Source organism: Streptococcus taonis (assembly GCF_029948085.1).
Classification (GTDB): domain Bacteria; phylum Bacillota; class Bacilli; order Lactobacillales; family Streptococcaceae; genus Streptococcus; species Streptococcus taonis.
In genome coordinates this window covers 1-57,671 of sequence record NZ_JARZZP010000008.1, presented here as the reverse complement: position 1 = coordinate 57,671, position 57,671 = coordinate 1, and the positions used below count along the sequence as shown (strand labels likewise).

Here is a 57,671-nt window from a genome sequence, read left to right as displayed (position 1 = left end):
TGAGATTTCCAAATACTATCATGTAGGTCTTGATTCAATCCTGCGAATGTTTCTTTAGTGGTGTCCACAGCGTTATAGCTGGTCACAACATTGTGGCCAGAGTACATTTCTTCCACATAACCATTTACAGCTGCTAGGTTGTTTTGTTGGGCTTTAAAGTAGCCTTGTGACTTGGCCATAATGACTGAGACAGCAGCAAAACCTACAAGGGTTGAAACAACTGTTACCAATGCCAAAATCCAGTTCATGCCAAACATGGTAATCAAAACAGCAATCAGTAGAAAGCTAGCTGAGAGAACTGTTCCCAGACTTTGGTTGAGAGACTGAGCCGCCGTATCGACGTCATTGGTAACACGAGAAAGGGTGTCTCCTTGAGAATGACGGTCAAAATAAGCAAGTGGCAGACGGTTAATTTTTTCAGCGATAGCTGTCCGCAAGCGTTTTGAAAAATGTTGGATACTCGTTGAAAAAATATAGGCTTGCGTATAGTTGAGAATGGCACCAAGTACATACAAAACAGCTAAAAAGCTGGCGATGCTAGACACAGCTACCAAATCGATTTCTGTAGCCAAACCATCTGAAATCAAGTTGGTGATTTCCTTAATCTTAGTTGGTCCATAAACAGTGATGATACTTGAACATACAGCAGCCACGACAGCTACTAGTAGAGGAAGTTGGAGACCTGTTAGAAAAGGTTTGTATTGTTTCCAAAAGGACATCTTCTTATTTTCCATGTTCCAATTCCTCCTTCGATAGTTGTGAATAGGCAATTTCTTGGTAAACTTCGTTGGTCGCAAGAAGTTCCTTGTGGGTGCCTTGTCCAACGACTTTACCTTGATCCAATACTAAGATCAAGTCAGCATCCATAATTGTTGAAATACGTTGGGCAACGATCAACTTGGTCATAGACTGTGTTTTTTCAGCTAATACTTGGCGCAAGATACGGTCTGTCTTGTAGTCCAAGGCTGAGAATGAATCATCAAAAATGAGAATTTCTGGTTTACGAGCCAAGGCACGAGCAATGGCCAAACGTTGTCTTTGGCCTCCTGAAAAGTTGGTCCCCCCTTGAGCCACTTCTGAGTTTAGACCTGCTTCCTTATCTTCGATGAAGCTTTTAGACTGTGCCAATTCAAGAGCTTGCCACATAGCAGTCTCGCTTAGCGGAGTTTCTGGACTCTTACCAAAGTCTAGATTCCCCTTAACATCTCCAGAAAAGAGCACTGCTTTTTGAGGGATATAACCGACTTTATTACGCAAATCTTCCAAGTCGTAATCTTTCACATTGACACCATCGACTAGGATTTCTCCATCTGACACATCATAAAAACGAGGCAAGAGGTTCACAAGCGTAGATTTACCAGAACCAGTTGATCCGATAAAGGCAATGGTTTGTCCTGCTTCTGCCTTGAAACTGACATGCTCCACAACCGCTTCTGAGTTTTTAGAGTAACGGAAGGTTACATCACGGAATTCCACTTGACCTTGAATAGATGAATCTGCCGTCTGTGGTTGACTAGGATTTTCAATAGAAGAATGCAAGTCTAGCACCTGATTGATACGTCCTGCAGAAACCAAGGTACGAGGCAAGACGATAAAGAGAGCACCCATGAGTAAGAAGCCCATTACCACTTGCATAGCATAGGACATGAAGACCACCATATCGCTAAAAAGGGGTAGACGCTCTGTCAAGCTAGCGTCGTTGATAAGATAAGCACCAATCCAGTAAATGGCAAGGACCAAGCCGCTAGAAATCGCCATCATAATAGGATTCATAATGGCCATTAAGCGACTGACAAAGAGATTGATTCGCGTGACTTCTTCATTAGCTTCTTCGAATTTCTTATCTTGATAATCCTCAGCATTATAAGCACGAACCACTCGAATCCCTGTCAAACTTTCACGGGTGATACTATTGAGTTTATCTGTCAATTTTTGAATGACAGATTGTTTCGGAAAGGCCAAAGTCATCAAGACAGTTGTCATCAAAACATTGACGATAACAGCCACTACTACTGCCCAAATCCAGTATTCAGACTTACCAAGGATTTTACCGATGGCCCAAATAGCCATGATAGGTCCACGTGTGACCACCTGGAGTCCCATAGTAAAAAGCATTTGAATCTGCGTGATATCGTTGGTCGTCCGAGTCAAAAGACTGGGGATTGAAAAACGTTTAATCTCTGTCTGTGAAAAATCCAGAACTCGATTAAAAATATCGCTTCGTAGATGAGTTGTGTAAGATGCTGCAACACGAGAGGCGAAAAATCCAACTGCTACTGACGACATAAAGGCAAGTAGAGATAAGCCCATCATCTTAGTTGCTGGTGACCAAAGATCTCCTAGCTCTGTACCTGGTGTTCCAAGTAATTCTGTTATTCTTGAAACGTAAGTCGGCACTTCTAACTCTAGATAGACCGAGAAACAGGTAAAGAGTACAGTCAAGAGAATCATTCCCCACTCTTTTCCTGTGATACGCTTAGCGAGTTTCTTCATTCTTACCTCCAATTTTTTCTACATTAGCTTGAAGTCGTTCCAGAACTTCTTCAAAAATAGCGAGTTTTTCTTCGGAAACACCTTCAAGTAAGCTGCGGTCAATTCGATCAAAGAATGATTTGATTTGCTTCATTTGAGAGCGTGATTTTTCCGTCAAACGAACAAATTTTGCTCGTTTATCACTTGGGCTTGCCTCCAATTCCACCAAACCATTTTGTACCATACGCTTCACTAGATTGCTGGCGACTGACTTGGTGATATTGAGTTCCTGCTCAATATCCTTGATTAACACCGCCTGTTCAGACTCCTCACGATAGTCTAAAAATCGTATAACTTGGCCCTGCGGTCCGCCCATAAATTCGATACCACAACGCTTGGCTTCCTTTTGTACCATGAGGTGAACCTGATGCCCAAAACGTTTAAAGACCAACATCGGTTTATCCATGTTTTCTCCCTTCTAAATAAAAATAGTTCTCTAGAGAACAATTAAGTTTCCACGAGAACTATTTTATCATTTTCAAATAAGATGTCAAGAAAAAAGTTTCCTAGAGAACTATCTATGCAGAAATTGACATAAGCTCTTATTTTATCTATAATAAACACTATCTCACATAGATACGAATCCAGTTTACTAGAAATGAGAAATTCACACATGAAGCAAAAAGAACAGAAAACCTTAGGAATCCTTGCCATCATCTTTGGAGCCCTTGCGCTTCTTGGTTCTTGGATACCAATTGTCAATGGTCTATCCTTTCTCCTTGGATTTGTTGCCTTGATCTTAGGAGTCATCGGCATTGGCCTCAATCTCCAAAATCAAAAAACATTAGCTATGATTGGTTCAAGCTTTGGCCTCATTTCCATTATCATTGTACTGATAAGCCAACTGCTGTTCACTCCTATCTTCGCTGATTTTATAAGAGGCTATCGTAGCTCTTCTAATTATCTCATGGAAGAACCAACCAATGAAGATTGGCCAAATAGTACCATTGATGAATATGAGGAGGAAGAAGAGATCTTTACCTGGACTCAAGAACAGTTTGATGCCTTAATAGAGGGCGACCCTTCCAACCAAGGGCAAGGGGGTACCAACTACAATGACATTATCAGGGAACACGGAATCCCAGATTCAGAAACAGATTCAGTTATGGGAGACTACGAAATAAAAAGAATCACCTATCTCTCCATCAGTTCAGATCCTAAGACAGTTGTGCTCACGTTCGTCAAGCAGGAAAATGGCCAGTTTCTTCTAATCCGTAAATTTGCTGTCGGACTGGACCGAAAAGAACAATCTGATTCTGGAGTGAAAGTTTAACATAACTAAAAAGGTGCCGGGAATAGCAATCGGTAGACCAAGTCTCGATTTCTAAATCCCCGCACCACGATATTTCCACAATCCATTGGATTATGGACAATTATAGATTACTAATAACGTTTTGGGCAAAAGAGATTTTCGTCTCTTTCCTGCCCCCTTTTGTTATCACAAGATAAACAAACCCCTTGAAAATACTGAATTTTCAAAGGGGTTATTTTTATTCTTAGAATCCATCTACGTTTGTGTAGATTTTTTGTACGTCTTCGTCGTCTTCAAGGACTCCGTAGAGTTTTTCAAATGTTTCCAAATCTTCACCTGACAACTCAACTTCTGATTGAGGAATCATTTCTAATTCAGTTACTTGGAATTCTTCAATACCAGATTCACGCAAGGCAACGATAGCCTTGTGAAGGTCAGTTGGAGCTGTGTAAACAGTGATTGTTCCTTCTTCTGCTTCTACATCGTCTACATCGACATCTGCTTCAAGCAAGAGTTCAAAGATTGCATCAGCATCTTCACCTGCAAAGACGATAACACCTTTGTTGTCAAAGAGGTAAGATACAGAACCTGAAGCTCCCATGTTCCCACCGTTTTTACCAAAGGCAGCACGCACGTTGGCAGCTGTACGGTTAACGTTTGAAGTCAAGGTATCAACGATCAACATTGAACCATTTGGCCCAAATCCTTCGTAACGTCCTTCTGTAAAGGTTTCGTCTGTGTTTCCTTTTGCCTTATCGATAGCCTTATCAATAACGTGCTTTGGCACTTGCGCTTGTTTGGCACGATCGATAACGAATTTCAAAGCAGTGTTTAGTTCTGGATCTGGTTCACCTTTTTTAGCTGCTACATAGATTTCTACACCAAATTTTGCATATACTTTAGAGTTAGCTCCATCTTTAGCCGTTTTCTTAGCTACGATATTGGCCCATTTACGTCCCATTAGGAATCTCCTTTTTTCACATTTTAATCTTTCTTATTATAACACAAGTCTATCCGATTTTCACTAGAGGAAATGGATTTTCTTTAGTAAATTAAGCTAGGATTTCCCGCCAGTAGCCAAGAGTTTTTTGCCTTCTTTGATCCATGGATGTTTGGAAAGTGAGAAGTAAAGTTGGGCAGTCATAACTAGCCAGAGAAGGGGCTCACATAGAATCACACCTGTATAACCTGTCCAAGGAATAATCCAAGCGACGAAAATAATTTTACCAAAAAACTCGATAAAGCTTGATACGAGGGGCAAGAATTTTTGACCGAGACCCTGCAAGCTATTTCTATAGATCAATAAAAGACTCAAAAACGGATAGAATACCGAACTGATGCGTAGGTACAAAGCCCCATTTTCAATCAAGTAACCGTCTGTCGAACTCGCTAGGAAAGAAACCAGGCTAGGACTTGCAAAAAATAGAAACACACAAGCAAAGCTTGCCCAAGCCATACTGATATAACTCCCTAGTCGAAGACCGTGGACAATGCGATCTGGACGTTTTGCACCAAAGTTTTGAGAGATAAAAGTCGTCATCGATGCTGAAATAGCCGTCATTGGCAATAAGGCAAAGGCCATGATTCGGCGTGCTGCTGTCTGAGCGCTGATAATGACTGCTCCAAAACTATTGACAGAGGATTGCAAAATAACACTTCCGACAGAAACGATTGAACCCATTAAGCCCATGGCTAGCCCCTGCTCTAAGAGATCGACATAGAGGGCCTTATTCCATTTGAAATCCTTCAACCTAGGAAGGAGCTCTGGAACACTCTTTCGGATATAGAGATAACAAAGGATAGCTGACAAACCCTGGGATATAATGGTTGCAAGACCAGCAGATTGAACACCTAACTGCAATTGTGTAATAAAATACAAATCCAGAATCACATTAACGATGGCTGAGAAGATAAGAAAACCAAGCGCAGCAAGGCTATCACCAACAGAGCGTAGCAAACCTGCAAAAAGATTATAAGCAAAGCTCACTCCCACACAGCTAACAATCATGGAGATATATTCATAGGACTGAGGGAGAATTTCTGCAGGTGTTTCTAGGTACTGTAAGAGTGGATAAAGACCAAAAAAGCCCATCAACATGACAAGCACACTCAAGATAATCCCTAAAATCCAAGTTGCTGCGACAGCTTCCTTAATCTTCTCAAAATTACGAGCGCCGTAGAGACGTGCAATAACAACACCCATCCCATTTCCAACACCGAGGGCAAAGCCGATAATCAAATCAAAAATGGCTGTCGTTGCTCCGACTGCCGCCAAGGAATCTTGCCCTAAAAAACGCCCAACAATCAAAATATCAGCCGTATTATAAAGTTGCTGAAAGATATTGGACAGTAGAATCGGTAATGCAAAACTAATTAGCGCGGGAAGGATGGGACCATGAATCAGGTCCACCGTTGATTTTTTATTCATAAGGCTATTATATCAGCTTTCTAGTAGGGGAACAAGGGAATTTGGATAAGAAAGCGTTGCCTAGATGCAAACAATCTGGTATAATCGTGACAGAAAAGGAGGGTAGGTATGACCTTAACAAGCCAGTTAATTACTGATGTATTCCCAGACCTTGAGAAAGTTGACCAATTAAACAAGGAAGCCTTTCCTGAAGAAGAACGCGTCTCTTTGGAAGAATTTTTAAGTTACCAGGATAGAGATGATGCCCACTTTTTCGCTTTCTATAACGAGGAAGAATTTGTCGGCTTCGCTTTTGCCATTTCCAACCAAAAAGCATTCTACATTAGCTTCTTTGCTATTATGCCTCATCTCCGTAGTCATGGCTACGGGAGAGAAATCATTGAAAAACTCATTGATTTTTACCAACGTACCATGATTCTTGAAGTGGAGCGGTTGGACGAAGATTGTGATAACCTCGAACAACGAAAAGCCCGCATGGACTTCTACCTACAAAACGGCTTCAAAACAGCCAATGCTTTTTTGGAGTACGAAGGTCTTAGTTTTGAGATTCTATATCGTGGCGACCACTTTGATGAAGAAGCCTATCGGAATATCTTCCAAAAATTACAAGAAGAAAATTATTTTGACTTCCACATCGAGTACCGTCGCTTTAGTGAACACTAATCTATACTGCAGTCTTTAACTTCCCAGTAAGAAACTGCAAACTTCTCGACAATGAAAACTCAATCACCTGTGCTACAGGTGATTTTTTTGTGATTCCGAAATCAAATAGCAGAAAGTTTTGCTAAATCCATCAAAATATAGTAGATTGAATCTAGAATAGTGCATTACGACTGCTAAAAACATTCCTAGAAATAAGTTTGACTTTCCTAATCGAATTGTTCATCCCTTATTTGAATCTACTATAGTATTTTCTATTCAATCTGCTACACAACAAAATTATAGTAGATTGAATCTATAATAGTACATCACGACTGCTAAAAATATTTCTAGAAATAAGTTTGATTTTTCTAATCGAATTGTTCATCCCTTATTTGAATCTACTATAGTGTTTTCTATTCAATCTGCTACACAACAAAATTATAGTAGATTGAATCTATAATAGTACGCTACGAATTCTAAAATATTTCTAGAAATAAGTTTGACTTTCCTAATCGAATTGTTCATCCCTTATTTCAATCCACTATAAATAAGGCTGAAACAATTTTGTTTCAGCCTTATCTTGATTTCTCTTATAAAAATGTCACTAAGTTTACGCTTTTGTTCCAGCTTCTGGCATGATCAGCCAGAGAATGAGATAGGCAAGAATTCCTGATCCACCTAGTAATGTGAAGAGAATCCAAAGTCCACGAACAAGTGTTGCATCAATATCTAAATAGTCAGCAAGACCTGCACAAACACCTGCAATTTTTTTATCTTGAACATTGCGAACTAAACGTTTTTCCATACCAACAATCTCCTTGGCATTACTTTTATTTTCAATTTATTTTATCATCAAATCAAATCTTTTGCAATAGTCTTCCTCATTTTTACTGTGAAAATCTGTCATTCCTGCTCTCATAACCTTGTTTCTTTATTCTCATATAGCAGAAAAAGTGGGGATTCCTCCGCCACTTTTACTTTTTAATCTTCAATTTCGATTTCAAGATCATCGCCAAGGTCAAGAGTCACTTCTTGATTAGCTACTTCTACTTCGGGAGCCTTTACTTTTTCATCGGCTACTGCATCGTCTTCAATCAAGCCAAACTTGACACGAACTTGGTGGTCAATCTCATCAAAGACTTCTGGATGATCTGCCAAGTATTTCTTTGCATTTTCAGAACCTTGACCAATCTTTTCGTCTTTATAAGAGTACCATGCTCCTGCCTTCTTGATGATGTCAAGATCACTTGCAATCTTCAAAAGCTCACCAGTTCTTGAAATTCCTTCTCCATACATGATTTCAACAAAGGCTTCTTTGAATGGTGGAGCTACCTTGTTTTTAACAACCTTAATCTTGGTTTCCTTACCTACGCTCGTATCTTTTTGATCACCAGTTCCCTTGATTTGTGTGCTTCCACGAACATCCAAACGGACAGAAGCGTAGAATTTAAGGGCACGTCCACCAGGAGTTGTCTCTGGATTACCAAACATAACTCCTACTTTTTCACGCAATTGGTTAATGAAGATAGCAATTGTCTTAGTCTTATTAATAGAAGCTCCAAGTTTACGCATAGCCTGGCTCATCATACGAGCTTGAAGACCAACGTGGCTATCTCCGATATCTCCATCGATTTCCGCACGAGGTACAAGAGCAGCAACTGAGTCGATAACAACAAGGTCAACTGCACCTGAATCAATCAATTTCCCAGCAATTTCAAGACCTTGCTCCCCTGAGTCTGGTTGTGACAAGAGCAATTCGTCAATGTTAACCCCAAGAGCTGCTGCATAGGCTGGGTCAAGCGCGTGCTCCGCATCGATAAAGGCAGCAATTCCGCCTTCTTTTTGGGCTTGCGCTACCGCATGAAGGGCAACCGTTGTCTTACCAGATGATTCTGGACCGTAGATTTCGATGATACGTCCCTTTGGATAACCACCTGATCCGAGTGCAATATCAAGAGCCAAAGAACCTGAGCTCATCACTTGGACCTTTTGCTCTGCACGTTCACCCAAGCGCATGATTGATCCCTTACCGAAATCTTTTTCAATCAATTTAAGGGCATCGTTTAGGGCTTTTTCACGATCAGCACCAAATTTTTTGCCAATTTCGTCTAATTTTTTTGTTGGTTTTTTCGCCATTTTATTCTCCTGTATTCTAATAGTCCTTAGACCTTCTTCTATTATAACAAATCTCCATCACTTAATAAAGCTTTGCGAACTAGGTTAAAGGCATGTAATACTGCAATTTCTCGCACATCTGCACGACTTCTACCTGCGATATTGGCCTGGATAACTTCTGCCCCCGAAGCTTGCGCCAAAGCAATAAAAACTGTACCTGCTGGATGTCCTTCTAGGCTATCTGGTCCAGCCACTCCTGTCAAACTAATGCCAAAATCTGACTGGGTCTTGATTCGCGCCTGTTCAGCCATTTTTTCAGCAGTAAAGGCTGAGACGACTCCGTGTTTTTCCAATTCAGCCTGTGGAATATCAAGCATCTTAGCTTTTTCTTCAAGGCTATAAGTCACAAAACCACCCTTAAATATACTTGAAGCACCCGAAAAATCCGCTACCCTAGCTTGGAAAAGACCAGCCGTCAAACTCTCTGCAGCCGTGATAGTTTTCCCTTGTTTTTTCAGTTCTTCTACTACCAGGCTAGCCAAGCTGGTTTCTTCCCCATAGCCATAGCAAATTTCTCGAAGTGAAACACCCTCAAAAGTTTCTCTTTCAAGGATTTTTTGTTCTAAAATATCTAGAACACGATCCGCTTCTTCTTGACTCTTAGCCTTGGTCGATAATCGAAGGGTCACTTCCCCAGTTTTAGCATAAGGTGCCAAAGTTGGATCCGTCTGCTGGTCAATCAAATCTGATAGAATTGTCACTAGCTGGCTCTCACCAATGCCAAAGAAACGAAGCACACGTGAATAGAGCTTAGAGCCCGTTGTCAATCTTGGAAGCAACTCATTTAAGACCATAGGTTTCAATTCACTTGGAGGTCCTGGCAGAACGACGTAGGTTACCCCAGCCACCTCGATCATGCCACCGACTGCCAACCCTGTTTCGTTTGGTAATGGAGTTGAACCTTGAACAATTTGAGCCTGGCGTTCATTATTTGGAGTTCTAGCATAGTCTGGTCGATGAGCAAAAAAGTCATCTAGCTTAGCCTGAGCCTGAGGATCAAAAGTCAAGTCACGTCTCAAAAATTGGGCCAAAGTTTGTTTGGTCAAATCATCTTCCGTCGGCCCCAAGCCACCTGTTAAAATAACTAGACTACTGCGATTCTGAGCAATTTCTAACAAGGATAAGAGACGAGCCTCGTTATCTCCTACAGCTGTCTGAAAATAGACATCTACACCAATTTCAGCCAACTTTTCAGACAAGAATTGCGCATTGGTATTGACAATCTGACCTGTCAAAATCTCTGTCCCGACAGCTATAATTTCTGCTTTCATTTTTTCCTCCTACTTACCTATTCGGATTTCTTTGAAAAAATCGCAGGATAATTCCTACGATTTGATGGATAATTTCTTGTTATTCTGACTCTTCAGAAGATGGTGGCAAGTGGCCAAAAAGATTCTCATACAAGACTATATTGGTCTCCAAATTCGTAACCTCTGGTTGTCCGAGCGAACGGCGTAAAAGATTTTGCATCTCTAGTATATGCTCACCAGAAACGATTTGGTAAGAAATCCCTTCAATCATTTCACCTTCACCACGTAATTGTTGGGTTTCTATATTTTTAAAGGAATCTTGATAACCCATTAACTGAGGAATGGTTGTCGTTGTAATCTCGATATTTGTCTGCATGTTGTCACTAAGAGCCTTCAGAATCTCTTGGTAGTGACTCACACTGTTCAAACTAAGAATTTTCTCGACAACCTTTTGAATCACTTCACGCTGGCGTTTTTGACGACCATAGTCCCCTTCAGGATCCTGATAACGCATGCGTGAATAAACAAGGGCTTCTTCACCATTGAGGGTTTGCTCACCGACTCCAATCGAAATCGTATTAAAAGGTTCCTGATCTTGAATAGAAATTGGGAAACCAAGAGTGTTGTTGACTGTAATTCCACCCACAGCATCAACCATTCTTTGAAGGCCATGCATGTTGACCATCACATAACGGTCGATATGAATGTTCATCATCTTTTGAATCGTTGAAATAGACAACTCTGCTCCGCCATCAGCATAGGCAGCATTGAGTTTCGCTTCTCTAACACTACCATCTGGTTGTTGGATTTGTGTGAGAATATCACGCTCCAAACTCATCATGACTGTCTTCTTAGTTTTAGGATTCACTGTCACTAAGATCATTGAATCACTATTCCCAGCCCATGGATCTGTACGCTCAACATTTCCTGTATCCACGCCCATAAGCAAAATCGTCAGAGGTTCGGTCGCTTCAATGACCTTGGTTTCTTCACCGATTTTTTTATAGGTTTTAGCTAAAGTTTGCGTACTTTGCTGATAAATTGTATAGGCATAAGCACCTACACCTAGCACAGTCACAAGGACCAAACCCAAAAACATTCCAATTATTTTTTTTACCATACTCTTATTCGTCTATCAGTTGACCCATTAGGTAAACATCTAGAAACTCTCCTCCTTCTATACAAGCACCACGTTCCTGTAATCCTTCTATGATAAAGCCCATTTTTTCATACAGATGCACCGCGGCAAGATTTCTTTTTTGAACTGTCAATTGTAACCGTCGAATACTACCACTTGATTTGGCCCATTCAATAGTTTCTTCCATCAAGATACTACCGAGACCATTTCCCCAGTAAGCTTTTTTTATTCCTAAAAAGACATCTCCAATATGACGAACTCGCGGACGTTGATCAGCTGTTATATTGATGATTCCTACTAACTCATCATTCAAAAAAGCGAGTAGGGTAATTTGATTATCCGACTGGGCCTGCTTATCCAAAAAATGTTGCATCTCAGACTCACTCATTGCAATCCCATTTTCATCCAGACTGGTAAAATTAGACTCTTGACCAATCTGATCCAAGAGAGCAATGACCGCTGAAGCATCCTGGATTTCCGCTTCACGGATTAAAAGATCATACTCCATCCGTCAATCCTTTCAAAAGTTCTGTCGCTCTTTGGCCATGAGCATGAAAGACGATTTCTCGGCCCTCATCTTTTTTAAGGATTTCTAACTCCAGATAATCCGATGGAAGATTTTCCCCCAATAGATGTCCCCACTCAATAGCCGTTACACCTGAACCAAAAAGAAATTCATCCAAGTCGATAGAATCTGCATCACCTTCAATACGATAAACATCTAAGTGATACAAGGGTAGACGTCCTTCATATTCTCTAACAATGGTATAAGTAGGACTCTTAATCATTTGATGAATGCCTAATCCCTTAGCCAGACCCTTTGTTAGCGTTGTTTTCCCAGCACCTAATTCACCAGTCAAAATCAACACATCATTTTTTTCTAACAAGTTCCCTAGCTTTTCCCCAAGTGCAACCAACTCATCTTCATTTTTTGTGTACATGTACTTATTATACCAAAAAGTTTTATTTTGTGATATTTCCATCAACAAAAAAAGAGGAGACTCCCCTCTTTTTTTGTTTTTATCATTAGTTAAGAGCCATACTGATGTAGTTCAAGATGAACAAAGCATCCAAAATCCAAATCATGACATGCACATCTTTCACTTGACCTTTGACAACCTTCGTCAAAGTATAAGTTAAGAAACCAACAGCAATCCCTTGTGTGATTGAGTAGCTGAATCCCATAAAAATAGATGTGAAGAAAGCTGGAACAGCTTCAGCCATATCATCCCAAGGGATATTTTTCAAGTTAGAGAGCATCATAATTCCGACGATGATCAAAATTGGTGCAGTTGCAGCTGTTGGAACAATTGCTAGAAGTGGGCTAAAGAAGCTTGATAGGGCAAAACAGATGGCAACAACCAAAGCTGTCAAACCAGTACGTCCACCAGCACCGATACCCGCTGCAGACTCAACATAAGTCGTAACGTTTGAAGTACCTGCAATAGCACCTACTGAAGTTGCCACCAAGTCAGAGTAAAGAGCCTTATCCAACTTAGCTGACTCATGGTTTTCACCACTTGTTGCAATGATACCAACTTTTTCACCAGTACCAATAAGAGTACCGATAGTATCAAAAATATCTGTCAATGAGAAAGCAAGAATGGCCATCAAGGTTTCTGGCAAACGAGAAGTGTTTGAAATCAGAGATCCCAATCCTTCTGAACCAAGAGCAGCACCAAACAAAGTTCCTAGGTCGTTAACTGCTGATGAAAGATTATTGCTTGCAAAGTCAATGCTAGACAAATCAACAAGACCAACAGCAATGGCAAGAACTGTCGTTGTCAAAATAGAAAGGATGATCCCACCTTTGATACCCTTAACAACGAAGAAGATAGTAATGGCAATACCTGCAAGAGCTACCAAGACAGCTGGAGTGTTGAAGTCTACCAATCCTGGAACAGCTGCTGAGTTTGCAGTAAGTGCTGCTTGAGCCTTATCTGCTCCTTCACCTGCTACTGTATAAGTACCTGGGTCAATCGAGAATTTCAAGAGACCAGCATTCTTAATCCCAACATAAGCAAGGAAAACCCCAATACCAGCTGAAATCGCTGAACGAAGAGTTGTAGGAATAGATTCGATGATCATTTTACGAACATTGGTCAATGTAATAATCAATGAAATAATCCCACAGATGAAGACCATCCCAAGGGCTTCTTTCCAAGTGTAGCCCATCCCAAATACAACTGTAAATGTAAAGAAGGCGTTAAGTCCCATACCTGGAGCTTGCGCATATGGCAAGTTAGCATAGAAGGCCATCATCAAAGTTCCCACAACAGAACCGATAATTGTCGCCAAGAATACACCCTGAACAGGCATTCCTGTTTGTGAAAGCATTTGAGGGTTTACAAAGAGAATATAACTCATTGCAAAGAAAGTTGTTAAACCAGCAAGCACCTCTGTACGGACATCTGTCCCGTGCTCTTTTAGTTTAAATAGTTTGTCCATTTTTAATCTCCTTTGTCATTTTACGAACAATATGACTATTATACCATCAATCATTCATATTTTCAAGATATTTTTACTGAATCATAAAAATCTTATCCGATACTTTTCTCCTTCTTTTTACTTATTATCAGCTTTTCTAGTCACTTTCTGATATAATAGAAAACATCTTATCTGAAACTAGATTCGGGAGGATTTTATGACTAAAAAAATGATTGCCGTCGATTTGGACGGAACCTTGCTCAACTCTGAAAGCAAACTTTCTGATTTTACTATTGAAACGATTAAGAAAATCTCTAAAAAAGGCCACCAAGTTGTTATCGCAACTGGTCGCCCTTACCGTATGGCCAAAGATTTTTATGACCAACTTGAACTTGAAACCCCTATGATCAACTTCAACGGCTCACTCACTCACCTACCAGGTAAGACTTGGAAACATGAAAAGTGTCTGACTGTAGACAAAAAATACCTCTTGGATATCGTGAAACGAAAAGAGGATATTGAGGCAGACTTTATCGCAGGTGAATACCGTAAAAAGTTTTACATTACAGCACCAGACAAAGAAATTGCCAACCCTAAATTATTTGGTGTCGAAAACTTTCGCCCAGAAAATCAATTCAAGTCTGACTTAGTGACCAAGGGCCCTAACTGTATTTTATTACAAACTAGGGCAGACGATAAATATGCGCTGGCAGAAGAGATGAACAACTTCTACAAGCACCAACTCAATATTAATACTTGGGGTGGCCCCTTAAATATCCTTGAATGCACTCCAAAAGGTGTCCACAAGGCTTTTGCCCTCGAATACCTTCTCAATGTCATGAACATAGACAAACAGAATTTGATTGCCTTTGGTGACGAACACAATGACCAAGAAATGCTTTCTTTTGCAGGTAAAGGCTATGCCATGAAAAACGCAAATCCTGCTCTGTTACCTTTCGCAGACGAACAATTACCATTAACCAATGAAGAAGATGGCGTTGCTCAGTTTTTACAAGAACGATTTCTTTAATTTCACTCATTCTATACTTTTGTGGTAGACATTAGCGACCTTAAAAGTATGGAATTTTTTTGAGCTCAAAGTCAATAAAAAAAGAATTTGCACCTGTTTTAGCCAGATTCAAATCCTTACAAAATATCTATTTCTTTAAAACGATACGATCAGAAACGTCGCGGTCCATGTCATCGATAATAATCTGGTTCTCTTCTGCCACATAAATCTTGATATCGTCTCCAATAAAGACTCTCTGATTTTCTGATTCGAAGGTCACCTTCTTAACCTCTTGATCTCCGTCCGCTTCAACTTCTGTCCACGTTCCGGTATTTCCAGTGACTACAAGAGTAATGCTATCACCCTCGTCTTGGCCCTTGTAGGTCCCATCTATATTAGTAGTTGTGTCAGTCTTTGCACTAGTAGTAGAACTAGAAGCACTGATTTCTGATACTTGACTAGTGCTCGCTTCAGAGCTAGTGCTTGCTTGGGATAAAGGTGTCGACTTAGTTATTGGCAAACACGCAACTAAGAGACTAAGACTTACCACAGTAGCAAGAGAAAGTGTGAATTTTTTTTAGTGACATAATGTCTCCTTTCTTTTAACAACTATGAAGTATCATAATACTGCTGAGCCATTTCACCTCTACTATATCAAGCGGGTTCAAACATTCACAAGATAGGCACGAACCTCAGATATAAAATAGAGAGAACCTGTCACAAATAGCAAGTCTTTCTCGCCTGCAGAACTATCAAAATTATCTATAAAATCTCGATAGGAAGCAACTCTATGATAGCCACTCAAATCCTGCTCCTCCAAAGAGCCTTGATAGTCGAAGCTCGTCACATAGAGAGCTGTATCAGGTAAATGATCTGTCAAATAAGTTAACATTCCGCTATAATCCTTACGCTTTAAAGCACCAAAAAGGATTTGGGGATGATAACCTTGCTGAATTTTTTCCTGGATAAATTCAACCAACCGCTCCAAGGCTGGTAGATTGTGGGCACCATCTAGATAAATGTGCTCCGTAACAGCTTCTAGACGCCCAGCCCAGTTGGTTGTTTTCAAAGCACACCGGACAACTTCCTCATTGACCTTTTCACCTCTCGCTGTCATAAACAACAGAAATGCCTGCAAAGCCAAAGCAGCATTCTCCTCTTGATAAGATCCTTCCAATCCTAGTTTTAATTGAGTCAAATCCGCTAGAGAAGAAGAAAAATCTCCTGATTTGAAAGAAAAATCTCGGTCAGCTTGGTAGAGAGTGACATCTAAATCTTCTGCTATCTTTTGACAAACGAACTGGGCTTCAGGAGCTAAGTTTGCAATCACTGCTGCTCTTTCTGGCTTAAAAATTCCTGCTTTCTGTTCAGCGATTTCTTCCAGACTATTGCCCAAGGTCTCCTGGTGATCTAGGCCGATTGATGTAATAACTGCGATCTCTCCAGTCACCACATTGGTCGTGTCAAGCAAGCCACCAATTCCAACTTCTAATAGAACTAGATCCACCCCTTGTTCTTTAAAATAAAGCAAAGCAATCACGGTTAACAACTCAAAAAAAGACAACTGGTCATGTGTTTCTAGAAGTCTTTGCTCCATTTCCTTAACTTGATTTGCCAAACGGATAAAGTCTGCGTCCGATATGGGTTGACCATTGATACAAATCCGATCATGAATGCTAACAATGTGAGGGGAAGTAAAGGTCCCCACCTTCTTGCCGTGCGAAACAAAGAGCTCTCTCATAAAGGCGATGGTTGAACCCTTTCCATTTGTCCCTGTCACATGGATAATAGGATAGGCTTGCTCAGGGTTCCCCAGCAAGTCTACCGCTCTCTGCATCCGCCCCAAACCTGATCTGAAATTCAAACCGATTCGACTATGGAGCCATTTTTCTACTTCAAACACGCTTAATCTCCTTAATCCTTAACAAAAAAGCGAAGATTCTCTTCGCTTTTTACTTCATTAGCTAGTATTTAATTCTAGTATGGGAGAAAAATGTCCCCCGGACGTTCCAACTCTCTCCAGTTTCTAGGAGTTGGGCTAAAAACGTTCCCCGAACGTTCCTGCTTCTTCTTATTTCTAGAAGCTGGGCTGATACAGTCTCCCAGACTTACTTACGGTCTTTATTTTTAGCGTAAGGGTAAAAATGTTCACTGGACTGCCTGCGTTTCTAATTTCTAGAAGCAGGGGTAAAAACATCCACTGGATGTTCCTGCGTTTCTAATTTCTAGCGCAGGGCTGATACAGTCTCCCAGACTTACTTACGATCTTTATTTTTAGCGTAAGGGTAAAAATGTTCACTGAACATTTTTACTCCTCCATAAAGCTGTTGAAGACTTCTTCAATCATGTTCCATTCATCTTCTGAATCTTCAGGGATTGGTTGCAATTCACCTTCTGTTCCATCTTCATTTTCGATGAATGAGTATGCTTGGATTTCAACTTCACCGTTTTCATCTTCTTCTGCATTAACTGGTACAAGAAGAACATAGTTTTTACCGAATTCTTCTTTTCCGTCAATAGTCAAAAGGATTTCAAATAAAGTTTCGTTTCCTTGCTCATCTACAAGTGTAATAAGTTCACGTTCTTCGTGATCGTGGTTGTGATCGTGTGACATAGTTTCTCCTCTGTCTTAAAATTTTCTATCTAAATAATTTTGCAAAATCAATTGAGCGGCTAATTTATCAATAACTTTTTTACGCTTATTGCGACTAATATCCGCTTGCTCAATCAACATACGCTCTGCAGCGACCGTAGTTAGGCGTTCATCTTGATACTCTACCGGTAGACCAAAGAGTTCTTCTAGTTTGTCTCCATAGGCTTGACTGGCTTCCACGCGCGGTCCGCTGGTATTGTTCATGTTTTTAGGCAAACCAACAACAAAACGGTCTACCTTATAAGTATCAACCAGTTCCTTGAGGCGTTCAAAACCAAACTCTCCCTGTTCTTCATTGATTTGGATGATTTCAAGCCCTTGAGCCGTAAATCCAAGTGGATCACTAATCGCTACGCCTACCGTTTTTGAACCAACGTCCAATCCCATAATTCTCATAGATTATAGATCGACTCCTTGTCCTTTTAGGTAGTAGCGGACCAATTCTTCAACGATTTCATCTCGCTCATACTTACGGATTTGATTTCGTGCATTGTTATAACGAGGAACGTAAGCTGGGTCTCCACTGAGAACATAGCCCACGATCTGGTTAATAGGGTTATAGCCCTTTTCATTCAAAGAAGCATAGACATCTGTCAATGTTTCACTGATTTCTTTTTTATTGGAATCGTCCAATTTAAAACGTACGGTTTCTTCAGTAAATCCCATTCTAACACCCTCTTTCCTTAGAATAGTACTATTATAGCACATTCGCGGTCGTTCTACAAATCACACAGTCTGATTCTGCTGATTTTCTCTGACTTTTTACTGGACTGTTGCCCCATTTGCAACACGATTAGAAATATAGTCCTCTGGTTCGTTTTTCAATAGATTTTCCAGTCCAACATTCTTCAAGTATTCGTTTTCACTGGCTTTTTTAATATCCATCGTTTGGAAATCATAGCTAGTCTTGGTTTCCATTTCTTTCTCATTTAAAAGAGTCGTTTCGATGGTAAAGCCTGAAATTTTTCGAGCTGCTTGCACAGACTCATCCTTATCCTCAGCTTCTTTAAGAGCTTTTTTAGCTTCATCTAATCCACGTTCAGAAATATACGTTTTTAAATCTTCTGATACAGGACGCTTTTGCTGAATGGTCAAGCTTAAAAATTGATTGCCTTTGTAAGTAATGATTTGAGTTTGCTGTGCTCCACTCTCATCAGCTGGCAAAACTAAGGTCTTAGTAACAACTGTATTCTTAGTTGCATTTTCTAATACGGGCAAGGTAGACTGTAGAGCTTCCTGAGAACTCTCAGTAGTTGAAGCTGCTGTTTCTTTTTTCTGACCACATCCAACGAGCAAAAATAGTGCTGCGAATGTTCCAATGACTAACTTTTTCATAAATCCTCACATGTTATCCAATTTAAATATTAGAGAAGGCCAGGAGTCGCTCCCAGCCTTGATGTTTTATAGAGCCGCACGTAAACGCGCTTCTGCATTTTCCACATTACGGACAGAGCGTGGCAAAAAGGCACGGATATCGTCTTCTTTATAGCCGACTTGTAGGCGTTTCTCATCTACAAGAATCGGACTTTTCAAGATACGTGGTGTTTCCATAATCAGGTTGAGCACTTCATTCACACTCAAATCTTCGATATCAACACCAAGGGCCTTTGCATAACGATTTTTTGATGATACGATACTTGCAATTCCATTGTCTGTTTTTGTCAAAATATCAAGTAGTTCTTCTCTCGAAATTCCTTCCTTACCGAGGTTTTGTTCTTTATAACTTAACTGGTGGGCATTGAGCCAGGTCTTCGCTTTTTTACAGCTAGTACAACTTGAGACTGTATAAATTTTGATCATGTACCTACCCCTTTCGCTACATGTTACTATCAGTTTAAACTATTATACCATAAAAAACATCGGACTTGCGACCTATTTTTAAAAAATTTTAACTTTTTTGGCAATTTTTGAACTTTTTTCTTGACAAAATACGAACTATAACCATTCTTTATACTTCTTAATGTAAAATTTCTTAATAACTGTAACGCTAAACATATACAAGAAAATAATACAGATTAAGAATAAGAAGTAAGGAAGCCCTAAGGGTGCTAGACGAAGGATATTTACTAGCGGTCCATAAGGTAGACTGGTTACGAAAAAGGCTGCAACCAGTGTCATCAAAATCACAAGCCAAGCTGGTCTGCTTTGTACAAAAGGAACTTTTGCTGTACGAAGCATATGGATAACCATAGTTTGAGACCACATAGATTCGATGAACCATCCTGTTTGGAACAAGATAATAAACTGAAGGGCAGATTCTGACCCATGAACATAGTGATGACCTGTTACCAAAGGAACAATGATAAAGTAGAGGAAGATAAAGGTCAAAATATCAAAGACAGATGAGATTGGACCCATCCAAACCATAAATCGCGTAATGGATTTTGCTTCCCATGTATGGGGTTGTTTGAGGAAGTCTTGATCCACATTATCAAATGGCAATGCCACACAGGACAAATCATAGACTAGGTTTAGGACAATGAGATGAACAGGAGCCATTGGTAAAAATGGCAAGAATATACTCGCAACCAGTAGTGAGAAGATATTTCCAAAGTTTGAACTAACGGTCATCTTGATGTACTTGGTCATGTTGGCGTAGACCTTACGGCCCTCAACGATACCAGTTTCAAGGACCATGAGATCCTTGTCCAGCAAAATAACATCCGCTGTTTCCTTGGCGATATCGACTGCTGTATCAACGGAAATTCCGACATCTGCCACCTTCATGGATGGAGCGTCATTAATACCGTCACCCATATAACCAACACCGTGACCATTTTTCTTCAATTGTAGAATAATTCGAGCTTTTTGGTCAGGAGACAATTTGGCAAAGACTGTTACACTTTCAACCGCTTCTGCCAATTCTTGATCTGTCATTTGGTCAATGTCAGCCCCTAAGAGCATATGCTCAACGTCCAAACCAACCTTTTCACAAATGGCTTGGGTTACTTTTTCGTTATCCCCAGTTAAAATTTTTGTTTTGACACCATGCTCAAGCAGAGCTTGAATAGCGGGTGCTGCAGATGGTTTTGGCGGATCCAAAAAGGCAAGGTAACCTGTAAGGATCATGTCACTTTCATCAGTCACAGCATAGGCATAATCTTCACGTAGACCTGACTTGTAGCCAACACCTAAAACACGCAAACCTTGACGGTTTAATTGACCAACCTCTGCCAGTACTTCTTGGCGAATGTCTTCGGTTAGGGGAATGATCTCTCCGCGGTACTCCACATGAGTCGAAATGGTCAACATTTCTTCCAAGGCACCTTTGGTAACCATACTAACGACATTGCTATCGTCTTTGACGATGACACTCATGCGTCTGCGCTCAAAGTCAAAAGGCAGTTCATCAATCTTTTGGAAGATTTTATCTAAATCTTGTAGAATAGCGTGTTCTTTGGCTTCTTTTTCGGTTCTACTGATAATCGCACGGTCCATCAAGTTTTTCAAACCGGTTTGGAAATGTGAATTTAGATAAGCTCTTCTCAAGACGGCCATATCCAAATCACCGTGGATATCCAAAGGATATTCTAAAACAATCTCATCTTGGGTTAAAGTTCCAGTTTTGTCCGTACATAGGATATCGATTGCTCCTAAGTCCTGGATAGCATTGAGTTTTTTGATGACCACCTTTTCCTTGGCCATAATAATGGAACCTTTGGCCAAGCTGGCTGTGATAATCATTGGAAGCATTTCTGGTGTAAGTCCGACACCAACGCTCAAGGCAAATACTCCAGCCTCTAGCCAGTCTCCATCGGTCAACCCATTTGCGAAAAACACGATCGGAACCATGACAAGCATCAAACGGATCAAGAGCCAAGAAATGCTGTTCATTTCACGTTCAAAAGAAGTTGGTTCATCGTAGGTGTTGAGAGTCTGTTCAATAGCTCCCATCATGGTGTCATCACCAACAGCTAGAACCATAGCTGTAGCACTTCCTGAGATAACGTTTGTCCCCATGAATGCCAAGGATTCTGCTTCTAAAAGACTCTCTACATTTTGATTAGTAGCTTTATTTAAAGCAAGTTTTTCTACTGCATCACTTTCTCCAGTCAAACCTGACTGTTGAACAAAAAAGTCGCGGGATTCAAATAAGATGACATCTGCTGGAATCATATCTCCAGCACTCAATTTCACGAGGTCTCCCACAACCAAGTCATCGATGGGTAACTCTTGTTCAAGACCATCGCGAATAACAGTTGCTGTATTGACAATCATTTTTGAAAGATTGGTTGTTGCCTTATCGCTTCGCAATTCTTGGACAAAACGAATACCTCCTGAAATCAAAACCAAGACAACGATAATAATAGAGGTCGTTGGATCTTCTTGACCAGGTTTGGCAAGCCAGACATTTGTAACGAGAGAGATAAAGGCAATCACAAGCAAAATGATTGTGAAAGGATTGATGATGGACTCGTAAATCTTTTTAAAGATGGAATCCTCTTGACCTTTTGTGATGGTGTTTTCACCATATAGGTCACGGTTTTCTTCGACTTGTTCTTGGTCTAAGCCTTTTAGACTTGTATGGTAAAAAGCTAGACTATCTTTTAATGGAGTTTGAATAGCTGCTGCTAGTCTTTCTTTTGTAGTTTTCATTGATTTCTCCTATCTGTATGAATGGTAATTTCATACACAGGGACCAATCACTTTATAAGGACAGAACGACACAAATCAGCGATTGGCTGTGTATGTGCGGTTCTGGATGATCGTCAATTTGCATCGTTTGTCTCCCTTCTTTGTTCTAAAACAGCAGAAAGTCCTGCCATAAAATGGCAGGACTAAAAAACTTATTATCTGTTTTCGTTCAAGCTTTAACTCCATAGGGCGATGTAATGAGCTTAGTCTTGACCTTCGCGACCAGGACTGTTGACCAACGAGTAGTGTCTCCACTGCTTTGCGGTAGTCATCCGTATCCCTATGGTAGCCTCACCTACCGTCTTCGCCTTTCAGTATAAACCTTTAAAATATAAAAGTCAACGATTTATCTCATTTTTCTTAGATAACAATCAATTCTTTCGGAGCAAGGGTTAATAATTCGCAACCTGTCTCTGTGATCAAGATATCATCTTCGATACGAACCCCGTATTTCCCTTCAATATAAATACCTGGTTCATCAGTCAAGACCATACCCGATTTAATAACTTCTGTCGAAGTTTGGCTAAAGTAAGGCTCTTCGTGGATATCAAGGCCGATACCATGGCCGATACCGTGTGTAAAGTATTCTCCATAACCTGCTTCCACGATGATATCACGAGGAATCTTGTCAAAATCACGGAATCCTAACCCAGCCTTAGCTTGGTCAATCAATGCTTGATTAGCCTTCAATACTGTGTTGTAGATTTCTGCTTGTTCGTCACTCACATGGCCTAGGTAGACGGTACGAGTCATATCACTCACATAATGCTCGTACAGACATCCGAAGTCCATGGTAATGGCTTCGCCTAGTTCTACTGGCTTGTGCATGGGGTGAGCATGGGGTTTAGAAGAGTTGATCCCACTGGCTAGGATGGTATCAAAAGACAATCCTGCAGCGCCTAACTCACGCATACGGAAGTCGAGGAAATTGGCAATTTCAATTTCAGTCTTACCAGGCTTGATAAATTCAAGGACATCATGAAAAGCTCGATCTGAGATTGAACAAGCCTTGCGAATGGTCTCAATCTCTGCCTCATCCTTAATCATACGAAGAGCTTCAACAAACTGAGTCTGTGGAAGTAATTCCATCCCTTCAAAAGCAGTTTGCATGCGATGGTAATAAGAAACTGAAATTTCATCTTCAAAACCGATGCGAGAAAGACCCATGTCTTTAGCAATTTTTGCGATAGTAGCCAACTCGTCACGTTCTGCAAAAATCTCAAAACCAGTAACTTCCTGCTTAGCAGCGATAATATAGCGAGCATCTGTCACTAAAATTTGACGGTCACGACTGATAAAGACCGTTCCATTTGAACCCCAAAAACCTGTCAAATAGTAAACATTTTTAAGGTTATTGATAATAATACCATCGAGCTCTTTTTCTTGCATTTTATCTAAAAATGCTTGCACACGTTTATTCATGATGTAACTTTCCTTTCAAATACTGTCCTGTATAGCTAGCTTCATTCGCAGCTACTTCTTCTGGAGTTCCTGTTGCAATGATGGTACCACCACCAACACCGCCTTCTGGGCCTAGGTCGATAATATGGTCTGCTGTTTTGATAACATCTAGATTGTGTTCGATCACGAGAACTGTATTGCCATCATCGACAAAGCGAGACAAAACGGTAAGCAAACGAGCAATGTCCTCGGTATGAAGACCAGTTGTTGGCTCATCTAAAATGTAGAAGGACTTCCCTGTCGAGCGTTTATGGAGCTCACTGGCTAACTTCATCCGTTGAGCTTCTCCACCAGAAAGTGTCGTAGCTGGTTGCCCCAAGGTCACATAACCTAGACCTACATCCTTGATCGTTTGGAGTTTGCGTTGAATTTTTGGAATGTGTTTGAAAAATTCTACCGCATCATTGACGGTCATATCCAATACTTGCGAGATATTCTTTTCCTTGTAATGAACTTCTAGCGTTTCACTGTTGTAGCGGGTGCCATGACAGACTTCACAAGCCACGTAAACATCTGGCAAGAAGTGCATTTCAATCTTGATAATCCCATCGCCTGAGCAGGCTTCACAACGACCGCCCTTAACATTGAAACTGAAACGACCCTTTTTGTAGCCACGGATCTTGGCTTCATTTGTCTGAGCGAAGAGGTCCCGAATGTCATCAAAGACACCAGTATAGGTAGCTGGGTTAGACCTTGGCGTTCGTCCAATTGGACTCTGGTCAATGTCAATCAACCGATCTACATGCTCAATCCCTGTAATAGTCTTAAATTTACCAGGTTTGTCTGAATTGCGGTTAAGCTTTTGAGCAATGGCTTTTTTGAGGATGCTGTTAATAAGTGTCGACTTGCCTGAGCCAGAGACCCCTGTCACCGCAATGAATTTCCCGAGTGGGAAACGAGCAGTGATATTTTGTAGGTTGTTTTCACGCGCCCCCGTCACTTCGATAAAACGACCATTACCGACACGACGCTCTTCTGGCACTGGAATGGCACGTTTGCCTGACAAGTACTGACCTGTGATAGACTTGCTGTTGCGAGCCACTTGCTTGGGCGTTCCTGCGGCAACAATCTCTCCACCAAAGACCCCTGCACCAGGACCGACGTCAATTAGATAATCTGCCTCTCGCATGGTATCTTCGTCATGTTCTACTACGATCAGAGTATTCCCCAAATCACGCATCTTTTTCAGACTGGCAATCAGGCGGTCATTGTCCCTCTGGTGAAGACCGATTGACGGCTCATCTAAGATATAGAGGACTCCTGAGAGATTGGAACCAATCTGGGTTGCCAAGCGAATACGCTGACTCTCTCCTCCTGATAGGGTTCCCGCTGACCGAGAAAGTGTCAGATAGTTGAGTCCGACATTATTGAGGAAGGTCAAGCGATCCTTGATTTCTTTCAGAATTGGACGAGCGATAATGGCTTCATTTTTTGAGAGAGTCAACTGATCAATAGCTTCCAAATGATCTGCGATGGAGAGGTCTGAAATTTCTCCGATATGGAGTCCTTTTTCTCCCCCTACTCGAACAGATAAGGCCTGATCATTGAGGCGATAACCGTGACAAGTGCCACAAGTTAGCTCGTTCATATAAAGACGCATCTGAGTGCGGGTGTAGTCGCTATTGGTTTCATGGTAACGACGCTTAATATTCCTTATAACGCCTTCAAATGGAATGTCAATGTCACGAACTCCACCAAATTCATTTTCATAGTGGAAATGGAATTCTTTACCATCTGAACCATAAAAAATGAGATGCTTGTCCTCCTCCGACAAGGCCTCAAAAGGAGTATCCATGTCCACCCCAAAGGCTGTCATGGCTTGTTCCAGCATATTTGGATAATAGTTAGAAGAGATAGGATTCCAAGGTGCTAAAGCTCCCTCACGAAGGGTTTTACTAGCATCAGGCACTACTAAGTCCCTATCAACCTCTAGCTTGATCCCCAAACCATCACACTCACTACAAGAACCAAACGGAGCATTGAAGGAGAAGAGACGAGGCTCTAGCTCTGGAACTGTAAAACCACATACTGGACAGGCATAGTGTTCTGAAAAGAGCATCTCTGAATCATCCATGGTATCGATAACGACATAACCTTCAGCGATACGAAGGGCTGCTTCAATCGAGTCAAAGAGACGACTACGGATACCATCCTTGATGATGATACGGTCTACCACCACATCAATGTTGTGTTGCTTATTCTTTTCAAGTTCAGGAACTTCGGTCACATCATAGACAACCCCATCAACACGGACACGAACGTAGCCATCCTTTTGAATCTTTTCAATCAGAGTCTTATGCTGCCCTTTTTTCTTACGGATAACAGGTGCTAGGATTTGCAAGCGTTGGCGCTCTGGCAATTCCAAGACCTTGTCTACAATCTGTTCGACAGACGAAGCCTTGATCGCCCCATGTCCATTGATACAGTAGGGTGTCCCTACACGTGCATAGAGAAGACGTAGATAATCGTTGATTTCCGTCGTTGTTCCAACCGTCGAACGAGGATTTTTACTGGTCGTTTTCTGGTCAATGGAAATGGCAGGGCTGAGACCATCGATAGAATCCACATCTGGCTTTTCCATATTGCCCAAGAACTGACGAGCATAGGCTGACAGACTTTCAACGTAGCGACGTTGCCCTTCTGCATAAAGGGTATCAAAGGCTAAACTAGATTTTCCTGATCCAGATAGTCCCGTCACCACAACTAGCTTGTCACGCGGAATTTCCACATCTATATTTTTTAAATTATGGGCGCGTGCCCCATGGATGACAATCTTATCTTGCATATTACTTCTTTCTAGTTCATTGTTGCTTTCCATTATACCAAAAAAAGTGAAATTCTATTACCAAAAAAGCCGATTTTGTAGTATAATAGTACGGTGTCAAAAATCACTGAAACACGGATTAGATTAGGAAAGGATAGGAGATATGAAACAAGTCTTTCTCTCAACAACAACTGAATTTAAAGAGATCGATACGCTCCAGCCGGGCACTTGGATCAATCTCGTCAATCCTACTCAAAGCGAATCGATGGAAATCGCCTCAGCCTTTGATATTGATATCGCCGATCTCCGTGCACCGCTCGATGCCGAAGAAATGTCTCGTATCACCATCGAAGATGAATACACCTTGATTATCGTAGACGTCCCAATAACAGAGGAAAGAAATAACCAGACCTACTATGTGACTATTCCCTTGGGGATTATCATCACAGAAGAGGCTATCATCACTACCTGCTTGGAGCCTCTACCACTTCTTGATGTCTTTATCAATCGTAGGCTTCGAAATTTCTATACCTTCATGCGTTCGCGCTTCATCTTCCAAATCCTATACCGCAATGCGGAGATTTACCTAACTGCCCTCCGTTCGATTGAACGTAAGAGTGAGCAGATCGAGAGTCAACTTCACAAATCTACTCGAAACGAAGAATTGATCGAACTCATGGAGTTGGAGAAGACCATCGTCTACTTCAAAGCCTCTCTGAAGACAAACGAGCGCGTGATTAAAAAATTGACCAGCGCAACTAGCAATATCAAGAAATACCTTGAAGATGAAGACTTACTGGAAGATACCTTGATTGAAACGCAACAGGCCATCGAGATGGCGGACATCTATGGAAACGTCCTTCACTCTATGACAGAGACCTTTGCTTCTATCATTTCAAATAACCAGAACAATATCATGAAAACCTTGGCACTTGTGACTATCGTTATGTCCATCCCGACCATGATTTTCTCAGCTTACGGAATGAACTTTAAGGACAATGAAATCCCTTTAAACGGAGAACCGCACGCTTTCTGGCTCATCGTCTTTATCGCCTTTGCTATGAGTGTTTCTCTCACTCTTTACCTCATCCATAAAAAATGGTTCTAAACAGGAGTTATTATGTCACAGATTGATTTAAAAGAATTAACAAAGAAAAACCAGGAATTTATCCATATTGCAACCCAGCAATTTCTCAAGGACGGAAAAACAGATGCTGAAATCAAGGCTATCCTTGAAGAAGTCATTCCTCATATCCTTGAAGAACAACCAAAAGGAGTGACAGCTCGTTCTATCTACGGAGCACCAACTCACTGGGCTCATAGTTTCAGCGAAAAAGAGCAGTACGAAAAAGAACATCCAAAAGAAAACGACGATCCAAAATTGATGATGTTGGATTCAGCCCTTTTCATCACAGGACTATTTGCAGTAGTTAGCGCCTTGATGAGCTTCTTCTCAAACCAACCTGTGGCCTACGGATTGGTAACACTTATCAGTGTAGGAGCCTTTGGTGGAGTTGCCTTTTACCTGCTCTACCACTTCATCTACCGCTACTACGGACCAGATACTGACCGTAGCCAACGTCCTCCATTCTGGAAATCACTTTTGGTTATGTTAGCAACCATGTTTGCCTGGGTCTTCATCCTCTTCTTGAGTAACTTCCTTCCACAAGCCATCAACATCAGCTTACCACCTCTTGTTTTGTTGGTCATTGGAGGAGCTCTCCTTGCCCTACGTTTCTACCTCAAAAAACGTTTCAACATCAAGAGCGCAAGTGCTGGACCTGCTAGATATTAAGATAAACAATAAAAGTAGTGTGTTTTACAGACAGACTACTTTTATTATGGCTCCAAAGCATTTTTTTATTCTCCAAAGAAAAGTAGCTACATTTTCTAAAAACGTTCTAATGTAAAGTCTTTCCTTAGAATCCCGAGGTTTTGTCCTTGAATCCAAGTTGTTTTTCTGTTATACTAATAAAGTAATAAGGAGAAATATATATGACTAAACAGAGAATTAATCAAGTTGTTGGTTCAATTGGTGCCTTTATCGGGATTATTGTATTTATAGCCTACATCCCCCAAATTTTTGCCAATTTACAAGGAAATAAAGCTCAACCATTTCAACCTTTATCAGCAGCAGTCTCTTGCTTAATCTGGGTCATTTATGGATGGACAAAAGAGCCTAAGAAAGACTGGATTCTAATCATTCCAAACTCGGCTGGGGTTATCCTTGGCGGACTGACCTTCCTTACTGCTCTATAAGAATGCAACTACTATAAAAAGCAACCACACGATTGGTTGCTTTTTTACTACTTTCTTGATCTAAAAGCCTTCTTCTGGCTCTAATTCTTGTTGTTTCCCCTCATCTTTTGTGATACAATAGCATCAATTTATTTCTAGGAGGATAATATATGTCTTCTACTATTGGAATTGTTAGTTTGTCTAGTGGCATTATCGGAGAAGACTTTGTCAAACACGAAGTGGACTTGGGAGTCCAACGTCTCAAAGACCTCGGACTCAATCCTATCTTTTTACCTCATTCACTAAAAGGCTTAGACTTTATCAAGAACCATCCTGAAGCACGTGCAGAGGATTTAATTCAGGCCTTTTCTGATGATAGCATCGACATGATCCTATGCGCCATCGGTGGAGACGATACCTATCGTTTATTACCCTATCTTTTTGAAAATGACCAACTAGAAAAAGTTATCAAACAAAAGATTTTTCTTGGTTTCTCGGATACGACTATGAACCATCTCATGTTGCATAAACTAGGAATCAAAACTTTTTATGGGCAATCCTTTTTAGCAGATATTTGTGAATTAGACAAAGAAATGTTGCCATATAGCCGCCACTACTTTAAAGAATTGATTGAGACTGGAAAAATCTCAGAAATTCGCCCTAGTAACGTTTGGTATGAGGAACGGACTGATTTTAGTCCCAAAGCCTTGGGAACACCTCGTGTCAGCCATGCAAATACAGGTTTTGACTTGTTACAAGGCAATGCTCAGTTTGAGGGAGAAATCCTCGGTGGTTGTCTCGAATCTCTCTACGATATCTTTGACAACTCTCGATACGCAGACAGCACGGAGCTCTGCCAAAAATACAAACTTTTCCCTGACTTGTCAGACTGGGAAGGAAAAATTCTCTTGCTAGAAGCAAGCGAAGAAAAGCCTGAGCCAGAAGACTTCAAAAAGATGTTGCGGACTTTAAAAGACACTGGCATATTCGAGGTCATCAATGGAATCTTGGTCGGAAAACCTATGGATGAAACTTTCTATGACGACTATAAAGAGGCACTATTGGATATCATTGACAGCAATATCCCAATTGTCTATAATCTGAATATCGGACACGCAACTCCAAGAGCAATTGTACCCTTCGGAGTCCACGCCCATGTAGATGCAACGGAGCAAGTCATTCGCTTTGACTATAACAAAGAAAGCTGAGATGAATTTCTCAGCTTTTTTCAGTATCGTTACTAGCATTTTCATCATATACTACCGATGGCTAAAATAATAAAGGAAAGGCTATTGCCTAACATGTGAACAAGTAGGGGATAGTAGACATTCTCCTTTTCTTTCACATAAATAATAGAAAAGGCAAGGCCCCCACCTAAGTATCCGACTGCACCGACCCACTCTGATAAACTTACATTATGCATATGAGTCAGAGCAAAGACAATTCCTACCAGAAGAATGCTTAGCCAACTTGGCAGACTTTTCTGCAAGTGATGCAATAAGAGCTGACGGAAAAAGAGTTCTTCCACCAAAGGTCCAATGATGCAGGCAAAAACTGCTATCAGTAGTGGTTGCTCTTGAAAGGTGCTTTGAATATTCGACTGGTTTAGACCTTGTCCGACCAGCCCGAAAAACTGCCTCAACAACTCTGATATAAATCCAAAGGCAACAGTCATCAGAATGAGAAAGAGCCATCCTGTTAAGACGCCAAAGAAGAATTTTCTTTTAGTTTTTCTAATCTCATTCCATTGTTGGATTAATCGATCCTTGAACAAGAAAGAGCCGTATAGTGCTAATACTACATAGACTAGATAATTTGCAATGGTAGATGGCATCAGGGAAGCCAACCATCTAACGCCATCAAATACAAAGAGAATTGTATATAGGAGCCCAAAAATCAGAACTCCCTTATATTTTGTAGACTTCATTTAAGCCCCTTCCATTCACAATCATTCTCATGGTCATCAACCAGACCTGCAGCCTGCAGATAGGACAAGACAGCGACTGGTCCAGTAAATTTGAAGCCACGTTTTTTGAATTCTTTGGATAATTTTTCAGATAGAGCTGTTTTGGCAGGCGCCTGGCTGTAGTCAGGTACATCATTCACAATGGTCTTCCCATCTACAAAAGACCAAAGATAAGCATCAAAAGTTCCGAATTCTGCCTGAACTTGTAGAAAAGCCTGAGCGTTGGCTCGCGTCGCAAATATCTTGGCACGATTGCGGATGATGGCTGGATTATCCATCAAAGCTTCCAATTCTTCATCCGTCATGTCTGCAACAGCTTGAATTTGATAGCCATGAAAGGCTTCTCGGAAAGCTTGGCGTTTGTTGAGCACCGTTTCCCAAGACAGGCCTGCCTGATAGGTTTCCATGCACAATAACTCAAACAATGCTTGGTCATCATGGAGGGCCTGGCCCCATTCTTCATCATGGTAAGCTATATATAACGGATTGGTCATTTTAACCCAGCCACAACGTTTTGCCATAGAAATCTCCTATTTCACCAACATCTTAAGGGCCGATTTGATGTAGTTTTCAGCTGTATCAGAAGTTCCTTCAAAGAATTTCTTGATTTTCTTAAGCTCAGTTGCCTTGTAGCCCAGTGCCAACATGGCCTCCATTGCTTCTTCCAGTTCTTGGTTTTCAGCGTTGGTTTGCACTGCCACCTTAGCAGGAAGGTCGTCACCGGCCACAACCACCTTACCTTCTAAGTCCAAGACCATCTGTTGGGCTGTTTTCTTCCCGATTTTAGGGAACTTGGTCAGGTAGGTTATATTCTTAGTCTCGATGGCTTGAACAAGCCCTGCATTGTCATCAGCTGCAATGATAGCCAGAGCTGATACAGGACCAATGCCCGACACCGAAATCAAGCTGAGAAAGAGTTTTTTCTCGTCTTCTGAACGGAAACCGTAAAGGAGATGAGCATCTTCGCGAACGACTTGATGCACATAGATTTGCGCTTCTTGATTGACTTGTCCTGAGTAAGCATAAGGATTGGCTACGTGTAAGATGTAGCCGATGCCGTTAGCTTCTAGAACGATGTATTTAGCAGTAATTTTGGTAATGATACCTTTTAGATATTCGTACATAATTTTCCCTTCAATTTATACTCAATGAAAATCAAAGAGTAAACTAGGAAGCTAACCGTAGGCATAACTTAAGTTAGACAAGGTAAGGCTGACGCAGTTTAAAGAGATTTTCGAAGAGTATTAGTATTTGCCTAGCTCTCGGAGGCTCGTATGATTTTCCTGAATGCGACGGAACATCTTTTCCATGTCTGACTTGGTAAAGTGGACCAAAACAGGACGTCCGTGTGGACAGTTATAGGGGTTGTCACATTGAGAGAGTTGGTAGAGGAGTTGTCTAGCCGAGTGGTCATCGATACGGTGGTTAGCCTTGATGGACCGCTTGCAGGACATCATGATCGCTAGCTCTGCTCGGTATTTCTTGATTGAAACTTCCTTGGTCAAAAGGAGCATATCACACATCTCGTAGATCCCTGACTCGATTTCCTCCTCTGCCATCCAAATAGGATGTTCCCGAAGGATGAATTGATTCTCACCATATTCTGCTAGAAAGACTCCCACTTCCTCTAAAAGAGGCATTCTTTCCTTGAGACGAAGGGCATCATCTGCTGGGAATTCAAAGATGTAAGGCACTAGGAGTTGCTGTTGGCTCTGGTCAACATTGCCAATGCTTTCGCGGTACTCTTCGTACTTAACCCGCTCCTGGGCCGCATGCTGGTCTATGATGTAGAGCCCATCTCGCCCTTGAGCAAAGAGATAGGTTCCGTGCATTTGACCGAAAAATTCCAACTCTGGGAAGCTCGAAGATTCTTCTCGTTCCAGCTTGTCATAAGCCTTATCCAAACTAGCCATATCTAACTCTGGATGATCTAGTTGGTCGTAGCTGACCGATTTTCTCTCTGCAAAATGCAGTTTGGCTGGTTTGGTTATCTGGTCCAAGGTTTCCTTAGCAAACAGATTCAAATCCTGTCTTTCTTCTGTCAAATTTACCTGATGGTCTGCTACCTCAGCTTGAGTCGGTCTTGTAGGTTCATTTTTTTCATAGTAAAGCGTATTTTCTCTCAACGGCAAAGTCGTTTGCTCTACTTTTTCACGATTACGAACCGTAGACTTGGCAAGATTTTCCAAGGCGTCTGGAATCAAGGTCTGTTCCTTGAGACTCTTTGCGATAGCTTCTGAAACCAGCGCCATCAGCTCTCTTTCCTTAGAAATCCGCACTTCTTGCTTGGTTGGATGCACATTGACATCTGCTAGATAAGGATCGATATGGATGTGAATAACAGCCAGCGGAAAACGCCCTACCATGAGCTTGCTTCCATAACCATCTAAAATGGCACGATTAAGCAGGAAGTTCTTGATATAACGGCCATTGATGAAGAGGCTGATATAGTTGCGATTGGCACGAGTCAACTCAGGCAAGGAAACAAAGCCTGAAATTTCAAAATCTAGGTCAGAATTCTCAATTTCAACCATCTTTTTGGCACTAGCTAAACCATAAATCCCAGCAATGGCCTGACGCAGTTGACCCGTACCAGCTGTCCGTGTCATTTCCTTGCCATCACTAATCAAACTAAAGGAAATCTCAGGATGGGCTAGCCCCAGACGATTGACGATATCGATGATATGAGACAACTCTGCCTGCTGGCTCTTCATATACTTGAGACGAGCTGGTGTATTGAAAAAAATATCCTCCACACAAACCTTGGTCCCAACAGGACTGGTCGCAGGCACAACTTCTTCTACTTCTCCTCCGCGAGCCACTAGCTTGGTCCCATGACTTGCACCCTCAACTGCAGTCAAAAGAGTCAGAACACTGACAGAAGCGATAGAGGGCAAGGCTTCACCACGGAAACCGAGCGTACGAATCCGAAAAAGATCTGCCTGATTCTTAATCTTACTGGTCGCATGACGGCGGAGAGCTAACTCGACTTCATCGTGAGCAATCCCGTGCCCGTTATCTGTGATTTGGATCTTCTTAAGACCAGCTTCCTCGATCTCAACGATAATCTGACTAGAACCAGCATCGATGGCATTTTCAACTAACTCTTTAACCACACTGGCAGGACGTTCGATCACTTCTCCTGCTGCAATCTGGTTGGCCAAGACTTCTGGCAATTCAATAATATGAGACATCTTTCAGCCCCTTTCTCAACTGTTTTTATCTATTTCTCTGAAAATAATACTCTTCAAAAATCAAATTCAAACCACGTCAGTCTCGCCTTGCCGTACTCGAGTACAGCCTTCGGCTAGCTTCCTAGTTTGCTCTTTGATTTTCATTGAGTATAAGCTAGTGCTATTATACCATATTTCACTCGTTTCCAAAAAAGTCCAAGCAGCAACTTTCTTCCCGATTTTACTAGGTTATTTCCACAGTTTGTGGTACAATAGGTAGAAACAATATTTTATAAAGGAGAAAAGACACATGCACATTTTTGATGAGCTAAAAGAGCGTGGTTTGATTTTTCAAACGACTGATGAAGAAGCTTTACGTAAAGCCCTAGAAGAAGGTCAAGTTTCTTATTATACTGGCTACGATCCAACTGCTGACAGCCTTCACCTAGGCCACCTTGTCGCAATCTTGACAAGTCGTCGTTTGCAGCTAGCAGGTCACAAACCTTATGCGCTCGTTGGCGGTGCTACAGGTCTCATCGGAGATCCGTCCTTCAAAGATGCTGAGCGTAGTCTCCAAACAAAAGACACAGTAGATGGCTGGGTCAAGTCTATCCAAGGACAACTTTCTCGCTTTCTTGACTTTGAAAATGGTGAAAATAAAGCTGTCATGGTCAACAACTACGACTGGTTTGGCAGCATCAGCTTCATTGATTTCCTCCGTGATATCGGAAAATACTTCACCGTCAACTACATGATGAGTAAGGAGTCTGTGAAGAAACGTATTGAAACAGGGATTTCTTACACTGAGTTTGCCTACCAAATCATGCAAGGTTACGACTTCTTCGTTCTTAACCAAGACCACAATGTCACTCTTCAAATCGGTGGTTCTGACCAGTGGGGAAATATGACAGCTGGTACTGAATTGCTTCGCCGTAAGGCTGACAAGACTGGTCACGTGATTACTGTTCCACTCATCACAGACGCGACTGGTAAAAAATTTGGTAAATCTGAAGGGAATGCTGTTTGGCTCAACCCTGAAAAGACTTCTCCATACGAAATGTACCAATTCTGGATGAACGTCATGGATGCTGACGCTGTTCGCTTCTTGAAGATCTTTACCTTCTTGTCACTGGATGAGATTGAAGATATCCGCAAACAGTTTGAAGCAGCTCCACACGAACGCTTGGCTCAAAAAGTCTTGGCTCGTGAAGTCGTGACACTTGTACACGGAGAAGAAGCTTACAATGAAGCCCTCAACATCACTGAGCAACTCTTTGCAGGAAATATCAAAAACCTTTCTGTCAAAGAACTCAAACAAGGACTTCGTGGTGTACCAAACTACCAAGTACAAGCAGACGAAAATCACAACATCGTAGAATTGCTCGTTTCATCTGGCGTTGTTAATTCAAAACGCCAAGCTCGTGAAGACGTACAAAACGGAGCCATCTACGTCAACGGCGACCGTATCCAAGACCTTGACTATGTCTTAGGAGATGCAGATAAGTTAGAGAACGAACTGACTGTTATCCGCCGTGGTAAGAAAAAATACTTCGTCCTTACATATTAAAAAACAGACTGGAGGCATTTGCTATCCAGTCCTTTTTTTGCTAGACTAAAACTATGAATACAAACCTCAAACCCAAACTCCAGCGCTTTGCTTCTGCGACCGCCTTTGCCTGCCCTATCTGCCAAGAAAAACTGACCTTGGTAGAGTCTAGTCTCAAGTGTGAGCATCGCCATTCTTTTGACCTAGCAAAATTCGGCTATGTCAATCTAGCACCGCAAATCAAGCAATCCGCTAACTACGACAAGGAAAACTTTCAAAACCGCCAGCAAATCCTAGAAGCTGGATTTTATCAGGCTATTTTAGAAACCATCTCGGACCTACTGGCAACGAATCCATCCGCAAAAACTGTCTTGGATATCGGTTGTGGTGAAGGCTTTTACTCTCGCAAACTCCAAGAAAGTCACTCTGATAAAACCTTCTATGCCTTTGATATTTCAAAAGATTCGGTCCAAATCGCAGCCAAAAGCGAACCCAACTGGACAGTCAATTGGTTTGTTGGTGACTTGGCTCGACTTCCTATAAAAGACGCCAGCATGGATATTCTGCTTGATATCTTCTCGCCTGCCAACTATGGAGAATTTCGTCGCGTTTTATCAAAAGATGGTATCTTGATCAAGGTCGTTCCTACCGAAAACCACCTCAAAGAAATCCGCCAAATGGTACAAGACCAGCTGACAAAGAAGGACTATTCCAATCAAGATATTAAGGAACATTTCCAAGAACACTTCAGCATCCAATCTAGTCAGATAGCTTCCCTGACCAAACCCATCACAACTGAGCAACGCCAAGCCCTGCTTAGTATGACACCCTTACTTTTCCACGTTGACCAAAGCAAAATTGACTGGAGCGACTTAACAGAGATTACCATTGAAGCTGAGATACTTGTGGGGAAATCACTGTAAACAAATTTTTTAGATAAGACAAGACCCGCACCTCTTCTTGAGATGCGGGTTTAAATCACGATTTTTCAAGTGTCTATTCTAAAAGTGTAAAAAATTTTAACCTCACCATTTATTTTCGATTCGAAATGACAAATTTATCAATAAATAGCAAGTGATATAAGGCAAGTGCTGCCCCATAACAACATCCATGAAAAGAGATTTCTTGATGAGTAAGTGGAAACGAAAAACTATTACCCATATAAAGGCATGACCAAATTACAAAAAGAATCCAAAATAAATCAGTCCATTTATATTTTGAAAAATATTTTTTCCACATAAGAACACCCTCTTTCTTTACTATAATACTATTATAATACTATTTGTAAACGAATACAAGAAATTTGAGGTAACAACTAAGAAAAACCTGAGGCTTAAAGGTAGTACAACCAGCCTTCTTAGTGTTCTCTAGGTTTGATTTTTAAGGCTACAAATGATAGACAAATTTTTTCTCTTTTCTTTTAGGACATAGCAGCATAAACTTAACAACATTCAAAAAAGCGAATTTCAATCGAAACTCGCTTTTTTACAAAATGTATTAGTATAAATCTTGTTTCTTAGTTCAAGTGCCAGATATCTTCGTTGTACTGAGCGATTGTACGGTCAGATGAGAAGAATCCTGCTTTGGAAATGTTGACGATGACTTTATCCAGCCATGCGTCACGGTCTTCGTAGTCAGCAAGCATTTGCTCTTTCACCTTGATGTAGTCTTCCAAGTCAAGGAGAGTCATGAACCAGTCTTTGTTAATCAATTCATTGTAAAGACGTTCCAAGCGCTCTTTGTTTCCAGCTGCAAGAACTGCATCGCTAACGATGAAGTCAACCAATGGTTTGATAGCTTCACGAGCGTAGAATTCGCTTGATTTGTAAGCTGCTTTTGCGTAAAGATCGATAACAGTTTCTGAATCTTCACCGAAGATGTAGATATTTTCGTCTCCAACCAACTCAGCGATTTCCACGTTAGCTCCGTCCATAGTACCGAGAGTCAAAGCTCCGTTCAACATGAATTTCATGTTACCAGTACCTGAAGCTTCTTTAGAAGCCAATGAGATTTGTTCAGAGATATCACATGCTGGGATAAGGAAGCTTGCTGCAGTAACGTTGTAGTTTTCAACCATAACCACTTGCAAGTGTGGAGCCACTGCTTGGTCGTTGGCAATCACTTCTGACATGCAAAGAATCAAGTGGATGATGTCTTGAGCAATTGTGTAGGCAGGAGCTGCTTTACCACCGAAGAAGACTGTGATTGGACGAGCAGGGATGTTTCCAGCCTTGATGTCAAGATATTTGTGGATCACATACAAAGCGTTCATTTGTTGACGTTTGTACTCGTGAAGACGTTTGATTTGGATGTCAAAGATAGAGTTTGGATTGATTTCCACACCTTGGTGCTCTTTCAAGTGACGAGCCAATTTACGTTTGTTGTGAGCCTTGATGCTTTCCAATTTTTCTTTTACAGCTACTTTATCTTCATAAGACAAGAGTTTTTCAAGCTCATCTGCTTCATGGTGCCAACCATCTCCAAGAATCTCATCTAAGTAGTGAGACAATCTTGGGTTAGCATGCATGAGCCAACGACGGAAAGTAATACCGTTTGTTTTGTTGTTGAATTTTTCTGGGTAGATGTCGTAGAAGGCTTTCAACTCTGAGTTCTTCAAGATTTCAGTGTGAAGAGCCGCAACCCCGTTTACGCTGTATCCGTAGTGGATATCCATGTGAGCCATGTGAACACGTCCGCTCTCATCGATGATTTGAACAGCTGGGTCTTTGTATTCTGCTTTAACACGACGATCCAATTCTTTGATGATTGGTACCAAGTGAGGAACCACTTCTTCCAAGAATTCAAGAGGCCATTTTTCAAGGGCTTCAGCAAGGATTGTGTGGTTAGTGTAGGCAGTCATGCTACGAACGATTGAAATTGCTTCATCAAGTTCGATACCACGTTCAGTCAAAAGACGGATCAATTCAGGGATAACCATTGATGGGTGAGTATCATTGATTTGTACAACTGCGTAGTCAGCAAGGTCGTGCAAGTTGCTTCCTTTTTCGATTGCTTCATCGATGATCAATTGCGCACCGTTTGAAACCATGAAGTATTGTTGGAAGATACGGAGCAATTCACCTTGTTTATCGCTATCGTCTGGGTAAAGGAAAAGAGTCAAGTTGTGAGCGATATCTGTCTTATCAAAGTTGATACCATCTTGAATGATTGAAGAATCAACTGAATCCAAGTCGAACAAACGCAAACGGTTTTTAGTTGCTGTTTCATAACCAGTAACATCAATATCGTAAAGAGTTGATGTCAAAGTAAAGTGTGCAAATGGTACTTGGTAGCTACGACTTGAGCGAACCAACCAGTTTTGGTCAGTCAACCAAGCATTAGGAATCGTTTCTTGTTGGTTGTTTTTAAGCACTTGTTGGAAAAGACCGAAGTGGTAGTTCAAACCAACACCGTCACCATTCAAACCAAGTGTAGCGATTGAGTCGATAAAGCAGGCTGCCAAACGTCCCAAACCACCATTACCAAGTGATGGTTCCAATTCTACTTCTTCGATTTCGATCAACTCTTTACCTGCAGCTGCAAGTTCTTTTTTAACTTCGTCATAAAGACCAAGGTTAATCAAGTTGTTTGACAAGAGTTTACCAATCAAGAACTCAGCTGAGATGTAGTAAACTTTTTTCTTACCAGTGTTGACTGGTTTTTGGCTACTAGCAAGTTTGCTGTAGTTAAGAAGAGCAAGATAAAGCTCTTCGTTGCTGCATTCTGCGATAGATTTATTGTAACGATTTTGTACAAATTCTTTTAATGGTAACATTTTTGTGTCTCCTGATAATGTCTTATTTCTTTAATTCTACCAAATTTTCATTGATACGGCGATAAATTGTAGTCAAGTCAAGCAAAGTTTCTTCGACAGCAGGAGTCAATTGTTCCTCTGTCATACGCCATGACCAGTTTCCACCAAGAGTAGATGGGAAGTTCATACGAGCTGAACCATCCAACTCTAGCAAATCTTGCATAGTGGCAATCGTCATGAAACTTACTGATGCGAAAGCTGTACGAAGCATAGCATGCACCACTGTTTCGTACTCTTTACGGTTTGTGTAGCGAGCCATATACTCACGAGTTGGATCATCAATCTCATCACGGTACCAACCAAGAACAGTGTTGTTATCGTGTGTTCCTGTATACATAACTGAGTTTGCTGGTGCCAAGTGTGGGCTGTCGATACTTTCGTGTTCTGGATTGAAAGCAAATTGAAGGACTTTCATTCCTGGGAATCCAGTGCGCTCACGAAGCTCGATGACTTCATCAGTCATGAATCCAAGGTCTTCTGCGATGATGTTCAAGTCACCAAGTTCTTCTTTAACAGCTGCAAAGAGTTTGTAATCAGGTCCTTTCACCCATTTACCAGGTGCCGCTGTTTCAGAACCCGCAGGAATTTCCCAGTAAGACTCAAATCCACGGAAGTGGTCGATACGCACGATGTCGTAAATCTTAAAGCTTTCACGCAAGCGTTCAATCCACCATTTATAACCATCGCGATCCATTGCTTCCCAGTCATAGATTGGATTCCCCCAAAGCTGACCTGTCTCAGAAAACTCATCTGGTGGGCATCCTGCGATGCAAGTTGCTTTTCCGTTTTCATCAGTTTTAAAGAGATGTGGATTTGCCCACATATCGCTTGAATCTTCAGCAACATAGATTGGCATATCTCCCACAATCTCGATGTGGTTTTCGTTAGCATATGCTTTCAATTTCAACCATTGTTGGAAGAAGAGATATTGGGTTACGCGGTGGTAGACCAATTTGTCAGCCAACTCATTACGATAGTGTGCAAGAGCTTCAGCTTGACGAGTGCGAACTGCTGCATCAGGCCATTCTGTCCAAGCGAGATTATCAAAATGCTCTTTGATAGCCATATACTCTGCAAAAAGTTCAAGCCATGATTGGTTCTCTTGAGCAAATTTTTCAAAATCTTTGACATCTCCAACTTCAAGGAAACGTTTAACTGCTTTTTCTAGAAGCGGACGGCGTGCATAGTAAATCTTAGCGTAATCAACTTCAGTTGGGTTACTACCGAAGTCTACTCCCTCAAGATCGCTTGCTTCCAACAAACCTTGCTCTACCAAAATATCAAGATCGATAAAATGAGTATTTCCAGCAAAGGCTGAGAAAGATTGATAAGGAGAATCTCCGTAGCTGGTTGTGCCTAAAGGAAGGATTTGCCAGTAACGTTGCTTTGTACGAACCAAGAAGTCAACGAAATCATAGGCGCTTTGACCAAATGATCCGATTCCGTAAACTCCTGGAAGCGATGAGATGTGCATCAACACACCACTTTGACGTTTTTTCATAATAGCACCTCAAGTGTTTGTAGTTAAATATTTCATTTTTACTTGGCGCAAACGTTTGCGCCAAGTAAAGTATAACCCATTTCAAAAAGAAATGCAAGCGTTTCAACAAAAAACTTTTCAATTTATTTACTTTATAGCTTTTTAAAAAAACTATATTCTTATTTTTTCACCTCTACAAAAACATCTACAAACTATGCAAACGTTTCCCTTAAATTATTCTTGAATTGAAATTTATATGATTTCATCCTTTCCTTCCTATTATATAACCAATTTTAGAGATTAACCAGTTACAAGCTTTTTAAATTTTTTTCAAAAAACGCTTGCAACCGTTTTCTGTTTGTGCTATACTAAGTTCATAAGAGAAAACGTTTGCGTTTCCTTGAAATCAAAATTTGTTATTCTTTAGGAGGAATACACTATGTCAACTAAATTCATGAAGAGCGCAGCTGTACTTGGTACTGCTACTCTTGCTAGCTTACTTTTAGTAGCTTGTGGAAGCAAAACTGCTGATAAAACTGCTGACTCTGGTTCATCAGAAGCGAAAGAAATCACTTTCTACGTTGAAGATCAATATAAAGCTTTTGCAGAATCAGCTGCCAAAGCTTACGAAAAAGAAGCTGGTGTAAAAGTTACTATTAAAACAGGGGACCAATTAGGTGGACTTGACAATCTTTCACTTGATAATCAATCAGGTAAAGCTGCTGACGTCATGATGGCACCATACGACCGTGTAGGTAGCCTTGGTACTGACGGACAACTTTCAGAAGTTACTTTGAGTGACGGTGCTAAAACAGACGATACTACTAAATCTCTTGTAACTGTTGGTGGTAAAGTTTATGGGGCTCCAGCCGTTATCGAGTCACTTGTTATGTACTATAACAAAGACTTAGTGAAAGAAGCTCCTAAGACATTTGCTGACTTGGAAGAACTTGCTAAAGATAGCAAATATGCCTTCGCTGGTGAAGACGGAAAAACTACTGCTTTCCTAGCTGACTGGACTAACTTCTACTACGCATATGGACTTCTTGCTGGTAACGGTGCCTACGTGTTTGGACAAAACGGTAAAGACCCTAAAGATATTGGTCTTGCTAACGATGGTGCTATTGCAGGTATCAACTATGCTAAAACTTGGTATGACAAATGGCCTAAAGGTATGCAAGATACTGAAGGTGCTGGAAACTTGATCCAAACTCAATTCCAAGAAGGTAAAACAGCTGCTATCATTGATGGACCTTGGAAAGCTCAAGCATTCAAAGATGCTAAAGTAAACTACGGTGTTGCAACTATCCCAACTCTTCCAAACGGTAAAAACTACGCAGCCTTTGGTGGTGGTAAAGCTTGGATCATCCCATCAAGCACTAAGAACCTTGAAGGAGCTCAAAAATTCGTAGACTTCCTTGTTTCAACTGACCAACAAAAAGCATTCTACGATGCAACAAACGAAATCCCAGCTAACACTGAAGCTCGTACTTACGCTGAAGGTAAAAACGATGAGTTGACTACTGCTGTTATCAAACAGTTCAAGAACGCTCAACCAATGCCAAACATCTCTCAAATGTCAACAGTTTGGGACCCAGCTAAAACAATGCTCTTTGACGCTGTAAGCGGTAAGAAAGATGCTAAAACAGCTGCAAATGATGCTGTAACATTGATCAAAGAAACAATCCAACAAAAATTTGGTAACTAATTGATTGATTCAAGGGGGATTTAAAATTTATCCCCCTTGATTTTTAGATATTAACAGAACTCAGCTTGACGTTCACATCTTATGAAAGGAGTACTCATGGAACAACAACCAAGAAAAGCAGCCTTGCTTTCATTGATTCCTGGGTTGGGGCAAATCTATAACAAACAAAAAGCCAAAGGTTTTATCTTCCTTGCTGTAACATTAGCTTTTGTCCTCTATTTTATAGTACTTGCAGCACCTGAATTGAGCAACTTGATCACACTCGGTGAAAAACCTGGCCGTGACAACTCTCTCTTTATGTTGATTCGTGGTGCATTTCACTCTATTTTTGTAATTGTTTATCTAGCATTTTATATTCTCAATATTAAAGATGCTCATACCATTGCAAAACGTATCAATAATGGCATTCCTGTCCCATTGACACTTAAGGATATGATTAAAGGTATCTATGAAAATGGATTCCCATACTTGCTCATTATCCCATCTTACGTTGCCATGACATTTGCCATCATCTTCCCAGTTATTGTAACCTTGATGATTGCCTTTACTAACTATGATTTCCAACATCTACCACCAAATAAACTCTTGGACTGGGTTGGATTGACCAACTTCACAAATATCTGGAGCTTGAGTACCTTCCGTTCAGCCTTTGGCGCCGTTCTTTCTTGGACTATTATCTGGGCTTTGTCTGCATCAACTTTACAGATTGTAATCGGTATCTTCACAGCTATTATTGCTAACCAACCATTCATCAAAGGGAAACGTATCTTTGGTGTTATCTTCCTTCTGCCTTGGGCAGTTCCAGCCTTCATCACTATCTTGACATTCTCAAACATGTTTAACGATAGTGTTGGTGCTATCAATACTCAAGTTTTGCCACTTTTTGCTAAAGTTCTTCCATTCCTCGACGGGGCACTCATCCCTTGGAAAACAGACCCTACTTGGACTAAGGTTGCCTTGATTATGATGCAAGGTTGGCTTGGATTCCCTTATATCTATGTCCTTACTCTCGGTATCCTACAGTCTATTCCAAACGACTTGTATGAAGCAGCTTATATCGACGGTGCAAACGCTTGGCAAAAATTCCGCAACATCACTTTCCCAATGATCTTGGCTGTTGCGGCACCTACTTTGATTAGCCAATACACCTTCAACTTCAACAACTTCTCTATCATGTACCTCTTCAATGGTGGTGGTCCTGGTAGTGTCGGTGGTGGAGCTGGTTCAACCGATATCTTGATCTCATGGATTTACCGTTTGACAACAGGTACTGCTCCACAATACTCTATGGCTGCTGCCGTTACCTTGATTATTTCAATCATTGTCATCTCTATTTCTATGATTGCCTTCAAGAAACTACACGCATTTGATATGGAGGACGTCTAAGATGAATAACTCAATCAAACTAAAACGTAGACTGACTCAAACCCTCACTTACCTCTACTTGATCGGACTTTCAATCGTCATTATCTATCCTCTTTTAATCACGATTATGTCTGCCTTCAAGGCTGGTAACGTTGTGGCCTTTAAACTCGACAGCAATGTCAACTTTAGTCTTGATAACTTCAAAGGGCTCTTTACAGAAACCTTGTACGGGACATGGTACCTTAATACTTTGATCATCGCTTTGATCACTATGGTCGTTCAGACAAGTATTATCGTGCTTGCTGGTTATGCCTACAGCCGTTACAATTTCTTGGCTCGTAAACAAAGTTTGGTCTTCTTCTTGATTATCCAAATGGTGCCAACAATGGCCGCTTTGACTGCCTTCTTCGTTATGGCCCTTATGTTGAATGCCCTTAACCATAGCTGGTTCCTCATCTTCCTATATGTCGGTGGTGGTATCCCTATGAATGCTTGGTTGATGAAAGGTTACTTTGACACCGTGCCAATGTCTCTCGATGAATCTGCAAAACTGGATGGTGCAGGACACTTCCGCCGCTTCTGGCAAATCGTTCTCCCTCTCGTTCGCCCAATGGTTGCGGTACAAGCACTCTGGGCCTTCATGGGACCTTTCGGAGACTACATCCTCTCTAGTTTCTTGCTTCGTGAGAAAGAATACTTTACAGTTGCCGTTGGTCTCCAAACCTTCGTCAACAATGCGAAGAACTTGAAGATTGCCTACTTCTCAGCAGGTGCTATCCTCATCGCTCTTCCAATCTGTACACTCTTCTTCTTCTTACAAAAGAACTTCGTTTCAGGACTTACAAGCGGTGGCGACAAGGGGTAATATACCCCCGCCACCCTTTTTCATTTTTGAACTAATGCTTATATAGTCTGATGAGAAACAAGAGATTATTGAGAATCCCCTCATTGTTAGTTGATAAATTTTATTAATAATCTACTTTCAACAAGGATTCGTATCCCCTGCTTGAAATAAAACACATTTCTCTATATAATACTCATATAGAAAAATGCCTATAGAAAGAGATTTATGTTACCATATCCATTTTCTTATTTTAATAGTATCTGGGGATTTCGTAAGCCCCTCTCTCATCGTTTCGGTCTAAACTGGTTTCAACTGATTTTTACCAGTATTTTCTTGATTAGCTTATCTATGGTCCCTATTGCCATCCAGAACAGCTCTCAGGACACCTATCCTTTAGAAACCTTCATCGATGATGTCTATGCTCCTCTGACGGACGATGTCGTACAAGATTTAGCTGCAAATACTCAGATTAATGATGGAAAGCTGAGCTACACTGGTTCATCTCCTCATCAAGCTTCTATCCAAATCGGAGACCCTTCTAGTTCAAACTTCCCTGAGGAATTACTTCTGAACTTTGAACCTGAGAAACTCATCATCAGTAAGCAAGGAAAAGAATTGACTAGCATTCGCTATCATGCAATCACGACTGAGAGCTTCCAAAGCAAGGAAAGCTTAACACAAGACATTTCTAAAGACTGGTATCAACAGAATCGTGTCTATGTTAGTCTCTTTCTTGTATTAGGTTCTAGCTTCCTCTTCGGACTTAATTTTTTCATCGTTGCTCTAGGTTCTAGCCTCTTGCTCTACTTTACGAAAAAATCACGTCTCTTTTCATTTAAAACCTATAAAGAGTGCTATCATTTCATTTTGAACTGTTTAGGATTACCAACCTTACTTGCCATGATTCTCGGTCTCCTAGGCCAAAATATGGCAACTTTAATTACTGTTCAAAACATTTTATTTGTTCTATACCTGGTCACTATCTTTTACAAAACGCATTTCCGTGATCCAGACTACCATAAGTAGGAGATTATTATGCCTGTTACGATTAAAGACGTGGCCAAGGCTGCAGGGGTCTCACCCTCAACCGTAACCCGTGTTATTCAAAATAAATCAACCATTAGCGATGAGACTAAAAAACGAGTTCGAAAGACAATGAAAGAGCTCAATTATCATCCTAACCTCAATGCCCGAAGCTTGGTTAGTAGTTATACGCAGGTCATTGGTTTAGTTCTTCCAGACGACTCCGATGCCTTCTATCAAAATCCTTTCTTTCCTTCTGTCCTACGCGGTATTGCACAAGTTGCTTCAGAAAATCACTATGCCATCCAGATTGCAACTGGAAAAGATGAAAAAGAACGCTTAAATGCAATTTCACAGATGGTCTATGGAAAGCGTGTAGACGGTCTTATCTTCTTGTATGCCCAAGAAAATGACCCCTTGGTAAAATTAGTCTCAGAAGAGCAATTTCCTTTCCTCATCCTTGGAAAATCCTTGTCCCCTTTTATTCCGCTTGTTGACAACGATAATATTCAAGCTGGTTTTGATGCAACCGAATACTTCATTAAGAAAGGATGTAATCGAATCGCTTTCATCGGTGGAGCCAAGAAACTCTACGTTACGCAGGATCGTCTAACAGGTTACGAACAAGCCCTTCAAGAACACAAACTTCCTCTTGATAGTCAACGTACCTTCTTTGCAGATGAATTTCTTGAAGAAAAGGGATATAAATTTAGTAAACGTCTCTTCAAACATGATCCTCAAACTGATGCCATCATTACAACAGATAGCCTCTTAGCTGAAGGTGTTTGTAACTATCTCAACGATCACAATCTCAATATCCCTGTACTCAGCTTTGATTCTGTTAATCCAAGATTAAACCTAGCGGCCTATGTGGATATCAATAGCCTCTCTCTGGGACGTACTTCATTTGAAACCATCCTGCAAATCATCAGCGATACCAAAGAAAATCGTCAAATCTGCTATCGTCAAGTGATTGCCCACAAAATCGTTGAAAAATAAAAAAGCCCAACTCTGACAATGTGTTCAAGAGTTGGGTTTTTCGTTCTATTCATTGTTATAAATAACTATTAGTAAACTAGAGCAAGGTATCACTAATGGAATTTGAAGATGTCCTGAAATCTTTAGTTTTCGACTTCGACAAATCGGCCTAGGATATGAACATTTTCTGAAACAGAAACAAAGGCTGTTGGATCGACTTGCTTCATGATTAATTTAAAATCATTGAACTCTGCACGAGTGATAACCGTAATCAAAACAGCCTTACGCTGGTGATTATAAGTTCCTTCAGCATCATGGATCATGGTTGCTCCACGGTGCAATTTATTATGGATCTTCTCAATGACGGCATCTGGATTGCTAGTGACAATCATAGCCTGCATGCGTTTTTGCTTGGTGAAAACTGCATCTGTCACACGACTTGAGACAAAGATGGTAATCATGGAATAAAGGGCATATTTCCAACCAAAGGTCACCCCTGCAATCAACATGATTGTACCATTAACCAAGAAAGATATACTTCCGACGTTACGACCAGTCTTCTTACGAATGGTTAAGCTGACAATGTCTGTTCCACCACTGGAGATGTTATGACGTAAAGCAAAGCCAATCCCCAGTCCCATGACAACACCCCCAAAAAGGGCATTGATGATTGGATCCTCTGTTAAGATCACCACAGGCACAAACTGGATAAAGAGCGAGCTCATAGATACCGTGATAAAGGTAAAAATTGTGAACTTATGTCCAATTTGATACCAGGCCAAAATCATGAGAGGAATATTGATGGCATAAAAGGCTACTGAAATCGGGAAATGAAAACCAAACCAGTGGTTACTAAGGGCAGATATAATCTGGGCCAAACCTGTCGCACCACTTGAATAAACGTGCCCTGGTTGGAAGAAGAAATTGACGGCTACTGCTGATAGAAAACCATATACCAGAGAAGCTGAGATTTTTTCATCGTATTTTTCTCGAGAAATACTTTGTAAAACACGCAAAATCTTTACTCGATACGCAAAGCGACGAAGATAATGGTACCACTTTTTAGTTAGTTTCGTTTGTTTCATCTTGTTCTACTTGTAGATTAAGTTCCTCTAGTTGTTTAAGAGCTACTGTTGATGGTGCTTGCGTCATTGGGTCAGTTGCCTTATTGTTCTTAGGAAAGGCGATGACTTCGCGGATATTTTCTTCTCCAGCGAGCAACATGACAAAACGGTCAAGTCCGATAGCCAAACCACCGTGTGGTGGGAATCCATAGTCCATAGCTTCCAAAAGGAAACCAAACTGGTCATTTGCTTCTTCAGCTGAAAAACCAAGAGCTTTGAACATACGTTCTTGAAGTTCTTTTTGGTTGATACGAAGACTACCACCACCAAGTTCATAACCATTCAAGACGATATCATAAGCAATGGCACGAACCTTAGCCAAATCACCTTCAAGCTCATGAGCAGTTTCTGCTTGAGGAAGGGTAAATGGATGGTGGGCACTCATATAACGGCCTTCTTCTTCAGACCATTCAAACATTGGCCAGTCAACAACCCAAAGGAAGTTGAACTTGTCAGTATCAATCAATCCTAGTTCTTTAGCAATACGTCCACGAAGGGCACCAAGAGTTGCATTAGCTACTTCAAGCGTATCTGCTACAAAGAGAACCAAGTCCTTATCTTCAAGACCAAGTGCTGTTGTCAATTCTGCTTGGGTGCCAGTCAAGAATTTGGCAACTGGTCCGTTTAATTCTCCATCAACGACCTTGACCCAAGCAAGACCTTTAGCACCGTACTGCTTGGCTACTTCTGTCATCTTGTCAATGTCTTTACGTGAATAGTTGTCCGCAGCTCCTTTGACCACAATGGCTTTTACAGCAGGTGCTTCTGAGAAGACTTTGAAATCAACACCTTTGACAACTTCTGTCAAGTCTTGAAGCAACATATCAAATCGAGTATCAGGCTTATCAGAACCGTAAAGAGCCATAGCATCGTCATACTTCATTCGAGGGAATGGCAGTGTTACTTCGATGCCTTTGGTTTCCTTCATCACGCGCGCAATCAAGCCTTCTGTGATGTCTTGGATTTCTTGCTCAGTCAAGAATGAAGTTTCCAAGTCGACCTGGGTAAATTCTGGTTGACGGTCACCACGCAAGTCTTCATCACGGAAACATTTGACGATTTGGTAGTAACGGTCAAATCCAGCATTCATCAACAACTGTTTTGTAATCTGTGGACTTTGAGGAAGAGCATAGAAATGCCCTTTATTAACACGAGATGGTACCAAATAATCACGCGCCCCTTCTGGCGTTGATTTAGAAAGGAATGGCGTTTCAACATCGATAAATTCCAACTCATCCAAGTAGTTGCGGATAGAATGTGTTACTTTGGCACGAAGTTTAAGATTTTCCAACATTTCTGGACGACGAAGGTCAAGGTAGCGGTAACGTAGACGTGTATCGTCGTTTGCCTCAATGCCATCCTTAATCTCAAATGGTGTTGTTTTGGCTGTATTAAGCACAGTAAGAGTTGTTACATTCAGTTCAACTGCTCCAGTCGCCAACTTATCATTGGCTTGCTCACGTGCAGCAACCTGACCAGTCACCTCGATGACAAATTCACTACGAAGGCTTTCAGCTGTTGCCATCACCTCTGCAGATACTTTTTCTGGGTTGATAACCAACTGCATGATTCCTTCACGGTCACGAAGATCGATAAAGATCAAACCACCAAGGTCACGACGACGGGCAACCCATCCTTTCAAGGTAATTTCTTGTCCGATGTGTTCCTCACGAACACGACCAGCATACATACTACGTTTCATGTTTTATCTCCTCTTTTATTCTGTTACTATTTTACCATAAAAGCGCAGGCTCTTCATGAAAATCATCAGAAAAGTTGAGAAGAATCCTGCTATAAATGAAAAAATCCAGCAAAGTCATTCGCTGGATCTTATTTTACTTGGTATTTCTTTATTGTTTTCGCTTTTCAGCAATCTCTGCAGCCTTTTTAGGGAGAACAATCTCCGTTGCATAGGCTGTCGCAAATCGCATAATACCTGCGATTGGTGCAAAGATAACTGCTAGATGGTTATAAAAGAAATCCCCTTTAAAAGCATAGGCAAGCGCTCCAATAATAAAGAAGAGTACAACTGCCTGAATCACTGCTAATAATATCACTCGTTTCATGACTTCCTCCTGAGTCTATTATAGCATCATTATCATCACAAATGAAATTAAATTGTTCAAAGCATGCAATCCCATACTATAAGCCAGACCACCCTTACTAACATAAGCCAATCCCAAGCTAAAACCAAGTGAAGCATAAACTAGGAATTGTTGAGGAGTGCCAGGGAAATGAACAAGAGCAAAAATGATACTACTTACAAGTAGGAAGAGAGCTGTCTGCTTGACATTATCCTGTTGAGGGAAGACATAGCGAGCCAACATCCCTCTAAAGGTTAACTCTTCTGTCAGGGGTGCAAAGACAACAATCATGAAGAAAGAGAAGAGAGGTTGATTATGAGTCAATTGTTCTGCCGTCTGTTGACTGACAGATGGATCATTTGGTAAGAAAGTTTGTACAACAATGATAAGGATCCATACCAAGGCAGGCAACCAGATGTATTTGTTAAGGCCCGTTTTTTCTATCGTAACAGTTCCTGTCTTATACCACTTGTATGTTAAGAAGGTAAAAGCTCCTGCTAATAGAATATAAAGCGGAAGAACACCGACTATAGGTGCACCTGAACCAAGAGCAATCAGAGGTAAAGCCTGAATAAAACCGTAGATAAACAAAAATGATAAGAAAGCTAGAACAAACCAGCCAATGTTTTTAAGTGTTTTCATAAAAGACTCCTATTTAAAATAACGTTTTGTTTTTCTTAATTGTGCGATAGTTATATAAAGATGGATGATAATCAAAAGAACTAAGGCAACTACTTGTATTTCTCGTAAAATAACTGATAATACTATCAATAAAATATAGAGTGCGGGCAGTAAAATTTGATCCAGCCTAAACAGAGTTAAAAAGGCACTCTCCATCTCTGCCTGCTTTTCTCCCTCATCATAACTGTTAAGATAGGTTAAAATATCTTTTGGAGTGTAATAAGCAGACAGTTTATAGTGTCGAACGATAAAAATAGTTCGCAACAAGTAATTGGCAACAATAATGTATAAACATAATAGAATAAGAGTAGGAAGAATTAGCAAGGTATTTTTAAATATCGGAGAAATTAGTATGATCCCACTGGTCATCATTGCTATCATCAAAACATTTGAAGAAACTGAACCATAATCTAAGTAACGATAAGCTCTTACATAGGTTTGGTTACTATCTTCTTCCTCTGTCGCCCTTTGATAAAGAGTATAAACTTCGCGACTTTTACCAAGATAATACATGGCTAAAACGAAGGAAAGTCCTCCAATAACAAGAGCGATTCCATAAATAGTAGGTAAGACTTGTTCCATTTGAATCTGTTCAACTATCCCTCTAAGAGTGTAGGCAAAGGCTACTACAAAAGCACTTAACATACACATTACTACTCTCAACCATCTACGATTATTATTCATTTTCTGACCTCTATCTAAACTAGCCAATAACCTTAAGTAGTTTCAGTGATCTTTCCTATTTGAAATAGCGTTTCACCATAGGTATTTGCATCACATTGATATAAATATGGATAACAGCTACGGCTAAAAGTGCTAATAACTGAATTTCTCCTGTAAGTACAGAAACGATATCAATCAAAATATACAAACCTGGTAAAACATATTGGTTTAATTGGAATAAAATCCGAAAGCTCTGCTCCAAATTAGCTTGTCGTTCTCCTTCATCGTAAGAATTGACATAATCTAACACATCCTTTGGAATAGAGAAGAATGACAAATCAAACTGACGAACAATCGAAATCGTCTTGAAAAGATATTTTTGAAGTACTGCAGCTAAAATAAGAGCTGGGACAGAAAGTCCTAGAACGATAGAACTTGTATGGAGTATCATCACTTCATTCATAGAGATGAATAAGGCGAGTATAGTCATAACCGAGACAACGTTAAAGGCAATCGTACCGAACTCAAGATTTCGATACATTTGCACATAATAAGTTTCATTCACATCGTCATCTATTTCCATTTGATATAAAGAGTGGAATTTCCTACTCTTTTTTAAAAAATAGATAGTTACAAAAATGCTAATGAAAGCTATCAATAAACAAGATGCTGAAATCCATGGAACTAGAGTATTCAAATTAAAACTTGTGCCCAATGCCCAAGCACGACCTGCAAGCATACCTGTAAAATAGCCTAAAACACCAATCGCTAAGAAGTATAAGATTCGTTTCTTTTTCATTTTCATCCTCCCTCTAAACTAATCCAGCCAACCATTGACCAAAGGCTTTACTTGATTCAAAAATAGCTGTCAAACCTTCTGCTCCAAGCGACACCAAAAGCAAACAAACAACAAATAAGAGAATAGCTTGATTTCTTGCTTTTTTCGCTCTATCTCCCAAGGGCTCATTGCCAAGCCAACCTGCTAGATAAGCATAGGCTGTAACTGTTAAAATACCAATCTCCGTCGAAGAGAGAAACAAGAAGAGCGTCACCAAACGAACGATGTTGGTTTGGATGTTAAAATAATTTCCTAAACCTGCACAAACACCTGCAAGTGCTTTGTCTTCAGTATCGACTTGAAAACCTGCTAAAAATTCTTTCATAACTTTTCTCCTTTTACGAGCTCTTTGAATTTTATCTTTCTCTCTACCCATCTAAAGACTAATAGTAGCACTAAATTTATCCAGAAGAGATACTTACTTTCAACGATTGTAAACCAACCAAATAGGCTTCCAATCATAGCCAAAAGATTCACGATAAACACAACGATACAGAGATAATAAATCACTTTATACTTGTTCATCACTCATCCTCCTCTAAGCGAAAAACTGACTCGACTGGCTCATTGAAGATCTGAGCAATCTTCAGAGCAATGACGATGGAGGGCGTGTACTCATCCCGCTCTAGCAAACTGATGGTTTGCCTGGACACGCCAGCTAGTTTGGCCAGCTCGGTTTGATTCAGGCCATCGCGAGCCCGAAGCTCTTTTAGACGGTTTTTTAGTTGCATGTTACACACCTACTCTCCATCAAATTCAACGGCTTGGATATCCTCAATACGTTGCAACTTGAATTTTTCTTTCCCATTTTTATCAACATGACGTAGTTTGACCCATTCCTCATCAACATCCACAACTTCCCATAAATTTGTTCCAAACACTTGTCCAACGATTGTTGGTTTTTTCCCAATTAATTCTTGCAATAATCTTGACATATCTATATTTCCTTTCTCTTTTCTTTCGATTACCTTTAACCTTTTCTCTAACCGCTTGATTTTTTTAGATTGACTACTATAAATCAAGACGAGAAAAGGAAAAAAAATCCATACCCACATGTGGCCCCCTCCTAGTTCTTTATTTCTTAACTTGATTTCATTGTAACATATCTTTTTATTTTTGACAATTATCTTTGTCAAAAAGTTTAAGATTTTTGTCATTTTGCAAAAGAAAAAGGTCAGGAATAAAATCCTGACCAGTTTATCTATCATTAAAACCCTAGTTTTTCAAAGATTTCTGAGAAGTTTTGGCTGATTGTCTCAAGCGACACTTGCACTTCTTCTCGGGTTTGATTGTTCTTGACCGTTACTTGTCCGCTTTCGACTTCGCTCTCACCTAGAGTGATGAGGGTCTTAGCCGCAAAGACATCGGCTGACTTGAACTGAGCTTTGAGTTTACGATTGAGGTAATCACGCTCTGCTTTGAAACCTTGTTGGCGAAGGGCTTGTACCAATTCCAAAGCCTTGACATTTGCCCCTTGACCCAAGACTGCGATATAGACATCTAGGGCGTTTTCGATAGGGAGGGCCACACCTTGCTTTTCAAGGATGAGAAGCAGGCGCTCTACACCAAGTCCAAAACCAAATCCAGCAGTTTCAGGGCCACCAAAGTAAGCAACCAAACCATCGTAACGACCACCCGCACAGACTGTCAGGTCATTGCCCTCAATCTCAGTGATAAACTCGAAAATAGTGTGGTTGTAGTAGTCTAGACCACGCACCATATTGGTATCGATGATGTAGTCTACACCCAGATTCTCCAACATCTGACGCACAGCATCAAAATGAGCTTGGCTTTCTTCATCAAGGAAATCCAAAATAGAAGGCGCATTCTCTACTGCTACCTTATCTTCTTTTTCCTTAGAGTCCAAGACACGGAGAGGATTTTCCTCCAAGCGACGTTGGCTATCCTTAGACAAGGTTTCCTTGAGCGGTGTTAAGTAGTCAATCAAGGCCTGACGGTAAGCCGCACGGCTCTCAGGATTTCCAAGAGTGTTGAGGTGCAATTTAACACCTTGTATGCCAATTTCTTTCAAGAAGTGGGCTGCCATAGCGATAGTTTCCACATCGGTAGCTGGATTGCTAGAGCCAAAGCACTCCACACCAATCTGGTGGAATTGGCGCAAACGACCTGCTTGTGGACGCTCATAGCGGAACATTGGCCCCATGTAGTAGAACTTACTTGGTTTTTGAACTTCTGGTGCGAAGAGTTTGTTTTCCACATAAGAACGAACGACTGGAGCAGTTCCTTCTGGACGGAGGGTAATATGACGGTCTCCCTTGTCGTAAAAGTCATACATTTCCTTGGTTACGATATCAGTTGTGTCTCCAACAGAACGACTGATGACTTCGTAGTGCTCAAAAATAGGAGTACGCACTTCTGCGTAGTTGTAGCGTTTGAAGATTTCACGCGCAAAGCCTTCAACGTACTGCCATTTGGCAGACTCAGCAGGTAAAATATCCTGCGTTCCTTTTGGTTTTTGTAATTTCATAGGGAATCCTCTTTATAACTTAATAGTCCTATTTTACCATAAATGAAGGGATTGGGACAGTGAGAAAAGAAGACTAACACCTAAATTTCATTTTTGAGATTAAGACTAGCTAGGAGAATCGCAATCAAGGAAAGCCCAACAAACAGAGCCCATGTTAACTGTATATCCCATACTGCCACCAGTGAAAAACAGGCCGTCCCCACTGGTATAGATAGAGTAAACAACAAACCTAAAAAATTACTGGTACGAGAGAGAACCTCTGGAGCAAGATTTTTCATGAGCAGAGCACTAATTTTTGGAGAAATTTTCCCAGAAACATACATGGTAAAAAAGACGAAAAGCATCCCGAGCAAGACTTGGTTTAACAAATTAGATAGACCAACTAGACTGGCTCCTAATGTAACCCACATCATCAATCTAGGTAGAGATTGCTTCCCAAAATAATCATTGCCAGTAAGGCTACTGATGATAACTGCTAATAAGGTAATCAATTGTAAGATAAACAAGGCATCCTTGTAGGAAAAATTCAGTAAGGAATGATTTAAAAGGAAGATGTTATAGATACCACCTAAGGCACCACCCAAAGCATTGATAATCAAGATAGCAAAGAGCATAAAACCAAAGTTTTTCTGTCCACTTTTAAGAAAAACGAGACGTAAGTTTCGGTAAATCGTTAAAAATTGATCTTTGATAGAAAGTTTCTCATTTTTCAGTGATTTACTATCAACAAGTGGAGTTGATAAGCTTAATTCAGCCCTTCCTAAAAAGAGAATGAGAGCTGACACTAGGAAAAATATGGCATTGATTCCCGCTACGAGCGAAAAGTTCTGTGTTGACACCCCTAATAGCCAAACTCCAAAAGCTTGGCCGCCAATCGCAGAGATATAGGTAATAAACTGAGAAAATGAGTAAGCCTCCATCAAATCTTGCTCCGCGACCTTTTCTTTAACGAGAGGCATTCGCAAGCCACCTGCAAAATCACTGGCTACATCACTAATAACATTGATGAGCCAAAGGGTCGAAAAGGCAAAGAAACTAGCTTGCTGAACAACTAGGGCTGCTAGAAAAAATAAAACCGCCTGAAATAAACCGACATAGGTCATCCATTTGACCTTGTCCTTGGTATAATCTGCCCGAATTCCCACAAAAACTGTAAAAAGAGTTGGAAGCATCATCACAACATTCGCCATAGCAACGGCAACAGAAGCCTCTGGCAAAGTCGAGGCATAGACCACAAACACTAAATTAAAAATGGAAGCTCCAAAAGCATTGAAAAATCGTGATAAACTCAAAACTCTGTATGCTTGATTTCTTAGTAATAGTTTCATATAGATTCCTCTCTTTCTCACATACTACTTTTATGGTAGCTCTAGTATAGCATCAAGAATCTTACGAGAAGACATTTTTGAATATATGCAACAGACTAAACTGATAACGAAAACGATAGAATTTGTCTAATGCTAATAAGTATCTTCACAGTCCTATCGTTTCAAGTTATTTTATCTAGTTGCAGATATTCAACACTCCATGGTGCTTCTATAATAGTCAGCAGATCTGCTACAACCAATCATCTCGAAAATACGAATAGCGTCCTCCATCTTTCTCTGCCCTTCCTCTGCTCTTCCTTGCTTACTATCAAGCAAACCTTCTGCCCAGAGGTAGACTATTCGAAAATAGGTTTCATTTTCTTCAAAAAAGTTCTTTTCAATTTGTTTTTTAAAATAGAGGGCATTGGTAAAATCATCAATTTCAATACAGGCCATAAAAGCATTGAGGAGCAAGGTATGCATTATATTTCGATTTTTCCCAACTCCTTGCAAGAAATCTGACTTCCGCAACATTTCTCGAGAGTACTTTGTAAAAAGCTGGACTGATAAAAGCGGAGAGCAGGAAGAAAAGAACAACAATTCATAGTGTCCCCAAATTTCGACAGAAAATAGATAATCATGTAGGACTCTTTCTTCCTCAGCGGTCAATGTAACCGTCTCATCAATGGCTTTCATATAGGATTTTATTAAAATAGCATTGAGAATATGTTGCTGTCTATCTTTTGAAAAAGGAAGTTGTTGATACTCTCTCTGGTAGAGAGTGCGCAAGGATGTCAAATCTTGAGGGTCAATAGCCTCAACTATTCTGTTTCTAAATTCAGAATAGGCATCTTGATGAAAACCTCTCGCCAAAAATAACAATTCTTCCATACTCGCATGAATATTCTCCAAAGCTGTTATTAACTTTGGAGCAGATATTTCACTCTGACCATTTTCAAAACGCGACAATAAGGATGCTGAAAAGCGTCCACCTGTTGCTTTTCTCAAGGAAATTTTTCTTGATTCTCGTAACTCTTTAAAAACTTTTCCTAAATTCTTCATCCTCTTACCACTCGTCTTTTATTTTTTCCTATTTTACCACATTTCCTAATAAATACTAGTTCCAAACCAGCATTTACAATCTGCCACAGGCATGATACAATGAATAACATCAGATATACGAAGGAGAACTTATGAAAAAGAATATCTTGACGACCCTTGTAGCTGCCCTTGTCTACTTTCTCTGTATCGGAGTGGGTGTTCTACTAGGAAACCTTGTCGACCACACTGGAAATATGTTTTACGCCCCTGCCTTTTCTGCTCTTGTGGGTGGTAGCGTCTATATGATCCTTTTAGCAAAGGTTCCTCGTTTTGGAGCGATTACTACGATTGGACTTGTAATCTCTCTATTTTTCCTCGGGAGCAAGCATGGTGCTGGAGCCTTTCTGCCAGGAATTATCTGCGGTCTTGCAGCAGATGGCATCGCTCATCTTGGCCACTACAAAGATAAGGTTAAAAACCTTCTTTCCTTCCTAGTTTTTGCCTTTGGTACTACTGGTCCCATCCTACTCATGTGGTTGACCCCTCAAGCCTATATCGCAACTCTAGTCGCTCGTGGAAAATCTCAGGACTATATTGACCGCATCATGGTCGCGCCTAACCCTTGTACTATCCTTCTCTTTGTAGCAAGCGTCCTTATCGGTGCTTTACTTGGCGCCCTTATTGGACAAGCGCTGAGTAAGAAGTTTGCAGACAAAATGTGATAGAAAAAGAGCCACACAGCTCTCAGTAGGTAGACAAAATTTTACTACATCTTGAAAACTCTTAGAAATGCTGATACATGCTATTTTTAAGAGTTTTTTTATTTTCTCTAGTAAAAGAAAAAGATTGAAGAAAATTGTCCAAAATTCAGATTGAAGACAAAGTCCTTGGAAGTCAAGTTTCTAAGGGCTTTTCTTTGTGTAAAGTCGTATAATAGAGGTAAG

At 40.7% G+C, this 57,671-nt stretch carries 56 protein-coding genes, 1 pseudogene and 1 riboswitch (1 of these 58 running past the window's edge); of the genes and pseudogenes, 15 read left to right on the top strand and 42 right to left on the bottom strand.

The features are described from left to right. The 3 genes in view from QEZ38_RS05610 to QEZ38_RS05600 are tightly spaced (each overlapping or abutting the next) and all read right to left on the bottom strand, a layout consistent with a single transcriptional unit that may run on beyond the window. Positions 1-734, bottom strand: the 5' end (the start) of a protein-coding gene (locus QEZ38_RS05610; protein WP_281335284.1) for an ABC transporter ATP-binding protein. The gene continues 1,027 nt to the left of window position 1, outside the view; only the first 734 of its 1,761 coding nucleotides appear in the window; its start codon is at positions 732-734; its stop codon lies beyond the left edge, outside the window. Further along, positions 724-2,493, bottom strand: a complete 1,770-nt coding sequence (locus QEZ38_RS05605; RefSeq protein ID WP_281335283.1) for an ABC transporter ATP-binding protein — start codon at positions 2,491-2,493, stop codon at positions 724-726. Before QEZ38_RS05605 ends, QEZ38_RS05610 begins: the two co-directional genes overlap by 11 nt. After that, on the bottom strand, positions 2,477-2,938 hold the full coding sequence (locus QEZ38_RS05600) for a MarR family winged helix-turn-helix transcriptional regulator (protein ID WP_281335282.1): 462 nt from the start codon (positions 2,936-2,938) through the stop codon (positions 2,477-2,479). The genes QEZ38_RS05605 and QEZ38_RS05600 overlap by 17 nt, the downstream gene beginning before the upstream one ends. Positions 2,939-3,145: 207 nt before the next feature. On the opposite strand from QEZ38_RS05600, the gene QEZ38_RS05595 reads away from it, so the two are divergent. Further along, complete coding sequence (locus QEZ38_RS05595; protein WP_281335281.1) at positions 3,146-3,805, top strand: hypothetical protein; 660 nt, start codon at positions 3,146-3,148, stop codon at positions 3,803-3,805. A 223-nt stretch (positions 3,806-4,028) separates the two neighbouring features. Here the strand turns inward: QEZ38_RS05595 and QEZ38_RS05590 are convergent, their stop codons facing one another. Both QEZ38_RS05590 and QEZ38_RS05585 read right to left on the bottom strand, forming a co-directional pair. Then, a complete protein-coding gene (locus tag QEZ38_RS05590; RefSeq protein ID WP_045762594.1) occupies positions 4,029-4,745 on the bottom strand; it encodes a YebC/PmpR family DNA-binding transcriptional regulator in 717 nt (238 codons plus the stop codon). Between the two features lie 96 nt (positions 4,746-4,841). Further along, complete coding sequence (locus tag QEZ38_RS05585; protein ID WP_281335280.1) at positions 4,842-6,212, bottom strand: MATE family efflux transporter; 1,371 nt, start codon at positions 6,210-6,212, stop codon at positions 4,842-4,844. 108 nt (positions 6,213-6,320) lie between these two features. Here QEZ38_RS05585 and QEZ38_RS05580 point away from each other — a divergent pair, with 108 nt between their 5' ends. Next, complete coding sequence (locus QEZ38_RS05580) at positions 6,321-6,875, top strand: GNAT family N-acetyltransferase (protein ID WP_281335279.1); 555 nt, start codon at positions 6,321-6,323, stop codon at positions 6,873-6,875. 589 nt (positions 6,876-7,464) lie between these two features. On the opposite strand, the gene QEZ38_RS05575 is transcribed toward QEZ38_RS05580, so the two are convergent. The 7 genes from QEZ38_RS05575 to QEZ38_RS05545 form a co-directional block, all read right to left on the bottom strand. Then, complete coding sequence (locus tag QEZ38_RS05575) at positions 7,465-7,659, bottom strand: PspC domain-containing protein (RefSeq protein WP_248034440.1); 195 nt, start codon at positions 7,657-7,659, stop codon at positions 7,465-7,467. A gap of 176 nt (positions 7,660-7,835) precedes the next feature. Continuing rightward, on the bottom strand, positions 7,836-8,990 hold the full coding sequence (gene recA, locus QEZ38_RS05570; RefSeq protein WP_153224556.1) for a recombinase RecA: 1,155 nt from the start codon (positions 8,988-8,990) through the stop codon (positions 7,836-7,838). Between the two features lie 41 nt (positions 8,991-9,031). After that, positions 9,032-10,300: a competence/damage-inducible protein A gene (locus tag QEZ38_RS05565; protein WP_281335278.1), complete on the bottom strand. Its 1,269-nt coding sequence runs from the start codon at positions 10,298-10,300 to the stop codon at positions 9,032-9,034. Positions 10,301-10,379: 79 nt separating this feature from the next. Next, complete coding sequence (gene lytR, locus QEZ38_RS05560; protein WP_075232346.1) at positions 10,380-11,399, bottom strand: glycopolymer--peptidoglycan transferase LytR; 1,020 nt, start codon at positions 11,397-11,399, stop codon at positions 10,380-10,382. 4 nt (positions 11,400-11,403) lie between these two features. Continuing rightward, complete coding sequence (locus tag QEZ38_RS05555) at positions 11,404-11,925, bottom strand: GNAT family N-acetyltransferase (protein WP_281335277.1); 522 nt, start codon at positions 11,923-11,925, stop codon at positions 11,404-11,406. Then, positions 11,915-12,358 (bottom strand): tRNA (adenosine(37)-N6)-threonylcarbamoyltransferase complex ATPase subunit type 1 TsaE, encoded by a 444-nt coding sequence (gene tsaE / locus QEZ38_RS05550; RefSeq protein ID WP_281335276.1) that lies wholly within the window; start codon positions 12,356-12,358, stop codon positions 11,915-11,917. The genes QEZ38_RS05555 and tsaE overlap by 11 nt, the downstream gene beginning before the upstream one ends. 85 nt (positions 12,359-12,443) lie before the next feature. Further along, positions 12,444-13,865: an NCS2 family permease gene (locus QEZ38_RS05545; protein ID WP_281335275.1), complete on the bottom strand. Its 1,422-nt coding sequence runs from the start codon at positions 13,863-13,865 to the stop codon at positions 12,444-12,446. Between the two features lie 196 nt (positions 13,866-14,061). On the opposite strand from QEZ38_RS05545, the gene QEZ38_RS05540 reads away from it, so the two are divergent. After that, positions 14,062-14,874, top strand: a complete 813-nt coding sequence (locus QEZ38_RS05540; RefSeq protein WP_281335274.1) for a Cof-type HAD-IIB family hydrolase — start codon at positions 14,062-14,064, stop codon at positions 14,872-14,874. Positions 14,875-15,001: 127 nt separating this feature from the next. Here the strand turns inward: QEZ38_RS05540 and QEZ38_RS05535 are convergent. From QEZ38_RS05535 to uvrA, 10 genes and pseudogenes are all read right to left on the bottom strand, one after another. Then, positions 15,002-15,430: pseudogene (locus QEZ38_RS05535) on the bottom strand (SP_0198 family lipoprotein); the annotation flags it as partial. 87 nt (positions 15,431-15,517) lie between these two features. Beyond that, positions 15,518-16,756, bottom strand: coding sequence for a bifunctional folylpolyglutamate synthase/dihydrofolate synthase (locus QEZ38_RS05530; protein ID WP_281335273.1), 1,239 nt, complete (start codon positions 16,754-16,756; stop codon positions 15,518-15,520). A gap of 405 nt (positions 16,757-17,161) precedes the next feature. Beyond that, a complete protein-coding gene (locus QEZ38_RS05525; RefSeq protein ID WP_000017624.1) occupies positions 17,162-17,467 on the bottom strand; it encodes a DUF1292 domain-containing protein in 306 nt (101 codons plus the stop codon). A gap of 15 nt (positions 17,468-17,482) precedes the next feature. Further along, positions 17,483-17,902, bottom strand: coding sequence for a Holliday junction resolvase RuvX (gene ruvX, locus QEZ38_RS05520; protein WP_281335272.1), 420 nt, complete (start codon positions 17,900-17,902; stop codon positions 17,483-17,485). 3 nt (positions 17,903-17,905) lie between these two features. Continuing rightward, positions 17,906-18,172, bottom strand: coding sequence for an IreB family regulatory phosphoprotein (locus QEZ38_RS05515; protein ID WP_000507060.1), 267 nt, complete (start codon positions 18,170-18,172; stop codon positions 17,906-17,908). Positions 18,173-18,268: 96 nt separating this feature from the next. After that, complete coding sequence (locus tag QEZ38_RS05510) at positions 18,269-18,841, bottom strand: SP0191 family lipoprotein (RefSeq protein ID WP_281335271.1); 573 nt, start codon at positions 18,839-18,841, stop codon at positions 18,269-18,271. Positions 18,842-18,907: 66 nt separating this feature from the next. Next, a complete protein-coding gene (gene spx / locus QEZ38_RS05505) occupies positions 18,908-19,306 on the bottom strand; it encodes a transcriptional regulator Spx (RefSeq protein ID WP_000591164.1) in 399 nt (132 codons plus the stop codon). Between the two features lie 135 nt (positions 19,307-19,441). Next, complete coding sequence (mgtA, locus tag QEZ38_RS05500; RefSeq protein ID WP_281335270.1) at positions 19,442-22,102, bottom strand: magnesium-translocating P-type ATPase; 2,661 nt, start codon at positions 22,100-22,102, stop codon at positions 19,442-19,444. Positions 22,103-22,294: 192 nt separating this feature from the next. After that, positions 22,295-22,448: riboswitch (M-box (ykoK) riboswitch) on the bottom strand. Between the two features lie 53 nt (positions 22,449-22,501). Further along, the gene (locus tag QEZ38_RS05495) at positions 22,502-23,563 is read right to left on the bottom strand and encodes a M24 family metallopeptidase (protein ID WP_281335269.1); all 1,062 of its coding nucleotides are present in this window, start codon (positions 23,561-23,563) and stop codon (positions 22,502-22,504) included. Then, the gene (gene uvrA / locus QEZ38_RS05490; RefSeq protein WP_281335268.1) at positions 23,556-26,387 is read right to left on the bottom strand and encodes an excinuclease ABC subunit UvrA; all 2,832 of its coding nucleotides are present in this window, start codon (positions 26,385-26,387) and stop codon (positions 23,556-23,558) included. The genes QEZ38_RS05495 and uvrA overlap by 8 nt, the downstream gene beginning before the upstream one ends. Before the next feature lie 142 nt (positions 26,388-26,529). On the opposite strand from uvrA, the gene QEZ38_RS05485 reads away from it, so the two are divergent. From QEZ38_RS05485 to QEZ38_RS05470, 4 genes are all read left to right on the top strand, one after another. Further along, positions 26,530-27,474 (top strand): magnesium transporter CorA family protein, encoded by a 945-nt coding sequence (locus QEZ38_RS05485; RefSeq protein ID WP_000815631.1) that lies wholly within the window; start codon positions 26,530-26,532, stop codon positions 27,472-27,474. Between the two features lie 12 nt (positions 27,475-27,486). Next, the gene (locus QEZ38_RS05480; RefSeq protein ID WP_006146142.1) at positions 27,487-28,161 is read left to right on the top strand and encodes a DUF1129 domain-containing protein; all 675 of its coding nucleotides are present in this window, start codon (positions 27,487-27,489) and stop codon (positions 28,159-28,161) included. A gap of 200 nt (positions 28,162-28,361) precedes the next feature. After that, complete coding sequence (locus tag QEZ38_RS05475; protein ID WP_016466361.1) at positions 28,362-28,625, top strand: SemiSWEET family transporter; 264 nt, start codon at positions 28,362-28,364, stop codon at positions 28,623-28,625. Between the two features lie 149 nt (positions 28,626-28,774). Beyond that, entirely contained in the window at positions 28,775-29,812 is a 1,038-nt protein-coding gene (locus QEZ38_RS05470; protein WP_281335267.1) for a S66 family peptidase, read from the top strand. A 44-nt stretch (positions 29,813-29,856) separates the two neighbouring features. Here the strand turns inward: QEZ38_RS05470 and QEZ38_RS05465 are convergent, their stop codons facing one another. The 4 genes from QEZ38_RS05465 to mutL form a co-directional block, all read right to left on the bottom strand. Then, complete coding sequence (locus tag QEZ38_RS05465) at positions 29,857-30,531, bottom strand: CPBP family intramembrane glutamic endopeptidase (RefSeq protein WP_281335266.1); 675 nt, start codon at positions 30,529-30,531, stop codon at positions 29,857-29,859. Next, positions 30,528-31,091: a DNA-3-methyladenine glycosylase I gene (locus QEZ38_RS05460; RefSeq protein WP_281335265.1), complete on the bottom strand. Its 564-nt coding sequence runs from the start codon at positions 31,089-31,091 to the stop codon at positions 30,528-30,530. Before QEZ38_RS05460 ends, QEZ38_RS05465 begins: the two co-directional genes overlap by 4 nt. Positions 31,092-31,100: 9 nt before the next feature. After that, complete coding sequence (ruvA, locus tag QEZ38_RS05455) at positions 31,101-31,694, bottom strand: Holliday junction branch migration protein RuvA (RefSeq protein ID WP_281335264.1); 594 nt, start codon at positions 31,692-31,694, stop codon at positions 31,101-31,103. A gap of 120 nt (positions 31,695-31,814) precedes the next feature. Continuing rightward, positions 31,815-33,764 (bottom strand): DNA mismatch repair endonuclease MutL, encoded by a 1,950-nt coding sequence (gene mutL, locus QEZ38_RS05450; protein WP_281335263.1) that lies wholly within the window; start codon positions 33,762-33,764, stop codon positions 31,815-31,817. 289 nt (positions 33,765-34,053) lie between these two features. Here mutL and tyrS point away from each other — a divergent pair, with 289 nt between their 5' ends. Both tyrS and QEZ38_RS05440 read left to right on the top strand, forming a co-directional pair. Then, a complete protein-coding gene (tyrS, locus tag QEZ38_RS05445; RefSeq protein ID WP_281335262.1) occupies positions 34,054-35,310 on the top strand; it encodes a tyrosine--tRNA ligase in 1,257 nt (418 codons plus the stop codon). Between the two features lie 53 nt (positions 35,311-35,363). After that, positions 35,364-36,212: a putative RNA methyltransferase gene (locus tag QEZ38_RS05440; RefSeq protein WP_281335261.1), complete on the top strand. Its 849-nt coding sequence runs from the start codon at positions 35,364-35,366 to the stop codon at positions 36,210-36,212. Between the two features lie 109 nt (positions 36,213-36,321). On the opposite strand, the gene QEZ38_RS09785 is transcribed toward QEZ38_RS05440, so the two are convergent. From QEZ38_RS09785 to malQ, 3 genes are all read right to left on the bottom strand, one after another. Then, on the bottom strand, positions 36,322-36,528 hold the full coding sequence (locus QEZ38_RS09785; protein ID WP_320693292.1) for a hypothetical protein: 207 nt from the start codon (positions 36,526-36,528) through the stop codon (positions 36,322-36,324). Between the two features lie 277 nt (positions 36,529-36,805). Continuing rightward, a complete protein-coding gene (glgP, locus tag QEZ38_RS05435) occupies positions 36,806-39,064 on the bottom strand; it encodes a glycogen/starch/alpha-glucan family phosphorylase (protein WP_281335260.1) in 2,259 nt (752 codons plus the stop codon). A 22-nt stretch (positions 39,065-39,086) separates the two neighbouring features. After that, on the bottom strand, positions 39,087-40,604 hold the full coding sequence (gene malQ, locus QEZ38_RS05430; RefSeq protein WP_281335259.1) for a 4-alpha-glucanotransferase: 1,518 nt from the start codon (positions 40,602-40,604) through the stop codon (positions 39,087-39,089). Positions 40,605-41,022: 418 nt separating this feature from the next. Between malQ and QEZ38_RS05425 the strand changes: the two genes are divergently transcribed. The 5 genes from QEZ38_RS05425 to QEZ38_RS05405 all read left to right on the top strand — a co-directional run bounded on the left by QEZ38_RS05425 (position 41,023) and on the right by QEZ38_RS05405 (position 46,522). Further along, on the top strand, positions 41,023-42,291 hold the full coding sequence (locus tag QEZ38_RS05425; protein WP_075232327.1) for an extracellular solute-binding protein: 1,269 nt from the start codon (positions 41,023-41,025) through the stop codon (positions 42,289-42,291). A gap of 96 nt (positions 42,292-42,387) precedes the next feature. After that, positions 42,388-43,677, top strand: a complete 1,290-nt coding sequence (locus QEZ38_RS05420) for a carbohydrate ABC transporter permease (RefSeq protein ID WP_282434658.1) — start codon at positions 42,388-42,390, stop codon at positions 43,675-43,677. A gap of 1 nt (position 43,678) precedes the next feature. Then, positions 43,679-44,521 carry a sugar ABC transporter permease gene (locus QEZ38_RS05415; protein ID WP_045613887.1) on the top strand — a complete coding sequence of 281 codons (843 nt, stop codon included), beginning with the start codon at positions 43,679-43,681 and terminating at the stop codon, positions 44,519-44,521. A gap of 204 nt (positions 44,522-44,725) precedes the next feature. Then, positions 44,726-45,526: a DUF1189 domain-containing protein gene (locus tag QEZ38_RS05410; protein ID WP_281335258.1), complete on the top strand. Its 801-nt coding sequence runs from the start codon at positions 44,726-44,728 to the stop codon at positions 45,524-45,526. A gap of 9 nt (positions 45,527-45,535) precedes the next feature. Then, entirely contained in the window at positions 45,536-46,522 is a 987-nt protein-coding gene (locus tag QEZ38_RS05405) for a LacI family DNA-binding transcriptional regulator (protein WP_281335257.1), read from the top strand. A gap of 122 nt (positions 46,523-46,644) precedes the next feature. Here QEZ38_RS05405 and QEZ38_RS05400 read toward each other — a convergent pair whose 3' ends face one another. The 13 genes from QEZ38_RS05400 to QEZ38_RS05340 form a co-directional block, all read right to left on the bottom strand. Then, positions 46,645-47,586, bottom strand: a complete 942-nt coding sequence (locus QEZ38_RS05400; RefSeq protein ID WP_281335256.1) for a YitT family protein — start codon at positions 47,584-47,586, stop codon at positions 46,645-46,647. After that, a complete protein-coding gene (aspS, locus tag QEZ38_RS05395; protein ID WP_281335255.1) occupies positions 47,564-49,327 on the bottom strand; it encodes an aspartate--tRNA ligase in 1,764 nt (587 codons plus the stop codon). The genes QEZ38_RS05400 and aspS overlap by 23 nt, the downstream gene beginning before the upstream one ends. A gap of 148 nt (positions 49,328-49,475) precedes the next feature. Beyond that, positions 49,476-49,691: a hypothetical protein gene (locus tag QEZ38_RS05390; RefSeq protein WP_281335254.1), complete on the bottom strand. Its 216-nt coding sequence runs from the start codon at positions 49,689-49,691 to the stop codon at positions 49,476-49,478. Between the two features lie 18 nt (positions 49,692-49,709). Further along, positions 49,710-50,351 carry a CPBP family intramembrane glutamic endopeptidase gene (locus QEZ38_RS05385; protein ID WP_281335253.1) on the bottom strand — a complete coding sequence of 214 codons (642 nt, stop codon included), beginning with the start codon at positions 50,349-50,351 and terminating at the stop codon, positions 49,710-49,712. A gap of 9 nt (positions 50,352-50,360) precedes the next feature. Continuing rightward, on the bottom strand, positions 50,361-51,074 hold the full coding sequence (locus tag QEZ38_RS05380) for a DUF3169 family protein (RefSeq protein ID WP_281335252.1): 714 nt from the start codon (positions 51,072-51,074) through the stop codon (positions 50,361-50,363). Between the two features lie 55 nt (positions 51,075-51,129). Then, positions 51,130-51,852 carry a DUF3169 family protein gene (locus QEZ38_RS05375; RefSeq protein ID WP_153224586.1) on the bottom strand — a complete coding sequence of 241 codons (723 nt, stop codon included), beginning with the start codon at positions 51,850-51,852 and terminating at the stop codon, positions 51,130-51,132. A gap of 13 nt (positions 51,853-51,865) precedes the next feature. Next, positions 51,866-52,216 (bottom strand): PspC domain-containing protein, encoded by a 351-nt coding sequence (locus QEZ38_RS05370; RefSeq protein WP_281335251.1) that lies wholly within the window; start codon positions 52,214-52,216, stop codon positions 51,866-51,868. Beyond that, positions 52,213-52,416, bottom strand: a complete 204-nt coding sequence (locus tag QEZ38_RS05365; protein WP_153224588.1) for a hypothetical protein — start codon at positions 52,414-52,416, stop codon at positions 52,213-52,215. Before QEZ38_RS05365 ends, QEZ38_RS05370 begins: the two co-directional genes overlap by 4 nt. After that, positions 52,416-52,622: a helix-turn-helix transcriptional regulator gene (locus QEZ38_RS05360; protein ID WP_001176235.1), complete on the bottom strand. Its 207-nt coding sequence runs from the start codon at positions 52,620-52,622 to the stop codon at positions 52,416-52,418. The genes QEZ38_RS05365 and QEZ38_RS05360 overlap by 1 nt, the downstream gene beginning before the upstream one ends. A 9-nt stretch (positions 52,623-52,631) precedes the next feature. After that, entirely contained in the window at positions 52,632-53,099 is a 468-nt protein-coding gene (locus QEZ38_RS05355; protein WP_194251809.1) for a hypothetical protein, read from the bottom strand. Then, positions 53,099-54,379: a histidine--tRNA ligase gene (gene hisS / locus QEZ38_RS05350; RefSeq protein ID WP_153224590.1), complete on the bottom strand. Its 1,281-nt coding sequence runs from the start codon at positions 54,377-54,379 to the stop codon at positions 53,099-53,101. The genes QEZ38_RS05355 and hisS overlap by 1 nt, the downstream gene beginning before the upstream one ends. A gap of 80 nt (positions 54,380-54,459) precedes the next feature. Further along, complete coding sequence (locus QEZ38_RS05345; RefSeq protein ID WP_281335250.1) at positions 54,460-55,707, bottom strand: MFS transporter; 1,248 nt, start codon at positions 55,705-55,707, stop codon at positions 54,460-54,462. 189 nt (positions 55,708-55,896) lie between these two features. Beyond that, positions 55,897-56,748: an Rgg/GadR/MutR family transcriptional regulator gene (locus QEZ38_RS05340; protein WP_281335249.1), complete on the bottom strand. Its 852-nt coding sequence runs from the start codon at positions 56,746-56,748 to the stop codon at positions 55,897-55,899. Positions 56,749-56,879: 131 nt separating this feature from the next. Between QEZ38_RS05340 and QEZ38_RS05335 the strand changes: the two genes are divergently transcribed. Then, positions 56,880-57,449, top strand: a complete 570-nt coding sequence (locus QEZ38_RS05335; RefSeq protein ID WP_281335248.1) for an MptD family putative ECF transporter S component — start codon at positions 56,880-56,882, stop codon at positions 57,447-57,449. The last annotated feature ends 222 nt before the right edge of the window (positions 57,450-57,671 follow it).

Excerpts from the sequence above, each read along its gene's own strand:
- QEZ38_RS05345 (WP_281335250.1), bottom strand. The coding sequence starts at position 55,707 with ATGAAACTATTACTAAGAAATCAAGCATACAGAGTTTTGAGTTTATCA.
- QEZ38_RS05440 (WP_281335261.1), top strand. The coding sequence starts at position 35,364 with ATGAATACAAACCTCAAACCCAAACTCCAGCGCTTTGCTTCTGCGACC.
- QEZ38_RS05360 (WP_001176235.1), bottom strand. The coding sequence starts at position 52,622 with ATGCAACTAAAAAACCGTCTAAAAGAGCTTCGGGCTCGCGATGGCCTG.
- QEZ38_RS05510 (WP_281335271.1), bottom strand. The coding sequence starts at position 18,841 with ATGAAAAAGTTAGTCATTGGAACATTCGCAGCACTATTTTTGCTCGTT.
- QEZ38_RS05555 (WP_281335277.1), bottom strand. The coding sequence starts at position 11,925 with ATGGAGTATGATCTTTTAATCCGTGAAGCGGAAATCCAGGATGCTTCA.
- QEZ38_RS05340 (WP_281335249.1), bottom strand. The coding sequence starts at position 56,748 with ATGAAGAATTTAGGAAAAGTTTTTAAAGAGTTACGAGAATCAAGAAAA.
- QEZ38_RS05365 (WP_153224588.1), bottom strand. The coding sequence starts at position 52,416 with ATGAACAAGTATAAAGTGATTTATTATCTCTGTATCGTTGTGTTTATC.
- QEZ38_RS05460 (WP_281335265.1), bottom strand. The coding sequence starts at position 31,091 with ATGGCAAAACGTTGTGGCTGGGTTAAAATGACCAATCCGTTATATATA.
- glgP (WP_281335260.1), bottom strand. The coding sequence starts at position 39,064 with ATGTTACCATTAAAAGAATTTGTACAAAATCGTTACAATAAATCTATC.
- spx (WP_000591164.1), bottom strand. The coding sequence starts at position 19,306 with ATGATCAAAATTTATACAGTCTCAAGTTGTACTAGCTGTAAAAAAGCG.
- QEZ38_RS05390 (WP_281335254.1), bottom strand. The coding sequence starts at position 49,691 with ATGAAACGAGTGATATTATTAGCAGTGATTCAGGCAGTTGTACTCTTC.
- QEZ38_RS05400 (WP_281335256.1), bottom strand. The coding sequence starts at position 47,586 with ATGAAACAAACGAAACTAACTAAAAAGTGGTACCATTATCTTCGTCGC.
- ruvX (WP_281335272.1), bottom strand. The coding sequence starts at position 17,902 with ATGAGAATTATGGGATTGGACGTTGGTTCAAAAACGGTAGGCGTAGCG.
- QEZ38_RS05600 (WP_281335282.1), bottom strand. The coding sequence starts at position 2,938 with ATGGATAAACCGATGTTGGTCTTTAAACGTTTTGGGCATCAGGTTCAC.
- aspS (WP_281335255.1), bottom strand. The coding sequence starts at position 49,327 with ATGAAACGTAGTATGTATGCTGGTCGTGTTCGTGAGGAACACATCGGA.
- QEZ38_RS05525 (WP_000017624.1), bottom strand. The coding sequence starts at position 17,467 with ATGTCACACGATCACAACCACGATCACGAAGAACGTGAACTTATTACA.
- hisS (WP_153224590.1), bottom strand. The coding sequence starts at position 54,379 with ATGAAATTACAAAAACCAAAAGGAACGCAGGATATTTTACCTGCTGAG.
- lytR (WP_075232346.1), bottom strand. The coding sequence starts at position 11,399 with ATGGTAAAAAAAATAATTGGAATGTTTTTGGGTTTGGTCCTTGTGACT.
- QEZ38_RS05515 (WP_000507060.1), bottom strand. The coding sequence starts at position 18,172 with ATGGGATTTACTGAAGAAACCGTACGTTTTAAATTGGACGATTCCAAT.
- QEZ38_RS05415 (WP_045613887.1), top strand. The coding sequence starts at position 43,679 with ATGAATAACTCAATCAAACTAAAACGTAGACTGACTCAAACCCTCACT.
- QEZ38_RS05370 (WP_281335251.1), bottom strand. The coding sequence starts at position 52,216 with ATGAAAGAATTTTTAGCAGGTTTTCAAGTCGATACTGAAGACAAAGCA.
- QEZ38_RS05335 (WP_281335248.1), top strand. The coding sequence starts at position 56,880 with ATGAAAAAGAATATCTTGACGACCCTTGTAGCTGCCCTTGTCTACTTT.
- QEZ38_RS05595 (WP_281335281.1), top strand. The coding sequence starts at position 3,146 with ATGAAGCAAAAAGAACAGAAAACCTTAGGAATCCTTGCCATCATCTTT.
- tsaE (WP_281335276.1), bottom strand. The coding sequence starts at position 12,358 with ATGTACACAAAAAATGAAGATGAGTTGGTTGCACTTGGGGAAAAGCTA.
- QEZ38_RS05545 (WP_281335275.1), bottom strand. The coding sequence starts at position 13,865 with ATGGACAAACTATTTAAACTAAAAGAGCACGGGACAGATGTCCGTACA.
- QEZ38_RS05480 (WP_006146142.1), top strand. The coding sequence starts at position 27,487 with ATGTCACAGATTGATTTAAAAGAATTAACAAAGAAAAACCAGGAATTT.
- QEZ38_RS05375 (WP_153224586.1), bottom strand. The coding sequence starts at position 51,852 with ATGAAAAAGAAACGAATCTTATACTTCTTAGCGATTGGTGTTTTAGGC.
- QEZ38_RS05410 (WP_281335258.1), top strand. The coding sequence starts at position 44,726 with ATGTTACCATATCCATTTTCTTATTTTAATAGTATCTGGGGATTTCGT.
- QEZ38_RS05355 (WP_194251809.1), bottom strand. The coding sequence starts at position 53,099 with ATGATAGATAAACTGGTCAGGATTTTATTCCTGACCTTTTTCTTTTGC.
- QEZ38_RS05405 (WP_281335257.1), top strand. The coding sequence starts at position 45,536 with ATGCCTGTTACGATTAAAGACGTGGCCAAGGCTGCAGGGGTCTCACCC.
- QEZ38_RS05590 (WP_045762594.1), bottom strand. The coding sequence starts at position 4,745 with ATGGGACGTAAATGGGCCAATATCGTAGCTAAGAAAACGGCTAAAGAT.
- QEZ38_RS05385 (WP_281335253.1), bottom strand. The coding sequence starts at position 50,351 with ATGAAAACACTTAAAAACATTGGCTGGTTTGTTCTAGCTTTCTTATCA.
- mgtA (WP_281335270.1), bottom strand. The coding sequence starts at position 22,102 with ATGAAAACTACAAAAGAAAGACTAGCAGCAGCTATTCAAACTCCATTA.
- QEZ38_RS05580 (WP_281335279.1), top strand. The coding sequence starts at position 6,321 with ATGACCTTAACAAGCCAGTTAATTACTGATGTATTCCCAGACCTTGAG.
- QEZ38_RS05565 (WP_281335278.1), bottom strand. The coding sequence starts at position 10,300 with ATGAAAGCAGAAATTATAGCTGTCGGGACAGAGATTTTGACAGGTCAG.
- mutL (WP_281335263.1), bottom strand. The coding sequence starts at position 33,764 with ATGTCTCATATTATTGAATTGCCAGAAGTCTTGGCCAACCAGATTGCA.
- QEZ38_RS05605 (WP_281335283.1), bottom strand. The coding sequence starts at position 2,493 with ATGAAGAAACTCGCTAAGCGTATCACAGGAAAAGAGTGGGGAATGATT.
- QEZ38_RS05425 (WP_075232327.1), top strand. The coding sequence starts at position 41,023 with ATGTCAACTAAATTCATGAAGAGCGCAGCTGTACTTGGTACTGCTACT.
- recA (WP_153224556.1), bottom strand. The coding sequence starts at position 8,990 with ATGGCGAAAAAACCAACAAAAAAATTAGACGAAATTGGCAAAAAATTT.
- QEZ38_RS05380 (WP_281335252.1), bottom strand. The coding sequence starts at position 51,074 with ATGAATAATAATCGTAGATGGTTGAGAGTAGTAATGTGTATGTTAAGT.
- QEZ38_RS09785 (WP_320693292.1), bottom strand. The coding sequence starts at position 36,528 with ATGTGGAAAAAATATTTTTCAAAATATAAATGGACTGATTTATTTTGG.
- QEZ38_RS05495 (WP_281335269.1), bottom strand. The coding sequence starts at position 23,563 with ATGAATAAACGTGTGCAAGCATTTTTAGATAAAATGCAAGAAAAAGAG.
- QEZ38_RS05470 (WP_281335267.1), top strand. The coding sequence starts at position 28,775 with ATGTCTTCTACTATTGGAATTGTTAGTTTGTCTAGTGGCATTATCGGA.
- QEZ38_RS05575 (WP_248034440.1), bottom strand. The coding sequence starts at position 7,659 with ATGGAAAAACGTTTAGTTCGCAATGTTCAAGATAAAAAAATTGCAGGT.
- tyrS (WP_281335262.1), top strand. The coding sequence starts at position 34,054 with ATGCACATTTTTGATGAGCTAAAAGAGCGTGGTTTGATTTTTCAAACG.
- QEZ38_RS05485 (WP_000815631.1), top strand. The coding sequence starts at position 26,530 with ATGAAACAAGTCTTTCTCTCAACAACAACTGAATTTAAAGAGATCGAT.
- QEZ38_RS05475 (WP_016466361.1), top strand. The coding sequence starts at position 28,362 with ATGACTAAACAGAGAATTAATCAAGTTGTTGGTTCAATTGGTGCCTTT.
- QEZ38_RS05420 (WP_282434658.1), top strand. The coding sequence starts at position 42,388 with ATGGAACAACAACCAAGAAAAGCAGCCTTGCTTTCATTGATTCCTGGG.
- QEZ38_RS05585 (WP_281335280.1), bottom strand. The coding sequence starts at position 6,212 with ATGAATAAAAAATCAACGGTGGACCTGATTCATGGTCCCATCCTTCCC.
- QEZ38_RS05540 (WP_281335274.1), top strand. The coding sequence starts at position 14,062 with ATGACTAAAAAAATGATTGCCGTCGATTTGGACGGAACCTTGCTCAAC.
- QEZ38_RS05465 (WP_281335266.1), bottom strand. The coding sequence starts at position 30,531 with ATGAAGTCTACAAAATATAAGGGAGTTCTGATTTTTGGGCTCCTATAT.
- uvrA (WP_281335268.1), bottom strand. The coding sequence starts at position 26,387 with ATGCAAGATAAGATTGTCATCCATGGGGCACGCGCCCATAATTTAAAA.
- ruvA (WP_281335264.1), bottom strand. The coding sequence starts at position 31,694 with ATGTACGAATATCTAAAAGGTATCATTACCAAAATTACTGCTAAATAC.
- malQ (WP_281335259.1), bottom strand. The coding sequence starts at position 40,604 with ATGAAAAAACGTCAAAGTGGTGTGTTGATGCACATCTCATCGCTTCCA.